Annotated in this window: 50 protein-coding genes and 1 riboswitch; of the genes, 32 read left to right on the top strand and 18 right to left on the bottom strand. The window is 46.0% G+C overall.

Annotation, left to right across the window (positions count from 1 at the left end):
* Positions 1-40: 40 nt before the first annotated feature.
* Positions 41-928 (bottom strand): fumarylacetoacetate hydrolase family protein, encoded by an 888-nt coding sequence (locus VC178_RS11165; RefSeq protein ID WP_323482579.1) that lies wholly within the window; start codon positions 926-928, stop codon positions 41-43.
* Between the two features lie 111 nt (positions 929-1,039).
* On the opposite strand from VC178_RS11165, the gene VC178_RS11160 reads away from it, so the two are divergent.
* From VC178_RS11160 to VC178_RS11145, 4 genes are all read left to right on the top strand, one after another.
* Entirely contained in the window at positions 1,040-2,026 is a 987-nt protein-coding gene (locus tag VC178_RS11160) for a Bug family tripartite tricarboxylate transporter substrate binding protein (protein ID WP_215295076.1), read from the top strand.
* A complete protein-coding gene (locus tag VC178_RS11155) occupies positions 2,023-2,823 on the top strand; it encodes a class II aldolase/adducin family protein (RefSeq protein ID WP_323482578.1) in 801 nt (266 codons plus the stop codon). Before VC178_RS11160 ends, VC178_RS11155 begins: the two co-directional genes overlap by 4 nt.
* A gap of 18 nt (positions 2,824-2,841) precedes the next feature.
* Positions 2,842-3,663, top strand: coding sequence for a hypothetical protein (locus VC178_RS11150; RefSeq protein WP_323482577.1), 822 nt, complete (start codon positions 2,842-2,844; stop codon positions 3,661-3,663).
* Positions 3,664-3,775: 112 nt separating this feature from the next.
* Positions 3,776-4,765: a tripartite tricarboxylate transporter substrate binding protein gene (locus VC178_RS11145; RefSeq protein ID WP_323482576.1), complete on the top strand. Its 990-nt coding sequence runs from the start codon at positions 3,776-3,778 to the stop codon at positions 4,763-4,765.
* 82 nt (positions 4,766-4,847) lie between these two features.
* On the opposite strand, the gene VC178_RS11140 is transcribed toward VC178_RS11145, so the two are convergent.
* Positions 4,848-5,846, bottom strand: a complete 999-nt coding sequence (locus VC178_RS11140; protein WP_215295069.1) for a Bug family tripartite tricarboxylate transporter substrate binding protein — start codon at positions 5,844-5,846, stop codon at positions 4,848-4,850.
* Between the two features lie 106 nt (positions 5,847-5,952).
* On the opposite strand from VC178_RS11140, the gene VC178_RS11135 reads away from it, so the two are divergent.
* From VC178_RS11135 to VC178_RS11100, 8 genes are all read left to right on the top strand, one after another.
* Positions 5,953-6,225, top strand: coding sequence for a SemiSWEET transporter (locus VC178_RS11135; protein WP_215295067.1), 273 nt, complete (start codon positions 5,953-5,955; stop codon positions 6,223-6,225).
* Between the two features lie 38 nt (positions 6,226-6,263).
* Complete coding sequence (locus VC178_RS11130; protein ID WP_323482575.1) at positions 6,264-6,956, top strand: fumarylacetoacetate hydrolase family protein; 693 nt, start codon at positions 6,264-6,266, stop codon at positions 6,954-6,956.
* A gap of 47 nt (positions 6,957-7,003) precedes the next feature.
* Positions 7,004-8,062 carry an alpha/beta hydrolase gene (locus VC178_RS11125; protein WP_323482574.1) on the top strand — a complete coding sequence of 353 codons (1,059 nt, stop codon included), beginning with the start codon at positions 7,004-7,006 and terminating at the stop codon, positions 8,060-8,062.
* A gap of 124 nt (positions 8,063-8,186) precedes the next feature.
* Positions 8,187-8,345: a DUF5993 family protein gene (locus tag VC178_RS11120; RefSeq protein WP_215295061.1), complete on the top strand. Its 159-nt coding sequence runs from the start codon at positions 8,187-8,189 to the stop codon at positions 8,343-8,345.
* A 5-nt stretch (positions 8,346-8,350) separates the two neighbouring features.
* Positions 8,351-8,914, top strand: coding sequence for a disulfide bond formation protein B (locus VC178_RS11115; protein WP_323482573.1), 564 nt, complete (start codon positions 8,351-8,353; stop codon positions 8,912-8,914).
* Positions 8,915-8,947: 33 nt separating this feature from the next.
* Positions 8,948-9,949 carry a Bug family tripartite tricarboxylate transporter substrate binding protein gene (locus VC178_RS11110; RefSeq protein WP_416350559.1) on the top strand — a complete coding sequence of 334 codons (1,002 nt, stop codon included), beginning with the start codon at positions 8,948-8,950 and terminating at the stop codon, positions 9,947-9,949.
* A 161-nt stretch (positions 9,950-10,110) separates the two neighbouring features.
* A complete protein-coding gene (locus VC178_RS11105) occupies positions 10,111-10,566 on the top strand; it encodes a hypothetical protein (protein WP_323482571.1) in 456 nt (151 codons plus the stop codon).
* Between the two features lie 44 nt (positions 10,567-10,610).
* Positions 10,611-11,072 (top strand): glycine zipper family protein, encoded by a 462-nt coding sequence (locus VC178_RS11100; protein ID WP_323482570.1) that lies wholly within the window; start codon positions 10,611-10,613, stop codon positions 11,070-11,072.
* A gap of 14 nt (positions 11,073-11,086) precedes the next feature.
* On the opposite strand, the gene VC178_RS11095 is transcribed toward VC178_RS11100, so the two are convergent.
* The 5 genes from VC178_RS11095 to trxA form a co-directional block, all read right to left on the bottom strand.
* Positions 11,087-12,478: an MATE family efflux transporter gene (locus VC178_RS11095; RefSeq protein WP_215295055.1), complete on the bottom strand. Its 1,392-nt coding sequence runs from the start codon at positions 12,476-12,478 to the stop codon at positions 11,087-11,089.
* A 3-nt stretch (positions 12,479-12,481) separates the two neighbouring features.
* A complete protein-coding gene (locus VC178_RS11090) occupies positions 12,482-14,200 on the bottom strand; it encodes an ArnT family glycosyltransferase (protein WP_215295053.1) in 1,719 nt (572 codons plus the stop codon).
* A gap of 102 nt (positions 14,201-14,302) precedes the next feature.
* Complete coding sequence (locus VC178_RS11085) at positions 14,303-14,650, bottom strand: type B 50S ribosomal protein L31 (RefSeq protein WP_215295051.1); 348 nt, start codon at positions 14,648-14,650, stop codon at positions 14,303-14,305.
* 176 nt (positions 14,651-14,826) lie between these two features.
* The gene (gene rho / locus VC178_RS11080; RefSeq protein WP_011903147.1) at positions 14,827-16,089 is read right to left on the bottom strand and encodes a transcription termination factor Rho; all 1,263 of its coding nucleotides are present in this window, start codon (positions 16,087-16,089) and stop codon (positions 14,827-14,829) included.
* A 262-nt stretch (positions 16,090-16,351) separates the two neighbouring features.
* The gene (gene trxA, locus VC178_RS11075) at positions 16,352-16,678 is read right to left on the bottom strand and encodes a thioredoxin TrxA (protein ID WP_068948270.1); all 327 of its coding nucleotides are present in this window, start codon (positions 16,676-16,678) and stop codon (positions 16,352-16,354) included.
* Between the two features lie 122 nt (positions 16,679-16,800).
* Between trxA and VC178_RS11070 the strand changes: the two genes are divergently transcribed.
* Both VC178_RS11070 and VC178_RS11065 read left to right on the top strand, forming a co-directional pair.
* Complete coding sequence (locus tag VC178_RS11070; protein ID WP_323482569.1) at positions 16,801-19,785, top strand: PD-(D/E)XK nuclease family protein; 2,985 nt, start codon at positions 16,801-16,803, stop codon at positions 19,783-19,785.
* Positions 19,786-19,817: 32 nt separating this feature from the next.
* Entirely contained in the window at positions 19,818-23,345 is a 3,528-nt protein-coding gene (locus tag VC178_RS11065) for a UvrD-helicase domain-containing protein (protein ID WP_416350558.1), read from the top strand.
* A 46-nt stretch (positions 23,346-23,391) separates the two neighbouring features.
* On the opposite strand, the gene VC178_RS11060 is transcribed toward VC178_RS11065, so the two are convergent.
* Genes VC178_RS11060 through VC178_RS11050 form a run of 3 tightly spaced genes read right to left on the bottom strand, consistent with a single transcriptional unit; the run spans position 23,392 to position 24,168 of the window.
* Complete coding sequence (locus VC178_RS11060) at positions 23,392-23,526, bottom strand: hypothetical protein (RefSeq protein WP_323482567.1); 135 nt, start codon at positions 23,524-23,526, stop codon at positions 23,392-23,394.
* A 13-nt stretch (positions 23,527-23,539) separates the two neighbouring features.
* Positions 23,540-23,848, bottom strand: a complete 309-nt coding sequence (locus VC178_RS11055; RefSeq protein WP_416350557.1) for a helix-turn-helix domain-containing protein — start codon at positions 23,846-23,848, stop codon at positions 23,540-23,542.
* Positions 23,845-24,168 carry a type II toxin-antitoxin system RelE/ParE family toxin gene (locus tag VC178_RS11050; protein WP_215295045.1) on the bottom strand — a complete coding sequence of 108 codons (324 nt, stop codon included), beginning with the start codon at positions 24,166-24,168 and terminating at the stop codon, positions 23,845-23,847. Before VC178_RS11050 ends, VC178_RS11055 begins: the two co-directional genes overlap by 4 nt.
* Before the next feature lie 168 nt (positions 24,169-24,336).
* Between VC178_RS11050 and VC178_RS11045 the strand changes: the two genes are divergently transcribed.
* Positions 24,337-25,158, top strand: a complete 822-nt coding sequence (locus tag VC178_RS11045; protein WP_323482566.1) for a tetratricopeptide repeat protein — start codon at positions 24,337-24,339, stop codon at positions 25,156-25,158.
* A 97-nt stretch (positions 25,159-25,255) separates the two neighbouring features.
* On the opposite strand, the gene VC178_RS11040 is transcribed toward VC178_RS11045, so the two are convergent.
* Both VC178_RS11040 and VC178_RS11035 read right to left on the bottom strand, forming a co-directional pair.
* Positions 25,256-26,206, bottom strand: coding sequence for a tripartite tricarboxylate transporter substrate binding protein (locus tag VC178_RS11040; protein ID WP_323482565.1), 951 nt, complete (start codon positions 26,204-26,206; stop codon positions 25,256-25,258).
* On the bottom strand, positions 26,203-27,270 hold the full coding sequence (locus VC178_RS11035; protein WP_323482564.1) for a tartrate dehydrogenase: 1,068 nt from the start codon (positions 27,268-27,270) through the stop codon (positions 26,203-26,205). Before VC178_RS11035 ends, VC178_RS11040 begins: the two co-directional genes overlap by 4 nt.
* A 203-nt stretch (positions 27,271-27,473) precedes the next feature.
* Between VC178_RS11035 and VC178_RS11030 the strand changes: the two genes are divergently transcribed.
* The 3 genes from VC178_RS11030 to VC178_RS11020 all read left to right on the top strand — a co-directional run bounded on the left by VC178_RS11030 (position 27,474) and on the right by VC178_RS11020 (position 29,548).
* Positions 27,474-27,977, top strand: a complete 504-nt coding sequence (locus tag VC178_RS11030; protein WP_251369948.1) for a LexA family protein — start codon at positions 27,474-27,476, stop codon at positions 27,975-27,977.
* The gene (locus tag VC178_RS11025) at positions 27,974-29,284 is read left to right on the top strand and encodes a Y-family DNA polymerase (RefSeq protein WP_323482563.1); all 1,311 of its coding nucleotides are present in this window, start codon (positions 27,974-27,976) and stop codon (positions 29,282-29,284) included. Before VC178_RS11030 ends, VC178_RS11025 begins: the two co-directional genes overlap by 4 nt.
* A gap of 120 nt (positions 29,285-29,404) precedes the next feature.
* Entirely contained in the window at positions 29,405-29,548 is a 144-nt protein-coding gene (locus tag VC178_RS11020; protein ID WP_216125488.1) for a hypothetical protein, read from the top strand.
* A 66-nt stretch (positions 29,549-29,614) separates the two neighbouring features.
* On the opposite strand, the gene VC178_RS11015 is transcribed toward VC178_RS11020, so the two are convergent.
* The 3 genes from VC178_RS11015 to VC178_RS11005 all read right to left on the bottom strand — a co-directional run bounded on the left by VC178_RS11015 (position 29,615) and on the right by VC178_RS11005 (position 30,555).
* Positions 29,615-29,902, bottom strand: a complete 288-nt coding sequence (locus tag VC178_RS11015) for an XRE family transcriptional regulator (protein ID WP_216125490.1) — start codon at positions 29,900-29,902, stop codon at positions 29,615-29,617.
* Positions 29,899-30,246: a type II toxin-antitoxin system RelE/ParE family toxin gene (locus VC178_RS11010; protein WP_215295032.1), complete on the bottom strand. Its 348-nt coding sequence runs from the start codon at positions 30,244-30,246 to the stop codon at positions 29,899-29,901. The genes VC178_RS11015 and VC178_RS11010 overlap by 4 nt, the downstream gene beginning before the upstream one ends.
* Positions 30,247-30,384: 138 nt before the next feature.
* On the bottom strand, positions 30,385-30,555 hold the full coding sequence (locus tag VC178_RS11005) for a hypothetical protein (protein ID WP_216176065.1): 171 nt from the start codon (positions 30,553-30,555) through the stop codon (positions 30,385-30,387).
* A 219-nt stretch (positions 30,556-30,774) separates the two neighbouring features.
* Between VC178_RS11005 and VC178_RS11000 the strand changes: the two genes are divergently transcribed.
* On the top strand, positions 30,775-31,137 hold the full coding sequence (locus VC178_RS11000) for a YkgJ family cysteine cluster protein (protein ID WP_323482562.1): 363 nt from the start codon (positions 30,775-30,777) through the stop codon (positions 31,135-31,137).
* Here the strand turns inward: VC178_RS11000 and VC178_RS10995 are convergent.
* Together VC178_RS10995 and VC178_RS10990 are read right to left on the bottom strand one after the other, a co-directional pair.
* Entirely contained in the window at positions 31,134-32,096 is a 963-nt protein-coding gene (locus tag VC178_RS10995) for a tripartite tricarboxylate transporter substrate binding protein (RefSeq protein ID WP_323482561.1), read from the bottom strand. The two genes, VC178_RS11000 and VC178_RS10995, sit on opposite strands and share 4 nt — an antisense overlap.
* A gap of 14 nt (positions 32,097-32,110) precedes the next feature.
* Positions 32,111-32,938, bottom strand: a complete 828-nt coding sequence (locus VC178_RS10990; protein WP_323482560.1) for an amidohydrolase family protein — start codon at positions 32,936-32,938, stop codon at positions 32,111-32,113.
* 45 nt (positions 32,939-32,983) lie between these two features.
* Between VC178_RS10990 and VC178_RS10985 the strand changes: the two genes are divergently transcribed.
* From VC178_RS10985 to VC178_RS10970, 4 genes are read left to right on the top strand one after another with little or no spacing between them, the layout of a single operon-like run.
* Entirely contained in the window at positions 32,984-33,865 is an 882-nt protein-coding gene (locus VC178_RS10985; protein ID WP_323482559.1) for an oxaloacetate decarboxylase, read from the top strand.
* Between the two features lie 27 nt (positions 33,866-33,892).
* A complete protein-coding gene (locus tag VC178_RS10980) occupies positions 33,893-34,867 on the top strand; it encodes a Bug family tripartite tricarboxylate transporter substrate binding protein (RefSeq protein WP_215295022.1) in 975 nt (324 codons plus the stop codon).
* Between the two features lie 6 nt (positions 34,868-34,873).
* Complete coding sequence (locus tag VC178_RS10975) at positions 34,874-35,602, top strand: hypothetical protein (RefSeq protein WP_323482558.1); 729 nt, start codon at positions 34,874-34,876, stop codon at positions 35,600-35,602.
* Between the two features lies 1 nt (position 35,603).
* Entirely contained in the window at positions 35,604-36,575 is a 972-nt protein-coding gene (locus VC178_RS10970) for a tripartite tricarboxylate transporter substrate binding protein (RefSeq protein ID WP_323482557.1), read from the top strand.
* A 21-nt stretch (positions 36,576-36,596) separates the two neighbouring features.
* On the opposite strand, the gene VC178_RS10965 is transcribed toward VC178_RS10970, so the two are convergent.
* Positions 36,597-37,634: a tripartite tricarboxylate transporter substrate binding protein gene (locus VC178_RS10965; RefSeq protein WP_323482556.1), complete on the bottom strand. Its 1,038-nt coding sequence runs from the start codon at positions 37,632-37,634 to the stop codon at positions 36,597-36,599.
* A gap of 140 nt (positions 37,635-37,774) precedes the next feature.
* Here VC178_RS10965 and araD point away from each other — a divergent pair, with 140 nt between their 5' ends.
* The 9 genes from araD to VC178_RS10920 all read left to right on the top strand — a co-directional run bounded on the left by araD (position 37,775) and on the right by VC178_RS10920 (position 47,524).
* Entirely contained in the window at positions 37,775-39,514 is a 1,740-nt protein-coding gene (gene araD, locus VC178_RS10960; RefSeq protein WP_323482555.1) for an L-arabinonate dehydratase, read from the top strand.
* A gap of 213 nt (positions 39,515-39,727) precedes the next feature.
* Positions 39,728-40,879, top strand: a complete 1,152-nt coding sequence (locus VC178_RS10955; protein ID WP_215295014.1) for a branched-chain amino acid ABC transporter substrate-binding protein — start codon at positions 39,728-39,730, stop codon at positions 40,877-40,879.
* Positions 40,880-40,921: 42 nt separating this feature from the next.
* On the top strand, positions 40,922-41,854 hold the full coding sequence (locus tag VC178_RS10950) for a branched-chain amino acid ABC transporter permease (protein ID WP_323482554.1): 933 nt from the start codon (positions 40,922-40,924) through the stop codon (positions 41,852-41,854).
* A 2-nt stretch (positions 41,855-41,856) separates the two neighbouring features.
* Positions 41,857-42,999 (top strand): branched-chain amino acid ABC transporter permease, encoded by a 1,143-nt coding sequence (locus tag VC178_RS10945; RefSeq protein ID WP_216176089.1) that lies wholly within the window; start codon positions 41,857-41,859, stop codon positions 42,997-42,999.
* Entirely contained in the window at positions 42,996-43,787 is a 792-nt protein-coding gene (locus VC178_RS10940) for an ABC transporter ATP-binding protein (protein WP_323482553.1), read from the top strand. Before VC178_RS10945 ends, VC178_RS10940 begins: the two co-directional genes overlap by 4 nt.
* Positions 43,788-43,789: 2 nt before the next feature.
* Positions 43,790-44,497 (top strand): ABC transporter ATP-binding protein, encoded by a 708-nt coding sequence (locus VC178_RS10935; RefSeq protein WP_215295008.1) that lies wholly within the window; start codon positions 43,790-43,792, stop codon positions 44,495-44,497.
* A 36-nt stretch (positions 44,498-44,533) separates the two neighbouring features.
* Positions 44,534-45,679, top strand: a complete 1,146-nt coding sequence (locus VC178_RS10930) for a M20 family metallopeptidase (protein ID WP_323482552.1) — start codon at positions 44,534-44,536, stop codon at positions 45,677-45,679.
* Between the two features lie 2 nt (positions 45,680-45,681).
* Positions 45,682-46,971, top strand: coding sequence for an amidase (locus VC178_RS10925; RefSeq protein ID WP_216125521.1), 1,290 nt, complete (start codon positions 45,682-45,684; stop codon positions 46,969-46,971).
* A 46-nt stretch (positions 46,972-47,017) separates the two neighbouring features.
* Positions 47,018-47,524, top strand: coding sequence for an HPP family protein (locus VC178_RS10920; protein WP_323482551.1), 507 nt, complete (start codon positions 47,018-47,020; stop codon positions 47,522-47,524).
* A 38-nt stretch (positions 47,525-47,562) separates the two neighbouring features.
* Positions 47,563-47,675: riboswitch (SAM-I-IV-variant riboswitch) on the top strand.
* Positions 47,676-47,684 lie beyond the last annotated feature (9 nt).

Genomic DNA, 47,684 nt, shown 5'->3' with positions numbered 1-47,684 from the left:
TAGGGTGGCTTTCTTTTTAAGTCAATATCAGTTGACTTACTTAGACGGCAACAAAGGTATTTTCAAGCTTGCCAATGCCGCCCATCTCAACCACTACGACATCGCCATTGGCTAAATACTTCGGCGGCTTAAATCCGATGCCAACACCCACGGGGGTCCCGGTGGCAATCAGATCGCCAGGGTAAAGCGTAATACCGGCTGAGACAGTGGCAATCATGTTCGGAATATCAAAGATCAGATCTTTGGTATTGGAGTTTTGGCGTAACTCACCATTGACCCAGCATTTCACAGAAATATCTTCGGCATTGACTTCATCTGCGGTCACAACCCAGGGGCCCATCGGACAGAAGGTATCAAAACTCTTGCCAAGGAACCATTGCTTATGACGTTGTTGCCAATCGCGGGCCGTCACATCATTAATAGCGGTGTAACCCCAGACATGTTTCATGGCATCCGCTTCGCTAATCCCTTTGCCGCCTTTGCCAATCACAATCGTTAACTCTGCTTCGTAGTCGATACAAGTAGAGATAGCGGTTGGAATGATGACATTAGTATTTGGGCCGGTGACAGACTCTGGCGGCTTGGTAAAGAAAATGGCATGGCTTGGAATATCCTCGCCTGGTTTAGCGCTGCCATCAAATCCGCTATTAGAAAATTCTTTAGCATGCTCATGATAATTTTTGCCAACACAGAAAATATTTCTACGAGGTCTTGGAACGGGGGCGAGTAAATGAATATCACTCATGGCATGCGTCGCAATGGGCTTGGGTAATTTGCCAGCCAGATCTGATTTAAGGATGGCCACAATGCCATCTTCAGTTACATCAACCCCTAAATCAAGCTCTTGTACAGTCTTGCCGTCAGCCGCTACGATTCCCACCCGAGTCTTGGAAGGCTCTTTGCTTAAAGAAAATGCTGCGTATCTCATGATTACTATCTCCAGTGGGGGTTATGTCTAGACTAACCCTAGTTTATTGTGATGATTCTTGTAGTAGGATAAAGAGCATAAATAATAACGAAATTACGGTTCAGAGACAAAATGAGACAAAAATACCAAGTTCGCCGTTTGTTGGGCTGTATCGCATTATCTTGTTGGGCAATTTCTGCGTTTGCCCAGACCCTAGAGCCTTGGCCCACCAAGTCGATCACCATGGTCGTGCCATTTCCTCCGGGTGGTGTAGCCGATGCCGTAGGTAGACCGGTGGCTGAAGCGCTGTCCCGCATCTTGGGCCAACCGGTGATTGTGGAAAATAAGGCGGGTGCAGGTGGTGGTATTGGTATGGCGTCAGTGGCTAAATCAAAACCAGATGGTTACACCATCTTGATGGCTTTATCTTCCATTTCAATTATTCCCGAGGCTGACAAAGTAGTCGGGCGCGAGCAATCTTTTCAGTTGAATCAACTTAAACCGATTGCCCGTTTTACTGCTGATCCGACCGTATTAGTGGTGCGCGCAGATAGCCCATGGAAAGATTACAAAGCTTTTGTAGCCGCAATGCGCGCTAATCCTGGTAAATACAACTTTGGTTCTTCAGGAAACTATGGAACTATGCACGTGCCGATGGAGATGCTCAAGTCTTCTGAAAAGTTCTACATGGTGCATATTCCTTATACGGGAGCTGGGCCAGCGATTGTGGGCTTATTGGGAGGACAGGTGGATGCGATTGCTACTGGGCCATCCTCGATTGTTCAGCAAATTAAAGCAGGCAAGGTACGTGCTTTAGCCCATTGGGGTGATGGCAGATTGGCTAGCATGCCAGAGGTACCCAGCTTTAAAGAAATGGGTGTGAAGATAGAGTTTTCACAGTGGGCTGGATTATTTGTGCCTAGTGCTACTCCTGACTACATCACCAATAAGCTACGTGAAGCTGCTAAGCAAGCCTCAACGGATGAGAGAGTACGCTCTGTGATTAATGGCGCAGGAAGCCCCATCCAATATCTGGATGCTCCCGAATTTAAAGTCTACTGGGATAAAGAATCTGCGCAGATGGGCGAGATCGTCAGAAAGATTGGTAAGGTGGAATGATGAAAAGAATTCTGATTTCATTGATATTACTCGGTATTGCGCAGGCTCATGCTGCCTCTGTGCAAGAGCAGATGGAGCAAGATCCCAAGGTCAAAGTAGCCATTGAAGAATTGGTGATTGCTAATCATATTTTGTATGACCAAAATGCAGTTGATGGCTATGGCCATATTAGCGTTCGTAATCCTGCCAATCCCAATACTTTCTTTCTAGCGAGAAGTGTTGCGCCGTCGACTGTTAAGGTCGAGGACATCATAGAGTTCGATATGAATGGTAAGGCGCTCAATGGCGACACTCGGGTTGCATATGGCGAACGATTTATTCATAGTGGCATTCTAAAAAATCGTCCCGATATCAATTCAGTGATTCATGGACATGCACCACCGATCTTGCCTTATGGTTTGACTGGAGCCCCCTTAAAACCGGTGTATCACATGAGTTCTTTTTTGGGCGAGGGCGCACCGATATTTGAAATTCGTAATTTTGCAAAACCTAATCCAGATACCGATATGTTTGTCAGTAATGTGGAGTTGGGTAATGCCTTATCCCAATCAATGGGTTTGCAATATTTTGTTCTGATGCGTGGCCACGGTTATGCTGCTGGAGCAGACTCCATCAAAAAGGCTGTCTTTAGGGCAGTCTATGCGATTCAGAATGCCAGCATTCAAGGGGAAGCAATGAAGATGGGGCAGGTTCAATATCTCACCCCAGGTGAAGCCTCGATTGCCCAAGAAACGATCGAGAAGACTATTGGTCGACCTTGGCAGCTTTGGACCGAAAGAGTCAAGAAACCGCAATAGTTGTTAAACTGATGCATCATGAAGATGCAGTCAATTTTGCTCATGCCACGCATCCAATGGCATCTGAAGCACTTCCTCACGCAAGTAGTTGCCCTAATCATTCTGGCAATCATTCCAATAGCTGCTATGGCTATTTTGCAAGATGAGATTCAGGTGTATGACGATGAGATTAATGCCAAAGGTGAATCAAGCTTAGAGCTTCACGTCAACAGCACGCCTCGTGGAATACAGACACCGAGTTATCCAGGTGAGGTAATGAATAATAACGGTCTGCGTATTACGCCAGAGTTGGCCTACGGTCTGGGCCATGACTTAGAGGCTGGACTCTATATCTCGTATGTCAATTACGATAATAAGTTTCAGTATGCTGCGACTAAAGTGCGCATGAAGTGGTTGCCTTATCGTGAAGAGAAGGGCGATGATTTTTTTGCTGGGGTTAATTTAGAGATTGCTAATGTGCAGCCACAGTTTGATGAATCAAGATACAACGCAGAAGCCCGTTTTATTCTTGGCAAACATGTTGATGAATGGTTATTTTCATTTAACCCCATCATTGATATGCCACTTTCACAGTCGTATGTCCATCAATCGCCATACTTTTCAACCGCTACCCGCTTATCCAGAGAAGTCATTCCTGATTTAGCCTTAGGGGCAGAGTATTACTCTAACCTCAATCAGTTGGGGCAGCCTATTAATTATCAAAAAACCCAACAACTGGGATTCTTGATGATGTACTACGATGGAAAGCCGATCTCATTTCAGGCGGGCGTAGGGAAGGGTTTCTCCAATAGCACTGACTCGTTGACGCTGAAGGCTATCTTCTCCATTCCCTTGCCTTAGAAAAAGGGGGCGGGGTAAGAATGCGCATACCTGCCATTATGTGTTTAATATGGAGTCATCGGGCTATAAGTCCTAGAGGTAACTACTACATTGATCTAAGCTGGAGATAACTATGTTTAGCCTTTATTTTATGAAGCGTGCATGCGTACTTGGTGCTACCGCGTTTGCCGTATCGCTTTCAATGAACCCTGTGACGAGTGCTCAGCCTTTCCCTAATAAACCCGTCAAAATTATTGTCACAGCAGCGCCAGGTGGTACAACTGATATTTCATCGCGTGCTCTGTCAGAGATTTTGGGTAAAGAGCTTGGACAAAGTGTGATCATTGAAAACAAAGCCGGTGGCGCAGGCATCATTGGTATTCAAGCTTTGCTTGCAGCCCCTGCTGATGGTTACACCATGGCCATGGGCAATATTGGCCCGAATGCAATTAACTACAGCCTTTATAAAAGTCTTCCTTATAAGATGGAAGACATGGAGCCCATCACTGTTGTGATTGCTAACCCAAACGTACTAGTAGTCAATCCCGAGGTGCCTGCAAAGACGGTTGCTGAGCTGGTTGCTTTGGCAAAAGCCAATCCGGGTAAATATTCCTTTGCATCTTCTGGCCGTGGTCAATCAATCCATATGTCTGGCGAGTTATTTAAAACACAAGCTGGTATCGACATTATTCACGTACCCTATAAAGGTGCTGGACCAGCATTGGCTGATCTATTGGCTGGCCAGACGAGCATGATGGTCGATAACTTGCCGAGCTCGATGCAATACATCAAGGCTGGAAAATTACGTGCTCTCGCAGTGACCAGCAAGAACAGAGTTGCAGAATTGCCTGATGTACCAACGATGATTCAAGCAGGTTATCCTAACTTTGAAGTCACTGCGTGGTTTGGTTTATTCGTTCCTGCTGGAACACCAAAACCTGTTATCGACAAACTCTATATTGCTGTAAAGAAAGCACTAGACTCCCCAGAAATTAAACAGCGCTGGAAAGATTTGGGCGGCTGGGCTGTAGGTGACACGCCTGCTAACACCAAGCTCTTTATTGCCGCAGAGAAGAAGAAGTGGGAGTTGGTTGCTCAGCAAGCCAAAATCGAGGCCGAGTAATCTTGGTATAACTACAGAGCATTGAATTACAAAAAGGGGATCTCATCGAGATCCCCTTGATTCTTTCTACGTGATGGGTAATTTAGTCTGCCTTGACGTTGGCATCCTTAATGACCTTGCTCCACATATTGAGTTCACGATGAATACGTTTACTTGAGTCTGCTGGAGAAAGATAATTTACATAAACGCCAGCAGCTAGCATACGTTCTTGAACATCGGGGCGCTGCAAAATGGTTTTGATATCTGCGCTCAATTTATTCACTATGGCTGGTGGTGTTCCTACTGGTGCTTCAATACCAAACATACTCACCACGTCAAAGTTTGGTAAGCCGGTTGCTTCGGTGACAGTCGGTACATCAGGCAACTGACTGATGCGTTTAGCAGTAGTCACTGCCAATGCCCTTAACTGACCCGCTTGGATAAATTGCAAAGCGGCTGGAACGGTTTCAGACATGCTAAGTACTTGCCCTCCAACCAAGTCAGTCATAGCAGGGCCGCTCCCTTTATATGGGATATGCAGCATATCTAGTCCGAGTTGGTAACGGAACATTTCCATCGCGAGACGCTGTGGAGCGCCAGCGCCAGAAGAGGCAAAAGTGAGCTTGCCTGGATTGGCTTTCGCATAGGCGATGAATTCTTTCATATTCTTTACAGGTACTGATGGGTTCACCACAAAGACGAGAGGTACGACACCCACAATGGCCACTGGAGTGAAATCTTTTTCCAGGTTGTATTTAATCTTGTCTTTGTCTAAGTTTGTATTGATGGCATGGGAGGTGAGGGCGCCCATCAATAAGGTGTAGCCATCGGCTGGCGATTTGGCGACTAAGTCAGCGCCAATATTGCCGCTATCTCCAGCGCGGTTGTCTGGCACTACTTGCTGATTCAATGTCTTAGACAGCTCTTGTGCCATGATGCGGCCAATCACATCAGTCGCCCCACCTGGAGGGAAAGGGATTACTAGTCGGATTGACTTATCCGGATAGTTTTTCAGTGCAGCATCGCCTTGAGCGAGCACTGGGGATGCGATGAAGCTAGCGCATAGGGCTGCGCTAATCCAATAGGTCAGTTTTTGTCTCATTTTGTATTATTAGTAATGGGTTGAACTGCAAGTTTCCATTATCTACAGAATTTGGTTTTCTGCACTAGATTCAGGATTGAAGCCATTCTCTAATTACAATGAATGCATGACCCTAGAGCCCCATCAAATTGAGATCATTGGATATTGCGCTGCATTCTTAACCACGGTTGCGTTTTTACCCCAAGCAATTCAGTCTTGGCGCACCAAAGATCTTTCTGGAATCTCCTTGGGAATGTATTCCTTATTTACTGCAGGAGTGGGTTTGTGGCTGGTCTACGGTCTGATTATTGAAAAGTGGCCCTTGATATTAGCCAATGCCCTCACTTTTACTCTCGCCCTCAGTATTTTGTTATTGAAATTGCGTCATACTTCTAAATAACTGAAACAATAAAAATCCCCCCTTTAGAAAGGTAAGTCATGAGTTCAGCTTTTGTTATCGATCCTCCAGTACAGATTTCTTTGCCAGTGACAGGTGACACCCGTCGCTTTGCAGTCAATCGTATTTATTGCGTCGGTCGTAACTATGCAGATCATGCGCGTGAGATGGGCCATGATCCAGATCGTGAGCCACCATTCTTTTTTATGAAGCCAGCAAACTCGATCGTGACGGATGGCAAAGATATGGCTTACCCCAATTTATCAAAAGACGTCCATCACGAAATTGAAATGGTCGTCGCTATTGGCAAAGGGGGCTCTAATATTGCTGCCGATAAAGCCTTGGATCATGTCTATGGGTATGGCGTTGGCTTGGATATGACAAGACGCGACTTACAAGGTGAGGCAAAAAAGATGGGCCGTCCTTGGGATACTGGTAAAGCTTTTGACCAATCTGCCCCTTGTGGCGAAATTACGCCAGTCAGTCAATGTGGTCATCCTAGCCAGGGCGCAGTCACATTATTAGTAAATGGTGAAGAGCGTCAGTCGGGTGATCTCAATCAACTGATCTGGAATGTACCTGACACCATTGCATACCTCTCAACCCTGTTTACATTGGAGCCAGGTGATCTCATTTTCTCCGGCACACCCGCAGGCGTAGGCCCTGTGAAAAAAGGGGATGTACTCGAGGGCAGTGTTGCGGGATTAAAGAATCTTAAAACCAAAATCGCTTAAGAACGTATTAAACGCCTCACTGAGCGCACAACTGCCAAATATAAAACATGAATACCTTGAGAACCCTTGTAGTAGTTTCTACCCTGTCTTTATTGTTAGCAGCTTGCGCTAGTAATGAAGCAAGTGCGCCTAGCGTAGCAAGCACTGCTGCACCCGCAAGCTTGTATACCAATGCGAGTCCTTTAGATTTACGTTTAAGTGCATGGCCATACCCTTATCCAACCAAAGAATTTAAAACGAGCTTGCAAGGCGTTCCCGCCAGCATGGTCTATATGGATGTGCCGGCGGTAGGCAAACAAAAGGGTGCAGTGTTGCTCTTTCATGGCAAGAACTTCTCGAGCGATTATTGGGCGCCTACGATTAAAGGGTTAACGCAATCAGGGTATCGCGTGATTGCCCCAGATCAGATTGGTTTTGGTAAATCTTCTAAGCCAAATGTCGCATATCACTTTGATGATTTAGCTGCCAATACCAAAGCTTTGCTCAAATCACTGGGTATCAAGCAAGTCTCGGTGATTACAAATTCGATGGGCGGCATGGTTGGTGTGCGCTTTGCGCGCCTCTATCCACAGACAGTACAAAAGTTAGTCCTGGAGAATCCTCTAGGTCTAGAGGATTACAGCAAAGATATCCCGCCTCAGCAAAACGACAATTTACTCAAGTTAGAGATGGCCCAAACGGAGACGAGTTATCGTCGCTTCTTGCAAACGTATTTTCCGACTTGGCAGCCTGCTTATGAAAAGTTTATTGAAGTCTATGTTCGCGTCCAAAAAGGCCCAGACTATCCTGCCTATGCAATGACATCGGTGCTCACGTATCAGATGATTGCTGAAAAACCCGTTGTCGGTGATTTGCCGCAGCTCAAGATGCCGGTATTGCTAGTGATTGGTCAAAAAGATCGTACCGTATTTGGTAGACGGTTTGCACCCCCTGAGGCAGTAAAGACATTAGGTAACTTTCCGGAGTTGGGTAAAAAAGCTCAGGCAGTGATTCCGAATGCAAAGTTGGTGCCGATTGAGAATGTTGGTCACGTCCCGCACGTAGAGGTTCCCGATCTCTTTGTTACAACAGTCGTGCAGTTCTTCAATCAATCTAGCAAGAATTAAAAACTAGTTACATCACTGTTTTGGGTTTTACGTATTTAGAAAATGGCTATTCCTAAAGACCATTTTCTAGACTCTGAATTGCTGGTTTACCGAGTTCTAGAGTCTCCTGCGCTAGAATTCTCCTATGTATATGTTCCTACCTTTTCTGACAGCGTTGATCGGACTCTTCTTAGTCTGGTTTGAGAAGCGCTTTGCAGGTTTATTAATGTTGGCGATCACCGTACTCATTTTGATGGTTTGGTTTCGCTTTCATGCAACGAATCATCTCAATATCAGTCTGTAAGCATTGTGAGCAGACAATCCTTTCCTTCTTTAGCGGCTTTAGGCAACCAACTGGCTTTGTTGGCAGTGATTGGCACCTTGTCTTATGCCTTTGTTGATCAATTGTATTTTGGTGAGTTGCCTTGCCCACTTTGCTTAATGCAAAGGATGGGCTTTGTGATTATTGGATTTGCTTTGGTGCTCAATATTCGCTGTGGTGCGCACTCAGCGCATTATGGCTGGGGCATGATGGGTGGCTTAGTGGGGATGATGGTTTCTCTGCGTCAAGTATTGCTCCACATCCTGCCGGGCGACAAAGGCTTTGGCGCAACCTTCTTAGAGCTCCATTTTTATACTTGGGCTTTCGTTGGTTATCTTGGCTTATTAGCGGGCTTTGCCATTTTGTTAATGCTGCCAAATCGTGAAGTACGTTCACGTTCTTGGTTTGCCAATACACTAGTCATTCTGTTTATTTTGATTGTTTTAGCTAATCTCGTTTCAACTCTACTCGAATGCGGCATTGGCGCTTGTGCTGATAATCCAGTCAAGTATGAGGGTTGGCTGTGGTTGCGCTCCCGATTTGGTTTTTAAGTGATGATGCCCACTAGGTTGGGCTTTAAGATGATGCGATTCTCTAAGGCAGCTAAGAGCCTGCTTCTATTCATATGCTTCAGTGCAGTGACGCTCTTAGTGCAAGCTCAAGCAGATCTTCAGAAAAGTACCCACTGGCCAAAACAATCTATTCGAATTGTGGTGACCTTTACTCCTGGTGGCGCGCCTGATATTTTGGCGCGCGTGTTAGCTGAGAGTTGGCAACAAAGTTTGGGTGTACCGGTCTTAGTTGAAAACCGTCCCGGCTATGGTGGCAATATCGGTGCTGATCTCGTAGCCAAGAGTGAGCCTGATGGCTACACACTCCTGATTGGCACGGTAGGTATCCATGCGATCAATGGTGCGCTTTATGACAAGATGTCCTTTGACCCCGTTAAAGACTTTACGCCCATTAGCTTCTTGGCTAGTACTCCTAATGTACTCATCGTTAATAAACAACTGGGCGTGAATAACTTGCAAGAGCTCATTGAACTTGCAAAAGCCAAACCCAATCAACTGACCTTTGGTTCTTCGGGTGTAGGTACTTCATTGCATATGTCCGGTGAATTATTTAAAGAGATGGCTGGCGTACAAATTCGGCATATTCCGTATAAGGGGCGCGCACAGTCCTTACCAGATTTAGTCAGTGGTCGTATCTCCATGCTCTTTGATAACTTGTCATCTTCACTGCCTTTAATTAAAGCTGGTGAAGTGCAGGCTTTAGGTGTCACTACCCTCAAGCGTTCTCAAGCTGCCACTGACATTCCCACATTGGCGGAACAGGGCTTGCCTGGATTTGAGGCAGTTTCTTGGTTTTCTTTAATGGCGCCAGCGAACTTACCGCCTGCCGTTCAAAAGCATCTCAATCAGTTAACTAGAAAAACGCTGAATAATCCTGAAGTTAGAACTCGTCTTTTGGCGGGGGGCTTAGATCCCGCCCCGGGAAGCCCCAATGAGCTTTCTAAATTGATTACCCAGGAGTCTGCTAAATGGAGTAGGGTAGTAAAGCAATCTGGAGCAAAATTAGATCAGTAGGGTGGCACAAATAACAGTGCTAATAAATAAGTTACTTTCTTGTCAGCTTGAGTGAATTTGAGGCGTTATTAATAGTAAGACATTGATAGTAAAACCAGTAAAAACTAGAATATCAGTATCAAGAAATAGAAGACCACGTAGGACCAAATGGGGGGTCAATCATGAAACAGATCAATCAATTCAGTATCTTAGGAATCGCCATAGCAGCTCTACTGGCATTTGCTCCCGTAGCTGCTCAAGCAGGCAATGTGGGTTGGAATGTCTCAGTTGGCGGTGGCCATGGCGGTTACGGTGGTGGTTGGCGTCCTGCCGCCTACGGTCCTGGTTGGGGCCATGGTTACGGCCCAGGTTGGCGTGGTAATTGGGCTTATGGTGGCGGGTATTACGGCCCATATGCTAACTACTACGCACCTCCCGTAGTTTATGCTCCGCCTGTAGTCTATATGCCGCCTCAGCAACCAATGGTATTGGCAGCTCAGCCTCAGCCGGCAGTTTGGTATTACTGTGAAGCTAGCGGCAAGTATTTCCCATACGCACAAGAGTGTCCAACAGGTTGGCAGATACAAGCAGCAACGCCACCTACGAGCAACACTCAACCAAGACGTCCACAGTATTGATGCTGTATTTATCCAGCTTATTTCAGAATATTTAAAGGTTTGTTATGAAACGATTTGCTCGTATCGCAGTATTGACTGTTTCTGTATTCACTTCACTAGCTGGATGCGTATCTGCGCCAACTGGACCTACGATTGCGATCATGCCGCGCGAAGGTAAACCGTTTGAGGTGTTTCAACAGGAAGATAAGCAGTGCCGTGAGTTTGCTGACAATGCTGTCAAAGATACCAGTAATGCTGCCTTAAAAGAAGGTGCTACCAGTGCCGCTATTGGTGCCGCCTTAGGCGCCGCTGCTGGTGCAGTGATTCAGGGTGGTAGTAGTCCGAACATTGGTACTGGCGCAGGTGTTGGTTTATTGGGTGGCGCTGCGATGGGTGCTATGAACTCAGCTGGCAAACAAAACCAAGCGCAAACTCAATACAACATTGCCTACCAACAGTGCATGTACTCTAAAGGCAATCAGGTTCCTAGTTATGCGGCACCTGTCTCAGGACCGAGCTACCGCTAAGTTCCACAGTAGTTTTACAGCTCGACTGGCGGATGTGTTTTCTCATAGCGCTCCGCCGTTCTTCTAAATAAGTAGAGTAGTAAGCAGCCAGCTAACCCCAGGCTAATGCTGTTGCCAGCCCAAAAGCCATTGGCACCTTGCAAGAATATGGGCGTATTACCTAATACATTAAAGCCCATCAAGTAACCGCCACCAAGACCTACACCCCAGAGTGAGCCTGCATAAATGAGCATAGGCCAAAAGGCGATCCGATATGCTCGCAAAATAAATGCGGCAGTCACTTGCAAGGCATCAAAGATTTGATAAAAAGCAATAAACAAAAAGAGGGGTATGGAAAATGCTTTCACTTCCTCTGGTGGATCATATAAATCTAATAGCTGAATGCGGAACACCCAGACAGCAATACCAATCATGATGCACAAAGTGGTTGTAAAGAAAACCGAGGACCAACCAATTTCTTCAGCGCGTTCTGGCTTATTAGCACCAATCGATTGAGATACTAAAGTCATCGTGGCAATCGAGAGTGAGAGTGGCACCATATAAATTACGGTTCCCATATTGGCCACAATTTGATGCCCCGCTAGAGCAGTAGTGCCTAAACGCGCAATAAACAAGGACATGAAGGTAAAGGAGGTGACTTCAATCAGATAGCTAAAGCCAATCGGCGTACCTAGCTTTAATAAAGTCCAAATGCGAGGCCAATCAGGTAGGCTAAAGCGCTCGAATATTTTGAAGGGTAGATAAAAGCGATCAAACAGTACAAAGCCTAGAGTCATTAACAGCCAAGACCAGTTGATGATGACGGTAGCAACCGCACAGCCTGGGCCACCCATCCCTTCAATGCCTAAGCCGCCATAAATAAACAGAAGATTTAAGGGAATCTTGAGGCCTAATCCAATTAATTGCACCACGGTAATGACTGTAGGGCGGGAGACGGCGTTATGTAATCCCATGAGGATGCGCATACCCATACTTGCTGGTAAGCCAAGCGCCAAGATGCTGAGATATAGCCTCGCCTTGTCTTCAATATCAGAACTAATTTGCGAGATCGCCAATAAATGATCCGCATTGAGTAAGATAAAACAACCGAGAATAGATAAACCTAAAGCAAGCCAAGTTGCTTGACGAACTTCTTCGCCAATCTCGCTATAGCGTTTTGCGCCAAAAAGTTGCCCAGCGATTGGAGCGAGAGCAGACACGACGCCAGTGAGACCAACATAGATACTAATGAAGATGGCTGAAGCCATGGCTAATGCTGCTAGATCATCGGCAGAGTAACGTGCCGTCATTGCGGTATCTAAAACCCCAAAGGTAATGACAGCGAGTTGACCAATGAGCAGAGGACCGGCGAGTTTTAGTAGAGCGGGAACGTCCTCACGTAGGCGTGATAGCTTAAAGTGCAGCACGCCTTATTCCGGAATCACTTCATATAGACGCAAACGCTCATCGCGGTCAGCGGCGCGACGATCTTCCCAGAGAAGGCGAAGTTTTTTGTTATTAAGTTGCGCGTAGGCTTTTGCTTCAGATTGGTTATGCGTCAGCATCCAAGGACAATCTGGATCATCACGTAAAGTCAGTTTAGTAAAGTAGTCAAATGAGGCTAACTGGGCCGAACCAATATTGCTGGTGTTAATGCATCCGCCGCCTGTAGGAACGACTTGTGCCAGACGAGCAGATACCGGACGATAGGTTTTAGCAAAGTTAATAGTAGGTAGCCATAGAGTCATGAGTAATACCCACATCAAGGTAGTACCTGATGCCGAGATAATCAAGCAGCGCCAGATTTCCTTAGGGGCGCGCGATGTTCTCCAGCGCACCACCGAGAGCCAGACGCCAGTAATCGCAAGTGCGACGATAAATGCAAGCCAATTCAATTGACCTTCAAAACCGGGAAGTAAGCGTGCAATATTGGCAGCGGTAGATTCTGGATAGCCGGTGACTTTTGCGAGCCAGATAATCCAAATGGCTAAGGCAATTAGCGTAAAGCTGAACATCGCAAACCAATCAATAAAGCTGATGATGCTACGTTTAAGAATCGGTAAGCTAAAAGCAGCGATGATCGACAGGCTAGGAATCATGATCATCAGATCATGTTCATTTGCCTCGAGGCGGAATAGGACGTAAATCAAGGTACCAATAAATAAGCTCAGCGGAATACAAAGGTGGGGAGCGCGCCAAGACCCTGCTTCTTTAACGCGACCCCAGTGCCCTAAAGAGATCAATGCTAATGGCCATACCGGCCAGGCATAAGCCCAGAAGTTCACACTCAAAAAACTTAAGGATTCAAGCGATGGAGTAGAACGCATCTCCGGCATATTGCGCCAGCCTTCTTGAGCAATGTGGCGCCAGCCAGCTGGTAGGTCAGCTAGGTACCAAAGCGCTGGCCAAATCGCAAAACCAATGAGACCTAAAACAGTACTGGTCAAAGTCCAACGAAAGCGTAACTTAGCATTACTAGCGATCACCGCAATGATGGTCGAGGTGACAACGATCAGACTTAAAGTGAGATTGCTAGATAGCGCTACGATCGCAATACCAAGGCCTGTCCATAATCCCCCTTGCCATGGTTTGTCTAATCCACGTACAGTGCCATAGAGCACGATACTAATACCCATTAGTTGCGCCATCATCGGCGTTGTTTCATGGGCACGCTGAGCAAGACCGACGCAAGCTAAGAAGATCAACAATGCGCCATCGGCAAGCGTCATGCCATAACTTTTCAGGTCAGGCTGGCCACCCACTGCAAAAGCCATCGGCTGCACTTCACGGCGACGACCTAATAAATACGTGGCATACCAAATTGCCAGTGCAGCAGCAAAAAAGCAAATCGCGGAATATAAGCGCGCTGCATTAGCAGCGCCAATGAAGCCGCCAAATAATTTAATGAGAGTGGCGCCCATCCAGTAAGGCAATGGTGTACCTAATGAAACATCACGACCTGCTAAGTGAGGCACGAGCCAATCGATCGAGTTGCCGCGAAACAAAGTCCACATGCCGCCAAAACCAATCGCATCTTCATTCTTCCAAGGATCACGGAAGAAGAGACCTGCAAAACCATAAATCAAAGTCAACGCAAAAATAATGATGCGCGGAATCGATTTAGTAGCAGCGGCAGTGAGTTTGACCATGAACTTTATTTAAACAAAAACAAGCAATAAAAAAGGCAGCAAACGCTGCCTTGATTATCTCGCAGAGAAGGGCATTGCCATACCCTGCGAATATGAAGTGTATTAAGCCTTCTTCTTAGCTGACTTTTCAGCAGCTTTAGCTTCTGCAGCCGCCGCTTTTTTCTCAGCCGTTTTAGCAGCGCCATCACCAGCAGCCTTAGCAACCGCTTTGGTACCGAATTTCTGACGGAATTTCTCAACACGACCAGCGGTATCCATGATTTTTTGGGTACCAGTGTAGAAAGGGTGTGATTCAGATGAAGTCTCGATCTTGGCCAAAGGATATTCCTTGCCATCTTCCCACTTGATTGTCTCTTTAGTAGACATAGTGGAGCGAGTCTTGAAGCTGAAGTTATTGGAAACGTCTACAAAGACGATTTCACGATATTCGGGGTGAATGCCAGGTTTCATTTTGAGTCCTATGAGCGGGTAGCCGTTTATGTCGCCGTTTGATGATGGCAACTTAAATACTTTCCCAAGTTAAAAGCAGTGATTGGTGCAACAAAGGCGAAATTATGCCATGAAATCAATAACAAAGCGCGCTTTTGGAGTCCAAAAGGGGCTAAATCAACCCCTAGACCCCTAAATTAGCCTCCGCGACGCATCAGGTCAAAGAATTCGCCGTTGTTTTTAGTCGATTTGAGCTTATCGACGATGAAGTTCATCGCCTCAATGTCATCCATATCAGCCAGCAATTTACGCAATACCCAGATCTTCTGGAGGTTCTCAGCTTTCACCAAGAGCTCCTCACGACGGGTGCCAGACTTATTAAGGTTAATCGATGGGTAAACACGACGCTCAGCCAGACGACGCTCAAGATGAACTTCCATATTGCCGGTACCTTTGAACTCTTCATAGATGAGGTCATCCATGCGGCTACCGGTTTCAATCAGGGCAGTAGCGATGATGGTTAATGAACCGCCTTCTTCAATATTACGCGCTGCACCGAAGAAGCGTTTTGGACGTTGTAATGCGTTGGCATCCACACCACCAGAAAGTACTTTGCCTGATGAAGGCACTACGGTGTTGTAGGCGCGTGCTAAGCGAGTAATCGAGTCAAGCAAGATGATCACATCTTTACCCATCTCTACTAAACGTTTTGCTTTTTCAATCACCATCTCGGCAACTTGAACGTGACGGACAGCTGGCTCATCGAAAGTAGAGGCAACCACTTCACCGCGCACCGAGCGTTGCATCTCAGTCACCTCTTCAGGGCGCTCGTCAACGAGCAAGACGATGAGAATCGCTTCAGGATTATTTGCGGCAATAGCGTGTGCAATGTGTTGCATCATCACGGTCTTGCCAGACTTTGGTGATGCTACGATCAGACCACGTTGGCCGTAACCAATTGGGGAGATCATGTCGATAATGCGGCCAGTCAAGTTTTCTTCTGCCTTGATATCGCGCTCAAGACTGATTACCCGGTTTGGGTGCAAAGGGGTTAAGTTCTCGAACATGATGCGGTTCTTGAGGGCTTCTGGAGCCAAACCGTTGATCTTGTCGACCTTTACCAAAGCAAAGTAACGCTCACCATCTTTAGGGGTGCGTACTTCACCTTCTACGCTGTCACCAGTGTGTAAGTTAAAGCGGCGAATCTGCGCTGGAGAGATATAAATATCGTCTGGAGAAGCCATGTAAGAGGCTTCTGGAGAGCGCAAGAAGCCAAAGCCATCCGGCAAGACTTCCAAAGTGCCATCACCGAAAACGGTTTCACCAGCTTTAGCGCGTTTCTTCAGAATCGCAAACATCAATTCTTGTTTGCGCATCCGTTGCGTGTTTTCAATCTCCAAGCTAGCTGCCATTTCGAGCAGGGCAGATACGTGGAGGACTTTGAGTTCAGTTAATTGCATGTGGTTCTCGGGTGTTGATAAAAATGAATAAGGGAAATTTGTTTTGGGGTATCGCCGCGTTGATGGAGATCACGCAGATATGGGAAGACAGAATTTTGGAGTTTGCTAAAAGAAGGGGGAGGTAAATTGCTGGAAAGGGGCGCTCTCAAGAAGGCGCTGAACTACTGTTAAATGCAATACTACACTAAAAAACGGGTCTGGCAAGAGCTAGCAATAGGTAAATACCACAGGCTCAACGGGTGAACCTGTGGTCTGAGATGATTTACAGATGACTATCAATAAATGCAGTCAACTGAGATTTGGCCAAAGCGCCTACTTTTTGAGCAGCTACAGTGCCATTTTTGAATAAGATCAAGGTCGGAATGCCACGAATATTGAACTGGGCAGGGACACCTTGGTTCTCATCCACGTTCATTTTTGCGATTTGCAGCTTGTCGCCATACTCACCGGAGAGTTCTTCCAGGATGGGACCAATCATTTTGCAAGGACCACACCATTCAGCCCAGAAGTCGAGCAGTACAGGTTTATCGGACTTGAGGACGTCTTGTTCGAAAGAGGCGTCAGTTACATATTTAATGCCGGCACTCATGAAAATTCCTTATTTAGGCTTATTTAGCTACGCATTTAGCGAGTTGGTTAATTGTGGCGTTACAGAGCTTATATTAGCAATAAGCGAAACATTCTGCTCAAAATAGATAAATTACTCCATTCATGCTTCACCCATTCCCGACAATTTCCGATCAAAAGCAAGTGCAGCCATGGGCCATCACGCCTGATGCTACTGCGTTGGAACAGTTAGCAAGGGGTATTTGGGATGGTGCGGCGCAAACCCAGCAGCGCCCCTTAGTGGTACTCAGCACTGCAGGCCCCCTCATCGGGGTGAGGGCAGCACTTGAAAAATATCGACCTCAACATCTCGATCCCAAGATTGCATTCTTGCCACAAGTGATTAGTTTTACCGATTGGTTGGAAGCAGCGCCAGGCGCATGGAAATTTCCAAAAAAACAAACGGATTTAGAGAGATGGCTGGGTGTCTACACCACTTTGCGTAAACATCCAGAATTGCAAGCGTGGTTTAAAGCAGAGAGTGAAACTGGCGCATGGGGGTTAGCGCAAGCGATTGTGGAAGCATGCGACACCTTATCCAAAGCAGTGTGTCCGCAATTACAAAAACAAATCCATGCATTGATGCAAGAGGATCAAGCCAAGCAGAGCAATATTGGTGAAGTCTGGGGTGATCAAGCGCAAGCATTATTGGATATGACCGTCGCCAAAGTCTATTCCGGGATGGCGCGAAAAGTGGTTGATCAAGAAACTAAAGTCTTGCTCACTTTCTGGCGCTATACCACGAGCATGAGCGATCCAGTATTTCGGAATCAGTTTGCAATGGTGGCACACCTTGAAACTATCGCAGCCGCTCAAGAAGTAAATCAAGCAAGACCTCTCATTTGGGTAGAGACTGCCGATCCCACGCCAATTGACCAAGAGATTATTAGCAACTTACTGAGTGAGTATGCCCAATATGCGCCCGTTGTAGAGGTCAAGATGGATTGGCGCGATGTGGGCTTGTGGTCAGAAGCGATTTGCATTGAAGATGACCTGCAGGCAAAGGCCCAGGCATTAAGCAATGCCAAACGGACACAAAGCAAAGCGTGGCGTCTGATCTCAGCGAAACGCTTTGAAGAACTGGCTTGGGCCGCTGCTAAAACTATTGAGCAACATCTTATCGATGGTAAGACCAAGCTAGCACTCGTTGCGCAAGATCGTTTAGTGGCGAGAAGGGCGCGAGCACTGCTGGCAAGATTGGGTCCCGCACTGAATATTCGTGATGAGACTGGTTGGAAGTTATCGACAACGCGTGCAGCGGCAGCCTTAAATAGTTGGTTGGAGCTCATCAAAGCGCCTAAGGATGGACCAAGTGCAAAAGCATTACTCGAGTTTTTACAGAATCCCTTTTTTGATCTTGGAAAAGTTCTCAACCGAGATCCAGATACCTGCACTGGACTCATTACAGAATTAGAAGATATCTTGGTGGCAAGCAAGGCCGAGTCTGGTTGGAAAACTTTCCACCTAGCTATTGAAGGCGCGCAAGATAATGCGGCCAAAACTTCAAGCAACATGCCAAGCGCTGCTCTATTGGAGTTATTGCAGTTTGTCAGAGAGCGACATCATGAATGGCTGACGCTCAAGGTTGATTGCAATCAGGCTTATAGGCTGTTGCAAACCAATCTTCAAGATACAGGTATGGCACAAAGCCTTCATCAAGACTCTGCTGGTAAGCAACTATTAGAGGTGCTCAAGACATTTGATTTAAGTAAGACGCAGTATCAAGCAGTGCTCATTCGTTTAAGCGAGTGGCTGAGTTTGCTCAAAACCGTGATTGAAGGCGCAAGCTATCAAGAAGTTGGCAAGGAAGCTCAGGCAACTCTCAGCATCTTGCCACTGAGCTCAACGCGTCTGCGTGACTTTGAAGCAGTCGTAGTGGCAGGTTGCGATGAACAGCAGCTGCCAGCGTACTCAGAGCCGCCCTTATTTTTTTCAGATGCGCTCAATCAACTCTTAAAGACTTCTACCGTTGCAATGCAGTTTGTGCAGCAGGCGAGAGATCTTTCTCAACTGTTAGTGTCATGCCCCAATGTCGATTTGCTTTGGCAAAGTAAGAGTAATAACGGAGAGCCATTGAGACCAGCGGCATGGCTACAGCGCTTACAAAATCAGCTTGGATGGCTGGCTATTCCCACACAGCTCAAAAAGCGAGCCTTTCAATCTAGTCCGATGGATATGGCAGTTGCGCATTTTGAAGAAGCATTGCCCATGCCCTTATCGATCAGTCCGAGTGCCTATAAGGCTCTTCGCGATTGTCCATATCGCTATTACGTGCGTAGCTTATTGGGCTTAAGAAAGAATAAAGGTTTTGATGAGGGCTTTGATGCTTCCTTAGCAGGGCAGACCTTGCACAAATTACTCAAGCGTTTTTATCAAGCACTGAAAACTCAAGAACACACCAATCCGGCCATCAAGACAGATCAAGATCAAAGACGCGTCTGGATGGAAAAGAGTCTTACCATTCATTCGGAACAAGAGTTTGCTGCTTTGATTGAAGGCGATGCCAGAGTGATGGGTACATTGCGAGATTGGCAAAAACAAATCCCAAGTTTTATTGATTGGCAATTGCAACGCGAGCAAGCGGGCTGGCAATATTTTGACGGCGAAGTCAAAGTTGGCTTTGATCTACCGTTTAAAGATGCCGAAGGCGCTCCTAAAACGATTCGCATTGAGGGCTTTGCAGATCGCTATGACGTACAGGTCGGCGATAACGCGCTGGCCTCAGTGATTGATTACAAAAATCAACGCTTTGAGAGAGTCAAAGTACGCGCGGAGCATCTTTTAGATGACCCGCAATTATTGATATATGCCCGTGCTGCTAACGAAGAGCAAGAAAATCATAAGCTCACGGGTCATGTAGTTCAGCAGGCAGAGTGGGTGGCGCTAAAAGCTGATCTTTCCAAGGGTGACCACAAAGCATTACGAGGTCAAGAGGTAGTCGATATGCCAGCCATGATGCAGCAGTTTTCTGAGCAAATCACAGAAGATATAGAGCAGCTGTGGGCTAAAAAGCCCATGCAAGCATTTGCGCCTGAAGGGGTGTGTCAATACTGTGAAGCGCGGGGCATTTGCAGAAAGGGGATCTGGTGAGTGATCCGCTAAATACGCAGCTCAATGCGCAGATGAACATACTTCCTGAGAAGCAAGCTTATTCAGAAAAGCTCGCCTGTGACCCCCAGCGTTCAGTCATTGTTTCTGCTTGCGCCGGCAGTGGTAAGACATGGTTACTCGTAGCAAGAATGGTGCGACTCTTGCTTGATGGTGTGAAACCTCAAGAGATTCTTGCATTAACATTTACACGCAAAGCGGCACAAGAGATGCGTGATCGCTTATATGGATTGCTAGAGCAGTTCTCAAAAAGTGATGACACCTCTTTAACAAAGGAGCTCATCGCTAGAGGTATGGAGCTAGAGCAAGCGGAGCAATCTTTAGCGAAGGCTAAAGCGCTCTATGAGCAAGTGCTAGCAAACCCACAGCCAATTGTGATTGATACCTTTCATGGTTGGTTTGGCAGATTACTCGGTGCAGCGCCGGTCTCCTTGGGGATTCAGCCAGGATTTAAGTTGCGTGAAGACGCTAAGCGCCTGCAAGAAGAGTGTCTTGATGATTGGTGGGGCGATCTCACACCAGAACTCAAGGCGCATTATGACGTCTTGCTGAACCATCTTGGCTCACACGAGACACAAAAGCTTTTAATGGGAAGAAGCAGTCTCTTTAAACAAAGGGGAGCATGGACTTTTTTTGCGAAGGATTGCAAACAAACCGGTAATAGTCCAATAGAGCGTTTAAAGCAAACGCTACCCAAACTCAATTTACCTAACCCATTAATTGCGCAGTGGGATGCGCCAAGCGCATTAGCTGATCTGGAGTTTTTAGCGCATTGCCTGAGGAATAGCAGTACAAATGATCAAAAGCTATTACCCAATCTATTGCCAGCCATTGCATGTAAGCAGCGTGGCGGCAATGTGATGGATATTGCTGCTACCTTGCAAAGTGTCTTCTTAACAAAAGAGCCAGTGAAGTACCGAGCTGGCAACGATAGCGCTTTGAGCGCATTACAAACCTTTTTAAATAACGAAGGGATGTCCGACCGAGTTAGTGAACACATCAGATTTAAGCAGTCTTGGGGTCACACTTTTGAGGAATATCTCCTCTGGCAGGCAGAGCAGGATGTCTTTGCCATGAACGAGGCCTGGTTTGCGCTCAATCAATCGATGATGGCGCACGCTAATGCCGCAAAAGAAAATATGCGCGTGCGTGACTTCGATGACTTAGAGATTGGCGTGAGCATGCTAATGGTTGACTCCGCTAACGCTGCTTATCTACAGTCGCGCTTAGACGCTAAATATAAACAAATCCTGGTGGATGAGTTTCAGGATACCAACCCATTGCAATGGCAAATTTTGCGAGCATGGTTAGCAGGCTATAGCGAAGGTGATGAGAAGCCTAAAGTGTTTATTGTGGGCGACCCTAAGCAATCGATTTATCGTTTTCGTCGTGCGGACCCAAGATTATTTGTGAGTGCAAGAGCGTTTTTACATCAGAACCTAGGCGCAGCTTACATAGAGCAAGATAAAACACGTCGCAATGCAGATCAAATTAATACAGCGGTCAATACGATCTTCCAGAGTGAGCAGATTCCGCCAGAATATCCATATACCAAACAAGAAACTCTGTGGTCTAGTCCAGCAGACCATCAGCCCACAGAGACTTATGCCAAAGAGGGTGAGATTTATTTGCTTCCTTTAATACCCTATGCGGAGAAAACTGAAGCAGTGCGAGAGGGCAGTGCTTTTGATAAAGCGATTGCAGACTCTAGCGAGACGGTTACAGTAGTTCAGCGCCAACAAGAAGGTGCATTAGTTGCTCGTCTCATTAAAGAAATTATCGCCACCCGTAAAGTGGTAGACAAAGAGGGGGGTAAAGAGTTTTGGAGAGAGGCAAGAGCAAGTGATTTCCTCTTATTGGTCAAGCGCCGTAAGTTTTTACCTCAATATGAGCGAGCGCTGCGTGAAGCAGACCTTGCGTATGAGAGCTCGCGCTTAGGTGGTTTGTTAAATACACTTGAGATCGATGACCTGATTGCTTTATTAACTGTGCTAGTGACCCCGCGTCATGATTTGCCATTAGCCCAAGTATTGCGCTGCCCCATCTTTGGCTTTACTGAAAAGCAAATGCAGCAGTTGGCCGTTGCCATGACATCAGGTCAATATCGTTCTTGGTGGGATGCTCTGCAAGATAGTCAGGATGTAAAATTACAGTTTGCAGCGCGTTATCTTCAGCACTGGCATTTACTCGGTGAGCGTCTACCAGTGCATGACTTATTAGATCGTATTTACCAAGAGGGTGATGTGCGCCTCAAATACGCCGCCGTCTGTCAGGATCTTGATCGTCCACAGGTATTGGCAAACTTAGATGCCTTTTTGGAGGTGGCGCTGAATCAAGATGGTGGCCAATACCCAAGCCTAAGTCGTTTTATTCAAGAAATTAATGCCAAGCGTCGTGGCGATGATGATGAAACACCTGATGAGGGTGATGTTGATGCGGCAAGTGATGACAATTTAGTCGACATTGATGAAGAAAGTGAGATGTCAGAAGAAGATCGCCATAAGCGTGTGCGCTTGATGACGATTCATGGAGCAAAAGGATTGGAATCTCCTTTTGTGATCATGTTAGATACCAATAACACAGATACTAATGTGGACTACAGCGGGGTATTGATTGATTGGGCGCCAGAAGAAGAGAGTCCTTCCCATCTATCCCTCTTTACTTCCAAAACATTAACTAGCCCTCGCGCTGAGATCAACGAAGAAGAAAAGCGTATTGGTGAAAATGAAAACTGGAACTTACTTTATGTGGCGATGACCCGTGCTCGCCAAGGCTTATGGATTAGTGGCGATGCCCAGAAACCCACTAAGAATAATCCCGATGGTCTAGATAAAACGTCTTGGTATGGCAAGGCCAATAGTGCTGAGTTAACGATTTATCAAGTTAACCAGGATCAGGTTGATAAGCCTAAAGATGTAGCAGTTAAACCAAAGAGCGCTCCAGAAAGTGCCGTTGAAGATTTTGTCTTGGAGTGGAATCCGGCCCAAGAAAGTCATACTCAATTACTACGTGATATTCAGGATGGCATCACGGTAGAAGTATTTGCTGGTGCAGGTGAGCAAACATCAGAACCTGATCTAGAGATCTTAGAGGAAGGTACACATTTTCATAAACTGTTGGAGTTTGTTACTGCCGACTCGACTAAAGCACAAGCAACACAGATGCCAAGCGAGCAAGAGGTGATGAATTGGCTTGGTGTAGATGAAGCCCATGCCCTGAAAGTGATCGAGCGCGCCCAGACAGTATTGGAAGCGCCAGAGCTCAGCAAGTATCTAACCTCAGGTCAATGGATTGCCGCATGGAATGAGTTAGATATTGCAAGTAAAGAAGGTAAGAGCTATCGCATGGATCGCTTGGTTGAGTTAGATGACTACATCGCCATCATCGATTACAAGCTCACCATTCCAGCAGTAGGAACTGAGAAGTATGAAAAATATCGCGAGCAACTCCAAAACTACCGGGCTGAGTTAAGTCGTATCCGCAAGGACAAGCCTAATAAGGCTTATTTAATATCTTCCTTGGGTGAGATCAAGGAGCTTTAAAGCTTTTCGCACTCTTTTTTTCAGAGCTACGCCCCAGAGGTATTCCTCAACCATGAATTGTTCTGTGTTTGATTTCATTCCACTCTTCTTCTGCGAGGGGAAGAGGGTCTGGATCAGACATAGCCGCCTTTGTAATTACCTCATCCTCTTCTGCGCTGTGCCTAATAATTTTCTTCTTCATATTGCCTTGAAGATTACACCAAATGAAGTTCAATTCTTTTACCTAGAGCAGCCGCATACTTCCTGAGGGTATTTAGACTTGGGGAGTGTTTGCCACTAGCCAATGAGCTTTCTAATCTTGCAATTGCAGGGGCTTGAGTTCCCATGCGTTTAGCAATTTCTGCTTGGGAGAGCCCCGCTTTTTTTCTGGCGGCGAGTATCTCATCTAGAATCGCAAATTCTTCGCGATTCAGTTTAGCAACCTCTGCTTTGATAGCAGGATCCTTTAGCATCTTGCTAACCATTTGTTTATGGCTTAAGAGTTTAGTTTTTTTGATTGTCATTTATTCAACTCCTTCATGCGCTGCTTAGCAATTTTTATTTCAGTCTCCGGCGTCTTTTGAGTCTTTTTAATGAAGCTATGCAGCATCACAATCTCTCGTTTAATGAGCGTGCAGAAAAAAACCCTTGCAATGCCTTCGGCTCCTTTTAGTCGCAATTCAAATAAGCCGCCACCAAATGCATTGGTGTGCGGTAAACCCAAATTAGGCCCATATTCGATCATTCGTTCAGTTAAGCAAATGTAGCGTGCTTTTAGTGTGCAGGGTAGATCCATGATGTCTTCTTGAACCTCCTGACTGATATAAATAATGGAATATGTCATCGCACTGATGATAACAAATTTGTTAACATTGTAACAGGAAAGCACTTGAAAATGAAAGGGTTATGCATCTTGAATTACACCCAAAAGCCCCCATATAGGAGGGGAATAGCAAAAATCCCGAAACTAGGGATAATGAAATTCGCAAGAAACATCCTATAAGGAGTCATCATGAAAATGCGTAATCTAATTAATGTACTTGCTGGTTTATTTGCCGCTGCGGTATTGCTTGCTAGCAATCCCGTATTCGCTGAGGCATCTTTGCCAGAGATATATCAAGCCGTGCAATCTGGGCAGTTGGCTAAAGCTGATGCCATGATGAAAGAGGTTTTGCAGAACCATCCTAATAGTGCCAAAGCGCACTATGTAGCTGCTGAGCTTTATCTTAAAGAAGGTAAGCTCGATGCCGCACGCAATCACTTTGTCAAAGCAGAAAATCTTGCGCCAGGATTGCCATTTGCTCAACCGGAGTCTGTACAAAAACTCCAAGTGCAGCTCGCTAGTGGTGCAGTAGGCCCTGCCGCTGCTCAAGGCTCAATTTTTAGCAATCCAATCTTTTGGGGTTTGATTGCGATCTTGGTAGTAGGCATCATTATTGTGATGAGACGTCGTAAGGCTGAAGCTGTGCAGGTCTACAACGCACCTAGCGCTGGTTACCCTGGTACTCCAGGTGGTCCTCCTGCTGGTTATCCAGGTGGTCCTGGCTACCCTGGAGCTCCAGCTGCAGGTGGCATGGGAAGTGGCTTGATGGGTAGCTTGGCTACTGGCGCTGCTTTAGGTGCTGGCATGGTTGCTGGTCAAGCCTTAGCAAATAATCTCATGGGCGGTCACGATGGCGGCCATTCCAGTGCAAACCCAAATCCGAATCTCACTCAAGTTGGCGGCCCCGCATCTTTAGATCCTAACTTTGGTGTGAATGACGCCAGCTCTTGGGATGATGGAGGTTCTAGTTCGTGGGATGACGGTGGTGGCGACTTTATGAGTGATGTCTGATTACATGGGAGCATGGCAATAGTACGCGCCTAATAAAAAACCACCGAGATTCGGTGGTTTTTTATTTGAAGCAACAGTCATTAATATCTAACAAGCCTTACTTAATCATGCCCGCGTTCTTAGCATCTTCCATAGCTTGAGCTGTTTTCTCTTTTATGAAAGGAGGCATCTTGGCTAACGGTACATCTACCAATACAAATCCAGACTCTTCCAGTTTCTTTTTGGTCTCAGGGTCGGCATTGAGCTGTGCAAAGTAGTCAGACATCTTTTGCTGTAAGACGAGTGGCGTGGCTTTTGGCAAGGCAACGCCGCGATAAGCACCGTCAACCCAGTTCAAACCCAGCTCTTTAAAGGTGGGCACATCTGGTAGCGCAGGGTTGCGTTTTTCAGTGGCGATCGCAAGAGTACGTACTTTGCCTTTTTGCTGAATCGCTAATGGCAGGTAACCCATCGCGCCATCGACGTGCATCCCAATTAAAGCGGTAATCAAATCACCGGTACCTTTAAAAGGAACGTAATTGATTTTGACACCCGCCAGTTTGTTCAAACGCTCCACTGCCATGTGGTTCGCTGAGAACTGGGCTGAGCCTGCTAAAGACATCTTGCCCGGCTCTTTTTTAGCTGCCGCAATAAATTCTTGATAAGTTTTGTAGGGGCTATCTGCAGAAACCATTAAGGCATCGGGCGTGAAGTGATAGTAGTAGATGGCATTAATGTCTTCAGTCTTGTACTGAATACCTTCTTGTAGAGGTTGCAAGATCGTATGGGGAATATTGACACCCACTACCGTAGTGCCGTCAGCAGGATAAGTATTCAGAGCACTCCATACTAGAGCGCCACCAGCACCAGCACGGTTAATCACCACCATGGGTTGTTTAAATTTCTTGGCAGAGATCTCAGCTTGGTAGCGTGCTACTAAGTCAGACTCCCCAGCGGGTGGGAAGGGGATGATGTACTGAATCGTTTTGTCTGGGAAGGGTTGGGCGCCTGCTCCCGACAGCAATCCAAACGAAATAAAACAAGCACTTATGAATTTAATTAACTTCATTTAGAGATCTCCTCGATAACAGCATTCGTCACATCACTCATCATGGCAGTGCCACCTAAATCGCGGGTATGTAACTTTGGATTGGCGGTCACCTTTTCAATGGCGGCCATTAACTTGGCACCTAAAGTTTTTTCACCCAAGAAGTCGAGCATCATCACGGCAGACCAGAAGGTGCCAATGGGATTAGCGAGACCTTTACCCATGATGTCAAAGGCAGAACCATGAATCGGTTCAAACATTGAAGGGTAGCGATGCTCTGGATCAATGTTGCCGGTGGGTGCAATGCCTAAGCTACCTGCAAGTGCAGCAGCTAAGTCACTGAGTACATCAGCATGCAGGTTAGTCGCCACAATGGTGTCTAAAGACTCAGGGCGATTGACCATGCGTGCGGTAGCAGCGTCGACTAATTCTTTATCCCAAGTGACGTCTGGAAAATCTTTAGCCACGATATTAGCGATCTCATCCCACATCACCATACCGTGGCGCTGCGCATTCGATTTAGTAATCACCGTGAGATGCTTGCGAGGACGTGACTGGGCTAACTTAAAGGCGTAACGTTGCACACGCTCAACTCCAACACGGGTGAGGATGCTCATATCGGAAGCCACTTCAATCGGATGGCCTTGGTGTGCTCTGCCACCTAAGCCAGAGTATTCGCCTTCGGAGTTCTCACGCACGATCACCCAATCGAGTTGATCCGGTTTGCAATTGCGTAGCGGAGTTTCAATACCAGGCAGAATGCGAGTAGGGCGCACGTTCGCATATTGATCAAAGCCTTGGCAAATCTTTAAACGCAATCCCCACAGCGTAATGTGATCCGGAATCTTTGGGTCGCCAGCTGAGCCAAACAAGATGGCATCTTTGGAGCGCAAAGGATCAAGACCATCCTCGGGCATCATGATGCCGTGCTTACGGTAGTAGTCACCACCCCAATCGAAGTGCTCAAACTCAAAAGCGACTTCAGGATGTTTTTTGCTTAAAGCGTTTAAAACCTTTTCGCATTCAGGAATAACTTCTTTGCCAATTCCATCGCCTGGAATGGATGCAATTTTGTACGTCTTCATGTGTCTCCTACTGTTTTTTATATAAGCTACTTCAGCAGTAACTTCTAGAGCCATTATGCAATCGCTTGTCCCCAAGTTTCCTTAGGGTGAACTCGGGTATGCCCATAAAAAGAGCGGTGAAATGGCGCCCATAGCCCCAAAACAACAAAAACCACCTCATTTTTACGGTTTTTACATATACTGTATAAACATACAGTATATTAATGACTATGACGCAACAAATGACCTCCCCAAAAGTAACCCTTAGCCAGGCCCCACAAGCCTTAGCTGGTCATTTTGCCGCCTATGAGTTCAAGCTCCTGAGTCATCGGATTTCTGCTGGGTTCCCCAGTCCAGCAGCAGATTACGCTGAGGATGGTTTAGATCTCAATCATTACCTAGTACAAAACAAACCAGCCACCTTCATGTTCACTGTGAAGGGGGATTCGATGCTGGGTGCGGGGATTTGCGATGGCGATAAGGTAGTTGTGGATAAAGCCCTCAAACCAAAACACAAAGACATCGTGGTAGCAGTGGTAGATGGTGAATACACCATCAAGCGCCTCTATCAATTACGTGGCCGCATTGAACTTCAACCTGAAAACCCCAACTATCAACCTATCACCTTTAGTGAAGGTAGTGAGTTGCAAATCTGGGGTGTTGTCGTTGGCGTTGTGCGTAAGTACAGCAATGCCAGCACAAGATATAGCAAAGGGAGCAAGCAATGAGTACCTATTCACCATCAAACTCCTTATTCGCCTTAGTCGATGTGAATAACTTCTATGTTTCTTGCGAACGGGTGTTTCAGCCTAAGTTAGAAGAAGTGCCGATGGTGGTGCTCTCAAACAATGATGGTTGCGCGGTAGCGCGCAGTGCCGAAGTCAAGGCCTTAGGTGTAAAGATGGGAACACCTTGGTTTCAGATGCAAGATCTGGCAAAAAAGCATGGCATTCAAGCTTACTCATCGAATTACACCTTATACGGTGATATGAGTAACCGCGTAGTGCAAGTATTGCGCAGCTTTACACCTCATCTTGAGGTTTACAGTATCGATGAGAGTTTCTTACAAATTGAGACTGTCTTAAAACCATATCAAGACACGATTGAGTTAGGTCAAAAGATTAAACAGCAGGTCAAAGACACCACTGGCTTGCCAGTATGTGTTGGCATTGGCGCGAGTAAGACCTTAGCTAAGCTGGCTAATCACTTGGCTAAAAAACACAAACAGTTTTCCGGTGTGTGTGATGTCAATGCTATGAATAAAGAAGAGCTCTATCAGTGGATGAGTGAGACTGAGGTAGGTGAGGTGTGGGGTATCGGCAGGCAAATTGCCAAGAAACTCAAGGCACAACATATTCATAGCGTGTTCGATCTCTTGCAAGCTTCACCACAGGCAATGCGTCAGCAGTTTGGTGTGGTGATGGAGCGCCTTTGTTATGAACTGCGAGGTGTCTCTTGTCTCAGGCTAGAAGAAGTGGCGCCAACCAAACAGCAAATCATTGCCTCCCGTAGCTTTGGTAAGTTGGTCACGAGTCAGGCAGAGCTGGCCCAATCCGTCGCCACCCATGCAGCGCGGGCAGCAGAGAAGTTAAGAAGCCAAGACAGCGTGACGGGTGCGCTCACAGTATTTATTCAGACAAATCCGTTTAAGCAACATGAGCCACAGCATCATCAAAGTGTCACGATTCCACTATCAGATGCAACAGATAACACGCTGACGTTAACCAATGCAGCACTAGCAGGCCTTCAACAAATTTATCAGCCGAACTTTCGTTACAAGAAGGCGGGCGTCATTCTTAATCTGATTAGCGATAAGCCAACGATTCAGCAATCCCTCTTTGAAGATATAGAAAGTAAAGGTAAGTCTGCACACCTCATGAAAGCTATGGACCAGATCAATACTCGTTTTGGTAATGCGGTAGTCAGATCTGCAGCTGCCGGTACAAACGGCAGCAAGCAAGTATGGCAAATGCGTTCAGGAAACAAGTCGCCAAACTACACCACCCAGTGGGATGAATTACCAGTAGCTGGTTAAGAGAAAGAGATGAAAAACAACAGTAAAACTAAGTATTGATCACTAGCTCATTTCATGAGCTTTTGAACCACTAATTTGAATACATAGCAGCAAATTAAATAGCAAACAAGGAGAAAACAAATGGAAACATTAAGCAATCTAATGAACAACTTTAATGGCATCTCATTGGCCGTGATCATGATTCTGTCTTACTGCGCTGTGTTGAAAAACACCAAGCGTCATGAGGGTGAAACAAAGCAAGTATTTAATCGCAGATATCAGTAAAAGATAGTAAATGCAGTAGGTAGAAGGGGAATAAGGAAATCACGGATTCCTTATTCCCTTGCTCTTTTAAGCGGCCTTCAGTTCAAATTTAATAATCTTTCCCAGGGCAGTCGCCGCACTAGCAAGCGTAATGAGTGTCAGGCTGGTATCGCTCTCATCAAGTAGGCGATTTAGGGCTGCACGGCTAGTATGCATTTTCTTAGCCATGGATGTTTTAGTGAGATTTTGTTTTTCCATTTCTCGCTCTATTTGCCAGGCTATAACGCGTTTCACTGCAATAGCAGTCGATTCCTCAAGAAGGGACTCCTCCCTTAGGAAATCGTCAAACTTACTGCCAATATTTTTTTTCTTCATAAACGTTTCCTTAACTGCTTAACTCTGGACTTTGCTAGGTCTAAATCTGGTTTTGGAGTCTTCCGCTGCTTTTTTATAAATGCATGGATCAAAACCATGGCGTTACCATCCAAAACAAATAGCACTCTGGCAATACCACTACTCAACTTGCTTCGAACCTCCCAAATGTCGTTATCAACATATCGCACTAGAGGCATGCCAAGAGGCCAACCAAATTGAACAGTTTTAAGATCTTCGCCCATTAATTTCTTATCTTTAGTAGATAGTGCTTTTAACCACTCCCTAACTGGTTCATTACTTGTATCGGAAGCAAAAAAGTACACATCTAGAATTGGAGTTTTCATCCCGATAGCGTACCAATAATGATACATATATTACATCAGAAATTACTGATTTGCTTGTAGGAATAAATGATTGATGAGTTAATGCAAAAAAGAACTCCTTATTCCCTAATTCTTTTTAGACTTTGCATAATGACTGCATTAGTAATCAAAGTCACAATCATCATCGTAAAAACGATAATCTAATAGGATGTCTTTACGCGTCTTATGTTGCCAATGCAGCCGGTCTTTTAAAGCGTCATATTTAATGGTGTCGGCGTACTCATTAAAATAGTCATCATCTTCAGAGTGATAGTGGTGAATCCGCATCATTACCTCCTAGCGTTGTTAGGTTTTTGACCCAAAGACTGAGGAGCAATCTAAAAACAGGCGGTAAACCAATCAGTATTTCGCTCCGCAGATCTAATGCTTGTGCGAAGTCTGAGTAAACTGTGATGACATGTCTATCAAAAAGTAGAAAATTTTGTATAAAACTCAAAATCATTGCCAAAAAACGACAGCGATCAAAGTGAAAGTAGTTGGTAAGCGACTATGACTCTTGAGAATCAGCTGTCTAAGGATGCCAATCCCTGCTTTGAATGTGGCCAATGCTGTCAGCATTTTCGGGTGAGTTTTTACCATGGAGAAATTGCCGGTAATGGTGCGGGTGTCGTTCCAGGAGAGCTGACAACAAAGCTTACAGACCACTTAGCCTGTATGAAGGGCACGGAAAAAGGTGGAGCGCCTTGTGTCGCGCTACGACATACCCAAGCAGAAGGCTGGCGTTGCTCTATCTATGAGCAGCGTCCCAGTCCTTGCCGAGAATTTAATATCCTCAACGAGGATGGAACACCTAACCCTGATTGCTTAAGACTACAAGAGGTCGCGAAACAGCGACGCCAAGAATTACCTTAACGCATATTCAAGGTCTTCGCGATCTGGCTAAATGCGGCGTACTCTTGATTGAGTTTATCTTGTAGTTCTTTGCCAGTTAAGATTGCAGAGGACTCACCAACTTCATCTAAGTAGCGCAATGTGTCAGGCTCTTTCATTGCCTTGCTATAAGCCTGAACAATTTGATTGATGCGTTCAGGTTTAGTGCCTTTAGGGGCTAAGATAATGCGCCAAAGCAAAGTCTCTTCTTTTGCAAGACCAATATCTTTTAATGAGCTTGCGTTAGGAAACTGTGCATTTCTATTCACAGAGGAAACTAAGAGACATTTCGCCTTACCAATATTGGCATGTTGTATTACCGGTGGAATAGAACCCACATAAATATCAATCTGATTGGATAAGAAACCAATAATAGTTTCACCAGCGCCTTTGTAGGGAACATCAACCGCTTCAATATTCTGTGGTCTAAAGATGCGCTCAGCAGCTAGCTGTGCTGGGCCGCCAAGACCATCAGTGCCGTAGGTATATTTTTTAGGATTCTTACGCAGCTCTTCCATCAAGGATTTGCCATCATTTGCCGGAAAGTCAGGGCGCACACAAAAGATATAAGGCGCAGTAGAAAGCTGAATCACCGGAATATAGTCACTTGGGGTGTAGGGTACTTTGCTGGTCTGTGGAACTACTGTCACCGGTGAAGGCCACACGCCAGCAAGCGTATAGCCATCAGGCGCAGAGTTCACTACTTGGGCAAGACCAATCGTGCCGCCTGCACCAGGAACGTTCTGAATACTGATTGGTCCACCAATAAAACGCTGCGCATCTTTCGACACTACTCTAAAAAGTGCATCAGTGCCGCCACCCGGTGCGGTAGGCACAATCAATTTAGTCACTGTTTGTGCAGATAATGGGCTTTGCAATAAACAGGTAGCGCTCAGACCAAATAGACCTTTAGCAATTTGTTGAAGGAGAGAGTGGCGCATAGGAGTGTCCTAGTCTAAAAATGAAAAAGCGTTTTAGGGTTATTGATGAAAATATCTTCCCAAATTGCTGGATCGTCAACTGCTGACTGAATCCAGTCGATGCAATCAGTATAAGTAAATAAATTTTCATGGCTAAGCCAGGGCCAATCGCTAGCCCAGACCAATTGTTTTGGATTTGCTGCGATCAAAGCATCGATGTAGGGCTTAATGCTAACGCCATTTAAATGGCCTAAGCGATATGGCGCAGAAAGCTTGACCCATACCTTGCCAGCATCAAGACCTCGCAAAGTATTCTGAAAGGAAGGACTATGAATACCGAGTTTTGGATCGGGATTGCCAAAGTGATCCAGAACCACAGTAGCGCCGCTTGCCAAAATTTGAGGAACGATATATTCCTGCAGGTGATCCTCTAAAAATAACTCGATATGCAGACCAAGGTCTTTTGCTAAACCAAGTAAGGTTCGATATTCAGGGCTATCGATATCGGGAATAGATTTCTTTTTAATCCAATTAAGACGAATACCTACAACACCAAGCTCTCGCATCAATAGCAATTGGCGCTCTAAATCAGATTTAGACAAACTTGGATCGGCGATGATCGTGCCACGGAGTGTATTGGGGTATCGACGGAGTGCTTCTAATAAGAGGGTGTTGTTAGGACCATAAAAACTAGGCGCTGTTAGCACCCCATGAGAAATGCCATGCGCACCCAAAACAGAAAGATATTCTTCAGCGCTGACATCGCGCATCGGGCGAGAATGGATTTCAGGGGCCAAAGGAAGGTCCACCGCCATGATGTGAGCGTGGCAATCAATTCCAGTGACGACCTGTTTTTCTTGCATCTGTCTCTCGGTTCATCCTTATAATTCTGTAAAAAGGAGACTACCATGCCGCAGCAAGATGGCCCAATGCACTTAGGTACAAGGTTGCGCAAGCTAATTAATGAGAGAAGAGGCTTGCTAGTGCCAGGAGCGGGCAATGCCCTAGCTGCTAGAGTGATTGAAGATGCTGGCTTTGAGGCAGTCTATCTCAGTGGGGCAGGTCTCACTAATCAGTTCTATGGTATTCCGGATCTGGGCTTTATTGGCTTGAATGATGTTGCGGCACACACGGCTGCCATTCGAGATGTGATTCGACTTCCTCTCATTGTGGACATTGATGTAGGCTTTGGGAATGCAGTCAATGTTCATCACACTATTAAAGTGCTCGAGCGTGCAGGTGCGAATGCGGTACAAATCGAAGATCAAGCCATGCCTAAGCGTTGCGGCCACTTTGCAGGTAAAACGATCATTAGCAAAGAAGAGATGTGCGGCAAGATTGAAGCTGCAGTCGATGCGCGCACCCATGATGATTTTTTAATCATCGCCAGAACCGATGCTAGATCTGTTTATGGGCTTGAAGATGCACTCGAACGAGCGCAAAGCTATGCGCAAGCTGGTGCAGATATGACATTCATTGAGGCACCAGAGAGCGTAGAGGAAATGAAACTCATCGCAGCACAAACATATTGCCCACAGCTGATCAATATCGTCATTGGTGGCAAAACACCATCATTGCCAGCCAAAGACCTCGCTGCAATGGGTTTTGGAATCGTGCTCTATGCTAATGCTACTTTACAGGGCGCAGTCCGCGGTATGAGCAATGCCTTAGAGCATCTCAAGAAAACTGGTGAGCTCAAAGAAGACTCTGCATTAGTAGCCACTTTTGCAGAGCGCCAAAGCGTTGTGAAAAAAGAAGACTTCGATGCATTAGAAAAGAAGTTCTCGTAAAGCAAAAAACATTAATCTAAATTAAATATGACACTAAGCAAAATCCTAGCATCTCTCATTTCGCTAACACTCGCACTAATAGGCACATCAGTATTGGCTGCTGACCCTTGGCCAAATCGCCCAATTAAGTTTGTGGTGGGCTTTGGTCCAGGTGGCGCAAATGATTTGGTAGCACGGGCAGTAGCAGAAGGGGTAAGCAAGCAATTAGGTCAGCCTGTGATTGTGGAGAACAAGCCAGGTGCTGGATCTGTTGTGGGCGGTGACTATGTGGCTAAGAGTGCACCAGATGGTTATACCTTTTATGCTGGCGCTGCCGGTGGAGTAGTCACCATTCCGATGCTCCGTAGCAATATGCCCTATAAGCAAGAAGATTTAGTGCCCGTAGGCATGATGGCAGTAAGCCCATCCATTATTGTGGTTAATAGCGAATCACCGATTCAGAATTTTAAAGAGTTATTGGCTAAAGCAAGTAATAAACCTGGTTTGACTTTTGCGACTGCAGGTACAGGCAGTACACCGCACTTTGTTGCAGAGATGCTCAAGCTATTTGCTGGGGGCGGTACTTATGAAATCGTGCCTTATAAGAGCGGATCAGAGGCAGTCTTTTCGATAGTGTCTAAACAAGTTGATGCTACATCAGAGGCTAGCGTTGTGGTATTGCCACAAATTGAGGGTGGTAAACTCAAACCGCTGGCGTCCACTTGGAATAAGCGCATTACCCGTTTACCCAATGTACCGACTACCAAAGAGCTGGGTTATCCCAATATCTTTATTGGTCACTGGTCCGGCATCTTTGCACCGAAAGGCACGCCAGCTGAAGTCATCACTAAAATGAACCAAGCGATTCAGGCCGCATTAGATACCAATGCGCTGAAAGCTAGACTCATTCCACAAGGTATTGAGCCAGCCCCGGGCTCACAAGCAGATTTCATTAAATTCTTAATGGAAGAGCGCAAGCGTCTGCAGCCGATAGTGAAGAACGCCAATATGAAAGACGAGTAAGTCGTCATGAATAAAGTATTGCCTCGTTTAGGTTTTTTGATTCCACCTGGCAACCCTAATACTGAAGGTGAAGTCATCAAGATGGCTGGTTCTGAGTATTCCATTCACTTTACGCGCATGGTGGCTCATGGTGAAACAGGCAGTCTTGAGGGGCAAGATGAACGCAATCAAGCACAAATCGATCATTTGCCTGAAAACATTGAGCTTCTCAAACTCGTAAAACCTGCGGTAGTAGCGATGGCGCATACCGCTAGTAGTTACACCCTTGGTAAAACAGGCGAAGCTGAATTAATTCAAAAGCTAGAGGATCAATACCAAGTACCTTTCATTACCGCCTTTGGTAGTGTTGTGAAAGCACTGCATCAGATCAAAGCAAAAAGAATTGCCTTTGGAACGCCTTATAGCGAGCAGAATACCTTGCGTTGCAAAAATCTATTAGAGGCTTATGGCTTTGAAGTAGTGAATTTCGGCAACTTGCCTGGTGTTAAAAATATTTATGATGAAACTACTGAGCGTGCGCTCCAACTAGTGCATCAAGTCAATAGCCCTGACGCGGACGCTATTTTTGTTAGCGGTGTCGGAATGCCGACGATAGATATTCTGGCGCAAGGCGAGGCTGAGACAGGTAAGCCGATAATTTCGAGTATTGCGGCTACGATGTGGAATGCACTCCAAGTTGCAAAGGCAAAAAGCAGTATTAAAAACTTTGGCGGTTTACTTGCTGGAAGGTACTAAAGTGAAAATATTCAAATATTCATTAGCTGCATTAGTAATCACGGTCGCTTCTATATCTTATGGCGCGCCATTTCCAGATAAACCAGTTCGCTTGATTGTTCCTTTTACTGCAGGAGGTAATGTTGATAACTCTGCTCGCACTATTGGGCAGGGATTGACTGAACAATTGGGTCAAGGTGTAATCGTAGAAAATAAGCCTGGTGCCAATACTCTTATTGGCGCTGAGTTTCTGGCACGCGCTAATCCAGATGGCTATACCTTGTTATTGGGTACACCTGAGAGTCTGGCAATTAATCCCCATGTTTATAAAAAGATTAACTATGATCCACTTAAAGACTTTACTCCTGTGGGCTTGGTAGGCAATTTTCCATTTGCATTAGTAGTCAATCCAAAGTTACCTGCCAAAAATATCAAAGAGTTTGTTGCTCTGGCAAAAAGTGCACCTGGAAAAATGAATTATTCATCATGGGGTGTAGGTAGTACGTCGCAAATTACCTTTGAAAAGTTCAATCAGGTGGCTGGTATTGATCTCGTCCATATTCCATTTCAGGGTGCAGCCCCAGCGATTACTGCTATTGCAGCCGATGAAGTACAAGCAATGATGGTCCCGCTTTCAGTTGCCTTACCGCAGGCAGCAGGTGGCAAAGTCAAAATCTTGGGTATTACTACTAGTCAACGGTTTGCTAGTGCCCCTGATATTCAGACCTTTCAAGAACAGGGTTATTCGGTAGTGATGAGTGGCTGGCACTTAATTGTGGCGCCCAAGAAAACGAGCCCAGCAGTATTGCAAAAGCTAAATCAAAGTCTTAACAAAGCGCTCGAAACTCAAACCACTAAAGACGCATTAATCAAGATTGGTATTGAACCTAGCCCGGGATCTATGGCGCAAGCTACTAAGCTCATGCACACTGAATATGAGCGCTGGGGTAAGACTGCTAAAGATGCCGGAATTACGATTGAGAAAGCAGAATAGATCAGTAGAGTAAATAAGTTACTACTCTGGCTTAATCCCTGACTTCTTAATCAATGTAGTCCAAAGCTCAATTTCAGACTTTAAGAAATTGTTATAAGCATTCACACCCAAGGGTGGAATCACAAAGCCCACTGACTCAATGCGTTGTTTGACTTCAGGGGTTTGCAAAGCCTGGATCATGGCGGCCTCTAACTTATCTAAGACAGGTTTAGGTGTTCCTTTGGGAGCACTAATCCCAGCCCATGAGAGCGCCTGAAATCCTGGGTAACCACTTTCTGCCACGGTAGGCACAGTAGGGTAGAGCGCATTGCGTTGCAAACTGCTCACCGCAATCGGGCGCAATTTACCAGAGGCAACATAAGGCAAAGCCGCATCTTGATTAATAAAGATCATCGGGATTTCATTGGCGAGGATGGCGTTCATAAGTGGGCCACCACCACGATACGGAATGCCAACGATCGGTAGCGGATTGCAGTTCGTTTTGTTCTTTACGTCAGCGCAGGTGTTGGTTGCTTGACGCAGTAGCTCCATCGCCATATGACCTGACGAAGCGTAGGTGTAGCCATAGTCCAGCTTGCCAGGATTCTTGCGTGCAAAATCAACAATATCTTTGAGTGTCTTAAATGGACGATCTGGGTTGACGACCAACACATTAGGGCCTAAATCAATTAAAGAAATATGGGCAAAGTCTTTTATAGAGTCATATTTGAGGTTGGGATCCAAGCCATGGGCAACCGCGTTTTGACCTACGCCAGTCATGACTAAGGTATAGCCATCAGCTGGTGCACCAGCAGCTCTCTCAGCGCCAATGACGCCACCACCACCACCGATGTTCTCAATTACAAAGGCTTGCTTGAATATTTTGGTTAGTTGTTCTGCAGAAATTCGCGCCATCAGATCAGTGGTACCACCAGGCGGAAAGGGCACAATAATTTTGACGGGCTTGCTTGGATATTCGGACTGAGCGAATGCAGGAAGATAACTGGCGCATAAGAGGGCGCCAATCAGAAATGCCTTATTTAACTTAGTGAAAATAGTAAAGAAGGAATGCCCAGTCATTGATAGATCCTTGTGAATAAATATCTCTATTAGTAATGAAAGCTAGGGTAATTAATTGGCTGCCAGAAAACAAGTGCAGGTATACCCTTTCCTTCATATCAGGCATTAATATAGGGCTATTCAAACGAGTGCCTAAAACAATGTCCAAAAAGACCAAAGAATCCCTGCGCAGTGCCCGTTGGTTTGAGCCCGATGATTTGCGTTCATTTGGACACCGCTCGCGCGCCATGCAAATGGGCTACGGTCCTGAGGATTGGTCTGGCAAGCCCGTGATTGCCATTGTGAATACTTGGTCAGACATCAATCCTTGCCACACGCATTTCAAGCAACGCGTGGAAGATGTCAAGCGTGGTATTTTGCAAGCCGGTGGGCTTCCAATTGAACTGCCAGCAATTTCGCTTTCAGAGACATACGTCAAACCAACCACCATGCTCTATCGTAATATGCTCGCGATGGAAACCGAAGAGCTGATTCGCTCTCATCCAATCGATGGTGCAGTGCTGATGGGTGGCTGTGACAAAACTACTCCCGGTTTAGTGATGGGCGCGTTATCTGCTGGACTACCATTTGTTTACTTGCCTGCTGGTCCGATGCTGCGCGGTAATTGGAAAGGCAAAGTATTAGGTTCGGGTTCTGATGCCTGGAAGTATTGGGATGAGCGCCGCGCTGGCAATATCTCTGAAGCGCAGTGGCTCGAAGTTGAAGGCGGCATTGCTCGCAGTCATGGAACTTGTATGACGATGGGCACTGCTGCAACGATGATGGGTATTGCTGAAGCATTAGGTCTCACATTACCTGGTGCATCCAGTATTCCGGCAGCAGATGCCAGTCACCCACGTATGGCTGCAGCTTGTGGCAGAAGAATTGTTGAGATGGTGTGGGAAGACCTCACTCCTGCAAAAATCTTAAACAAGACAAACTTCCTCAATGCCATTAATGCAGCGATGGCGATGGGTTGCAGTACAAACGCCATCATTCATTTAATTGCGATGTCGCGGCGTGCCGGTACAGAATGCACCGTGAGCTTAGAAGATTTTGATTTGGCCAGCAGAAAAGTTCCAGTGATAGCCAATATCCGTCCTAGTGGCGATCAATATCTGATGGAGGATTTTTATTACGCTGGTGGCATGCCTGCATTACTCAAACAAATGGGCTCTCATCTCAACCTCAGTGCGATGACGGTCACCGGTAAGACGATTGGTGAGAATATTCAAAACGCAGAGGTGCATAACGAAGACGTTATTAGACCGCTGGGTAATGCAATCTATCAAGAGGGCGCGCTCGCTGTACTCAAAGGCAATATCGCTCCAGGTGGCGCAGTGATTAAACCCAGCGCTTGTGCCGAGAAGTTCTTAAAACACACTGGCCCAGCCTTAGTATTTGATAGCTATCCCGAAATGAAAAAAGCTGTTGAAGATGAAAATCTTGACGTCACTGAAAACCACATTCTCGTTCTCAGAAACGCCGGGCCTAAAGGTGGACCAGGTATGCCAGAGTGGGGCATGTTACCTATCCCGGTGAAGTTGGTAAAACAAGGCGTGCGCGACATGTTGCGTTTATCGGATGCACGCATGAGTGGTACTAGTTATGGCGCCTGCATATTGCATGCCTCACCAGAGTCTTATATCGGCGGTCCATTAGCCCTCATTAAAACGGGTGACCTTATCACTGTCGATGTGCCTAATCGCAAAATTCATCTTGAGATTAGTGATGAGGAGCTGGCTCACAGAAAAGCCAAATGGACACCACCAGTACCTCAATATGAACGTGGTTATGGTTGGATGTTTAGCCAACATATCTTGCAGGCAGAAGACGGGTGTGATTTTGACTTCCTGGAAACTGGCTTTGGGAAGCCGGTTCCTGAGCCAGATATATTCTAGTAAGGCAAAAGATGCCTTCATTGAGGCGTCCTATTCAATAGAGTGCTTATTAGGGTGCATGCACCTATCTAAGCATTTCATGCACTAATACAGTCAATTTCCTGAAAATCCAAGCAATCACCTTTATAGAATCGAAGATGCCCAGCAATGCATGCCATTTGCAAAGCTTTGCTACACTGGAAAAAAGTACTACCAAAACTAAGGAGATTAAGCATGAAATCACGCATTTCTACATTGCTGGCAGCATTAGTCATTGGCCTTTCTGCCAATGTGTCTGCAAAAGATACTGTCAAGATTGCCTATATTGGGCCTTTAACCGGGGGCGTTTCAGCCAATGGTATTGGTGGACGAAACTCTGCTGACTTAGCGGTACGACTCAAAAACCAAGACCCCAATGCGAAATACAAATATGAATTGGTGTCAGCTGATGATGAATGTAAGCCGAACGTAGGCGTACAAGTGGCTACCAAGATTGCTTCTGATAACTCCATTATCGCGGGCGTGACTCACTATTGCTCCGCAGTAGCGATGAGCACCGTAGACGTTTATCACAAGTTTGGTTTGCCAGTGATGGTGTGGGGCGCGGTGCTTCCAGAAATCACCTATGGCAATGACTACAAAGAAATTCATCGCGTGAACGGTACGATGATTAATCAAAACGAAGTTGCTGCCAAGTTTTTAACTGGTCTCGGTTATAAAAAGTGGGTGATTATTCATGACACTACTGATTACGGCAAAGGACATAACAAGTATTTCAGTCAGTACCTCAATAAAAATGGTGGACAAATCCTCGGTACATTCGGAGTAACAGCTGATCAGCAGGACTTCACTGCAGAGCTCACCAAGATCAAAGAGTTAAAACCAGAAGTGGTTTACTTTGGCGGCCTGACACCCATTGGTATTCGTATTCGTACACAAATGGATCGCTTAGGAATTAAGGCGGTCTTTGAAGGTACCTCTGGTATTAAATCTGACGCCTATATTGAAGGCTTGGGCAAGCTCTCTGAAGGTTCCCTCTCTTTTATCGAAGGCGCTCCTTGGGAAAAATTACCAGGCGGTCTTGAGTTCATTGCTAAGTACAACCAACAAAAATACCCAGATGCACCAGAGGCCTATGGTCCATTTGCCTACACTGCTGCAAACCTCATCATGGCTGCAATTGAAAAAGCAGGTCCTGATCGTAAAAAAGTGATGGCAGTATTAAATAAAACTCAAAACGTTGAGACTGTGATCGGTAAGGTTAGCTTTGATGATCACCGTCAAAACATCGTTCCTCTGATTTCTAAATATGTTGCCCAGGATGGTAAGTGGGTCGTGTGGGAAGACAGTCAGTACGCTAAGGGGCAACGTAAATTAGGTCAATAAGCTCTTTTGATTTTTTACAGAAGTCAAAGAGGGTAAGCTTGCATGTCATTTGATATTTTTTTGCAGTACCTACTCAATGGTTTGATGTTAGGTGTGATTTATGCAATTGTGGCGGTGGGTTTTACCCTCTACTTTGGTGTACTCGATGTCATTAAGTTTTCGCATGGCGATATTTTGATGGTGGGGGCCTTTGCTGGCCTCACCACCTATATCGGTATCGCGGGAACTTTTGAGTCTCCCTGGTTACAACTGCTGATACTAGTTTTAGTCAGCCTCTCAGTAGCAGCATTTTTGGGCGCTGTTATTGCCCGCTATCTCATCTTGCCTTTGCAAAAGGCGCCCCCGATTAATACTTTGCTCGTGACCTTAATGTTAGGTTTGGCATTGCGTGAAATGGTTCGCCTGTTCTATCCCAATGGCTCCAATCCAAAACCTTTCCCTCGATTGCTGCCAACCGATGGTATCGCTTTAGGGGAGTTCACTTTGCGCTCTGATAGTTTGATTCTTTTGGCAACAGGGATCATTACTATCATTGCCGTTCAAAGACTCATCACCAAAAGCAAAATTGGTTTAGCGATCCGGGCGGTTGCACAAGATAGTGAGACAGCACGCATTATGGGAATTAATTTTCACCAGATTGTGCTGATTACTTTTATGCTCGGTTCAGCGCTAGCTGCTTTGGCGGGCTTGATGAACGGTCTGTATTACAACGAAGTAAATTTCGGTATGGGTTTATTGCTCGGGGTGATTGGCTTTTCAGCTGCAGTTGTTGGCGGTTTAGGTAATTTTTATGGAGCTATTGTGGGCGGCTTCTTATTTGCTGCCCTTCAAACGGTTGGGGCGGTTATATTGCCCGCAATTTTGCCTAGTGTACCTAGTGCCTATAAAGATGTATTTGCATTTACGGTGATCATCATCATCATGGGATTAAAGCCAACCGGCTTGATTTCTGAAAAATCAAGTGAGCGGGTGTAAGTATGAAGTTATTAATCTCTAGTTTTATTGTTTTCCTCATTTATAGCCTCTTATTGTTGGGCGCTGAAAACCAGTTAGAAGTAGGTATTTTGGTGGCCGTCGCTTTTATCGCAAGCGTAGTGGGCAAGAAGATGGGCTTGATGGATCGCCTTGCTAATGCAGTGAGTCAACATCCTCATTTTCCGGCAGTAGCCTCTGTGGCTGGTGTCTTGATTGCGATGGTGGTGTTTTATAACTCTCACTTTGCGCTGTTGATGTTGGCAACGGTCTTGATTTATTCCATTGTGTGTTTGGGCTTAAACATCCAGTTTGGCTATGTGGGGATTGTTAATTTTGCGGGTGCTGCCTTTTTTGGCATTGGCAGCTATACCGCCGCAGTCTTAGCCACGCATACAGCAGTGCCTCATTTATTAGTCTTGTTTATTGCGGCAGCTGTCTCTGCCTTAATTGGCTCAATCTTGATTTACCCTGTGCTCAGAACGCGAGGTCATTACGCCGCTTTAGTGACGATTGCTTTTGGTATCTTGTTCCGGAATTTTTTAGAGGTTAACGATACTTTGGGCGGACCACAAGGCTTAAAAATTCCGCCACTGACAATCTTTGGTTGGAATCTTTCTGAAGGTATTCAGATTGGAGGAATTGAACTCTCCTTCTATATTCCGTACTTGCTCATCGCCTTGATTTTGCTCATTGTCGCTTTTCGTATCACCAGAAATTTAGAGCGCTCCTGGATAGGCTTGAGTATGGATATGGTGCGTACCGATGAGATTGCAGCCTCAACTTTTGGGGTCAATATTGCGCATTGGAAAATCGTCGCCTTTACTCTTGGCAATTTACTGGCCGGCCTTGCAGGCGCCCTATACGGAATGATGACAGCTTATGTCGCGCCCAATAACTTTACTTTTGCAGACTCGCTCATTTTGGTCTCGATTGTAATTTTGGGCGGCATTGGAAATCCTTGGGGCATTATTCCAGCGGCAGCCATTGTGGTCATCCTCCCAGAGAAGCTGCAGTTTATTCAGGAATACCGTTTCTTGTTATATGCCATTGTGGTGATTTTGATTTTGCTCTTTCGCCCAGATGGCCTGCTTCCTAGAAGAATTCGGAACTACTTCCCAGGCAAGAAGGTGGGGGAGTCAGAATGAGCGCTACGATGAATGCTTCCAAAATTTTAGAAGCCAACAACCTGACTATGCGATTTGGTGGGGTTACTGCGCTAGATGATCTAACCATGCATGTCAATGAAGGTGAAGTCCTAGGTCTATTAGGCCCAAACGGTTCAGGCAAGACCACTTTTTTTAACGTCATCACGGGCCTATATCGCGCGAGCTCTGGGAACGTGAGTTTTCGGGGCGAGAATATCACCGATGCGACTGCGCAAGAAGTCTATCTGCACGCGATTACCAGAACGTTTCAGCGCTCCCGTTTGTCATTGCCTTTGACGGTATTTGACAACATCGCGATTGGCGATAATCGCAGGCTAAATACCGGACTGATCTTTAACTTGTTTGCCCGCGATCGATTTGAAAAAGAGTATGACCGCGTTGTCGAGCAAGTCAGCGCTTTGCTATTAACGTTTAACCCCAAACTAGCAGCCAAAATATTTGAGCCTGTAGCTAGTCTGCCAATGATTGATCGGCGTCGGATTGAAATTTGCCGAGCCTTAATCAGTGAGCCTGATCTCTTGTTATTAGATGAGCCATCAGCGGGTATGACCCATGATGAGACTGCAGAGGTCATGAATGATATTTTGCAGGTCCGCAGCAAAATTAAACCATTTACGATTATTTTGATTGAGCACGAAATGAGCTTGATTCAGCGTATGACTGAGCGCTGCATTGTGCTCAACTACGGCAAGAAAATTGCCGAAGGCACTTATGAAGAAATTGTGAGTAACCGTGAAGTTCAGGTTGCCTATCTGGGACAGGAATAATCATGGCCTTATTAGACATCGATCACATCTATACAGCCTACGATCGCATTGACGTCTTAGAGGACGTATCGATCAAGGTTGAGCGCGGACAGATCACGTGTATCTTGGGTGCTAATGGCGCTGGTAAATCCACCCTGATTCGTTCAATTTTGGGTTTAACGCCAGCCAATCGTGGCAAGATTATTTTTAACGACGCCGATATCACCCATCTGCCTACCCATCGCATTATTGAACAAGGTATCGCTTGTGTACCTGAGGGTCGCCGAGTATTTCCACGAATGACCGTTGATGAAAACCTCTCGGCAGGTGCGTATCTCGTGAGTGATCAAAAAGTCATACAAGAGCGCCGCGAGCGGGTGAAGACTTTATTTCCACGCCTGGCAGAACGCGCCAATCAATTAGCGGGAACCATGTCTGGTGGTGAGCAGGCGATGATAGCGATTGGGCGCAGCTTAATGAGTTCTCCCGAACTACTCATTTTTGATGAACCCTCTTTAGGGCTCTCACCTTTGTTTGTGAAAGAGAATTTCAAGATCATCAAAGAGATTAATCAAATGGGTACCACCGTGTTACTCGTTGAGCAAAACGTGCGCCAAACCCTAGCGATTGCCCATCGGGGTTATGTGATTGCTAAAGGGCAGGTGGTTGCTCAAGGAAGCGCTACTGAGCTGGCTGAAAATGCAGAAGTCCAAGCGGCTTATTTTGGCTAAACACCCTTAACCACTTCAGTTTGAGTAAAACAGATAATGACTATTCCTGATCCGATTGCATTAACCCAAGAGTTAATTCGTTTTAATACAGTCAATCCCCCGGGTAATGAAGACCAAGTCTGTAATTACCTCGCATCGATCTTAGAGTCTGCCGGTTTTGAATGTCGCAAAATTGAGTTTGCTCCGCGGCGTATGAGTCTAGTTGCCAAAATTGGATCTTGCAGCGCTGGCAATCCCAGCATCTGCTTTACTGGCCACGTGGATGTTGTTCCCTTAGGCGCCCGCTCATGGAAGCATGAGCCATTTGCCGGCCTGATTGAAGATGGCAAATTATTTGGTCGCGGCTCTAGTGATATGAAAAGTGGTGTTGCTGCATTTGTGGTGGCAGCGATGAAGACTGCCCAGGCTGCTAAAGCAGGTAGCGGTGTGAGTTTGATTATTACCGCAGGCGAAGAGACAGGTTGTGAAGGCGCCTTTCATTTAGCGGCCAGTCAAGAGATCCTCGAGTTTTTAGGACCAGCAGGCTCTTTTGTAGTAGCTGAGCCTACCGCCAACGAGCCACTCATAGGTCATAAAGGGGCTTATTGGCTCAAGGCCTCAACCGAAGGCGTTACCGCGCACGGATCGATGCCAGAGCGTGGTGAGAATGCTTTTTATAAGTTAGCTAAAGCAGCATTAACTTTAGAGAAATTTACCTTTGATACACCAGCGCATCCCTTGATGGGTCAGGGCACCTTAAACGTAGGTACTGCGAAAGCGGGTTTAAATATTAACTCTGTGCCTGATGCCGCTGAAATGACTTTAGATATCCGGACAGTGGCAGGGCAAAGTCATGCCCATATCTACGGTTGTCTTTGCAAAGCATTGGGGCCGATTGTGCGTCTCGATACTATGATTGATATCGAAGGGGTCTATACCCCTGCGAGTGATCCTTGGATGGCAAGCGTGTTTGATCGCTGCGAAAAGATCAATGGCGTGCGACCTGTTGAAAAAACGGTTTCGTACTTTACTGATGCTTCAGCCTTAAAGCCGGTCATCGGTAACCCCCCGACAGTAATTCTAGGCCCTGGCCAACCCGAGATGGCGCACCAGACCGATGAGTTTTGCTATGTCGATAACATTACTGACGCCACCCAGCTCTTTGAAGATCTGATCATGGATTGGCAAAACATTAGGAAATGAATATGAGTGAGCAACAGGGCAAACCCCTTGGTTTAATTGCAGCGGTCAAGCAGATCAGCGAAGGCAAACTTGACCCACAAGCTTTGTTAACGCAATCATTTGAGCTAGCCAATCAATTAGAGCCTAACTTAAAAGCCTTTGTTTCCAGAAACACTTTAGAGGATTTAAAAAAGGCGATTGCGCCTGGACCTTTGTCAGGCATTCCGATTGGAATTAAAGACATTATTAATACCCAAGACTTGATCACCACCAATGGTTCACCAATTTACGCCAATCATCGTCCCCAGGAAGATGCGCCGATTGTGCAAAGAATTCGGGCATTGGGCGGGCTGATTTTTGGTAAGACCGTGACGACCCAATTTGCATGGAGAACCCCAGGGCCAACAGTGAACCCTTGGAATTCGGAACATACTCCAGGAGGCTCTTCTAGTGGATCTGCCGCTTCAGTAGCTGCCGGTATTCTGCCGCTTGCCGTCGGTTCTCAGACAGTAGGCTCGATTGTGCGTCCGGCAGCGTTTTGTGGCGTGGTGGGCTTTAAGCCTAGCTTTGGATCAATCATCAAAGAAGGTGTCCACCCGTTTGCTTACTCTTTAGATCACATTGGATTTTTTACTCGCTCAGTTGAGGACGCCGCTTTTGCGTTTCAATTGCTCAAAGATGGCAGTGCCAAAACAGCCCAAATTGTCATACCGGATTTGAAGTTAGCGCATGCGCCCAAAATAGCATTACTTAAAACACCGTTTGATCACTTAATGAGCGCCGAGCAACAGCAAACGCTGCAGTTCGCAGTTGAAAAGTTAGAGCAGGCTGGCGTGAGCGTAAAAACAATGGAGATCCCTGCGCAATACTGGGAGGGCATTGATCAAATGCCAACGATCATGGGCTTTGATGTTGCGCACATTCATCAAAAACACATGGAAAACAATCAAGAACTTCTTTGTGAAAATATTAAAGAGACCGCCACCAAGGGAGCAGAATATTCCCAGGCGCAATATGAAGCGGCCTTAGCAGTGCAAAGTAAATTACGTCACTCTGTTGGTGAGTTATTCAAAGACGTTGATGCTCTTTTGTTGGCACCAGCAACTGGTGAGGCGCCCAAAGGCTTGAGCTGGACCGGTGATCCTTCATTCTGCGCCCTAGGTAGTCTTTTAGGCATTCCAGCAATCAATATTCCTGTAGGTAAGTCTGCCAATGGATTGCCCTTAGGTATTCAGCTGATGGGTAATTACAAAGCAGACGAGGCTTTCTTGAAGGTGGCTAAGTTTACTGAAGAGGCTATTGGCTCTCGTTGAGCAAAAGCGCTTTAGGCTATCTTTGATAAGCGCTTATGATGAGGCAATGAAAACACGTTTGCTGCGCTTGCTTTGGGTATTGCTCGGATCTTCTGTCGCGATTTCTCTTGCCTTGTGGGTGACAAAAACCAACTCCCCACTATTGTTAGCCTCATTGGGCGGCACCACACTTTTTTTATTTGCTCTGACTACCGCTCCTGCTGCGCAGCCCAGGGCAGTCTTTGGCGCGCACCTCATCAGTAGCCTAGTAGGCATCTTGGCTTATCAATTATTTGGCGATGCCTTTTGGGTCTACATTATTGCTTTAGTAGTAACGATCGGCATCTTATTGGTGGTGAGATGTGTGCATCCGCCCGCAGGTGCAAACCCGCTCATTATGATTCAGGCCCATGCGAGTTTTATTCATCTTGGTGTCACAGTATTACTGGGTGTCACTATTATTTTTCTAGTTGCTTATATCTGGAGCCGACTAGGCGTGGGAGTCAGAAAGTATCCAATCTCTTGGACCCAGCCATCGCCACCTTCCTTAAATTGGAGCATCTGGGACCAATAAAATTGATTGACAAAAATGTTCCAAAGTCTGCATAATTAAATCTACATCAAGAGATGGCTTTGTCGCCACAGCAACCTGCTAACGCTAGTAAGGTGCTAAAAAGATGAGACTCAATACCAACAATGGTGATGGGTAATCCAAAGCGACAAACCCACCATTT

Origin of the sequence: Polynucleobacter sp. AP-Sanab-80-C2 (genome assembly GCF_035012965.1) — a bacterium.
Lineage (GTDB): Bacteria > Pseudomonadota > Gammaproteobacteria > Burkholderiales > Burkholderiaceae > Polynucleobacter.
The sequence above is the reverse complement of the archived record's forward strand: the minus strand, read 5'-3'. Positions and strand labels throughout refer to the sequence as shown.

Excerpts from the sequence above, each read along its gene's own strand:
- VC178_RS11165 (WP_323482579.1), bottom strand. The coding sequence starts at position 928 with ATGAGATACGCAGCATTTTCTTTAAGCAAAGAGCCTTCCAAGACTCGG.
- VC178_RS11160 (WP_215295076.1), top strand. The coding sequence starts at position 1,040 with ATGAGACAAAAATACCAAGTTCGCCGTTTGTTGGGCTGTATCGCATTA.
- VC178_RS11155 (WP_323482578.1), top strand. The coding sequence starts at position 2,023 with ATGATGAAAAGAATTCTGATTTCATTGATATTACTCGGTATTGCGCAG.
- VC178_RS11150 (WP_323482577.1), top strand. The coding sequence starts at position 2,842 with ATGAAGATGCAGTCAATTTTGCTCATGCCACGCATCCAATGGCATCTG.
- VC178_RS11145 (WP_323482576.1), top strand. The coding sequence starts at position 3,776 with ATGTTTAGCCTTTATTTTATGAAGCGTGCATGCGTACTTGGTGCTACC.
- VC178_RS11140 (WP_215295069.1), bottom strand. The coding sequence starts at position 5,846 with ATGAGACAAAAACTGACCTATTGGATTAGCGCAGCCCTATGCGCTAGC.
- VC178_RS11135 (WP_215295067.1), top strand. The coding sequence starts at position 5,953 with ATGACCCTAGAGCCCCATCAAATTGAGATCATTGGATATTGCGCTGCA.
- VC178_RS11130 (WP_323482575.1), top strand. The coding sequence starts at position 6,264 with ATGAGTTCAGCTTTTGTTATCGATCCTCCAGTACAGATTTCTTTGCCA.
- VC178_RS11125 (WP_323482574.1), top strand. The coding sequence starts at position 7,004 with ATGAATACCTTGAGAACCCTTGTAGTAGTTTCTACCCTGTCTTTATTG.
- VC178_RS11120 (WP_215295061.1), top strand. The coding sequence starts at position 8,187 with ATGTATATGTTCCTACCTTTTCTGACAGCGTTGATCGGACTCTTCTTA.
- VC178_RS11110 (WP_416350559.1), top strand. The coding sequence starts at position 8,948 with ATGCGATTCTCTAAGGCAGCTAAGAGCCTGCTTCTATTCATATGCTTC.
- VC178_RS11105 (WP_323482571.1), top strand. The coding sequence starts at position 10,111 with ATGAAACAGATCAATCAATTCAGTATCTTAGGAATCGCCATAGCAGCT.
- VC178_RS11100 (WP_323482570.1), top strand. The coding sequence starts at position 10,611 with ATGAAACGATTTGCTCGTATCGCAGTATTGACTGTTTCTGTATTCACT.
- VC178_RS11090 (WP_215295053.1), bottom strand. The coding sequence starts at position 14,200 with ATGGTCAAACTCACTGCCGCTGCTACTAAATCGATTCCGCGCATCATT.
- VC178_RS11085 (WP_215295051.1), bottom strand. The coding sequence starts at position 14,650 with ATGAAACCTGGCATTCACCCCGAATATCGTGAAATCGTCTTTGTAGAC.
- rho (WP_011903147.1), bottom strand. The coding sequence starts at position 16,089 with ATGCAATTAACTGAACTCAAAGTCCTCCACGTATCTGCCCTGCTCGAA.
- trxA (WP_068948270.1), bottom strand. The coding sequence starts at position 16,678 with ATGAGTGCCGGCATTAAATATGTAACTGACGCCTCTTTCGAACAAGAC.
- VC178_RS11070 (WP_323482569.1), top strand. The coding sequence starts at position 16,801 with ATGCTTCACCCATTCCCGACAATTTCCGATCAAAAGCAAGTGCAGCCA.
- VC178_RS11065 (WP_416350558.1), top strand. The coding sequence starts at position 19,818 with ATGAACATACTTCCTGAGAAGCAAGCTTATTCAGAAAAGCTCGCCTGT.
- VC178_RS11060 (WP_323482567.1), bottom strand. The coding sequence starts at position 23,526 with ATGAAGAAGAAAATTATTAGGCACAGCGCAGAAGAGGATGAGGTAATT.
- VC178_RS11055 (WP_416350557.1), bottom strand. The coding sequence starts at position 23,848 with ATGACAATCAAAAAAACTAAACTCTTAAGCCATAAACAAATGGTTAGC.
- VC178_RS11050 (WP_215295045.1), bottom strand. The coding sequence starts at position 24,168 with ATGACATATTCCATTATTTATATCAGTCAGGAGGTTCAAGAAGACATC.
- VC178_RS11045 (WP_323482566.1), top strand. The coding sequence starts at position 24,337 with ATGAAAATGCGTAATCTAATTAATGTACTTGCTGGTTTATTTGCCGCT.
- VC178_RS11040 (WP_323482565.1), bottom strand. The coding sequence starts at position 26,206 with ATGAAGTTAATTAAATTCATAAGTGCTTGTTTTATTTCGTTTGGATTG.
- VC178_RS11035 (WP_323482564.1), bottom strand. The coding sequence starts at position 27,270 with ATGAAGACGTACAAAATTGCATCCATTCCAGGCGATGGAATTGGCAAA.
- VC178_RS11030 (WP_251369948.1), top strand. The coding sequence starts at position 27,474 with ATGACTATGACGCAACAAATGACCTCCCCAAAAGTAACCCTTAGCCAG.
- VC178_RS11025 (WP_323482563.1), top strand. The coding sequence starts at position 27,974 with ATGAGTACCTATTCACCATCAAACTCCTTATTCGCCTTAGTCGATGTG.
- VC178_RS11020 (WP_216125488.1), top strand. The coding sequence starts at position 29,405 with ATGGAAACATTAAGCAATCTAATGAACAACTTTAATGGCATCTCATTG.
- VC178_RS11015 (WP_216125490.1), bottom strand. The coding sequence starts at position 29,902 with ATGAAGAAAAAAAATATTGGCAGTAAGTTTGACGATTTCCTAAGGGAG.
- VC178_RS11010 (WP_215295032.1), bottom strand. The coding sequence starts at position 30,246 with ATGAAAACTCCAATTCTAGATGTGTACTTTTTTGCTTCCGATACAAGT.
- VC178_RS11005 (WP_216176065.1), bottom strand. The coding sequence starts at position 30,555 with ATGATGCGGATTCACCACTATCACTCTGAAGATGATGACTATTTTAAT.
- VC178_RS11000 (WP_323482562.1), top strand. The coding sequence starts at position 30,775 with ATGACTCTTGAGAATCAGCTGTCTAAGGATGCCAATCCCTGCTTTGAA.
- VC178_RS10995 (WP_323482561.1), bottom strand. The coding sequence starts at position 32,096 with ATGCGCCACTCTCTCCTTCAACAAATTGCTAAAGGTCTATTTGGTCTG.
- VC178_RS10990 (WP_323482560.1), bottom strand. The coding sequence starts at position 32,938 with ATGCAAGAAAAACAGGTCGTCACTGGAATTGATTGCCACGCTCACATC.
- VC178_RS10985 (WP_323482559.1), top strand. The coding sequence starts at position 32,984 with ATGCCGCAGCAAGATGGCCCAATGCACTTAGGTACAAGGTTGCGCAAG.
- VC178_RS10980 (WP_215295022.1), top strand. The coding sequence starts at position 33,893 with ATGACACTAAGCAAAATCCTAGCATCTCTCATTTCGCTAACACTCGCA.
- VC178_RS10975 (WP_323482558.1), top strand. The coding sequence starts at position 34,874 with ATGAATAAAGTATTGCCTCGTTTAGGTTTTTTGATTCCACCTGGCAAC.
- VC178_RS10965 (WP_323482556.1), bottom strand. The coding sequence starts at position 37,634 with ATGACTGGGCATTCCTTCTTTACTATTTTCACTAAGTTAAATAAGGCA.
- araD (WP_323482555.1), top strand. The coding sequence starts at position 37,775 with ATGTCCAAAAAGACCAAAGAATCCCTGCGCAGTGCCCGTTGGTTTGAG.
- VC178_RS10955 (WP_215295014.1), top strand. The coding sequence starts at position 39,728 with ATGAAATCACGCATTTCTACATTGCTGGCAGCATTAGTCATTGGCCTT.
- VC178_RS10950 (WP_323482554.1), top strand. The coding sequence starts at position 40,922 with ATGTCATTTGATATTTTTTTGCAGTACCTACTCAATGGTTTGATGTTA.
- VC178_RS10945 (WP_216176089.1), top strand. The coding sequence starts at position 41,857 with ATGAAGTTATTAATCTCTAGTTTTATTGTTTTCCTCATTTATAGCCTC.
- VC178_RS10940 (WP_323482553.1), top strand. The coding sequence starts at position 42,996 with ATGAGCGCTACGATGAATGCTTCCAAAATTTTAGAAGCCAACAACCTG.
- VC178_RS10935 (WP_215295008.1), top strand. The coding sequence starts at position 43,790 with ATGGCCTTATTAGACATCGATCACATCTATACAGCCTACGATCGCATT.
- VC178_RS10930 (WP_323482552.1), top strand. The coding sequence starts at position 44,534 with ATGACTATTCCTGATCCGATTGCATTAACCCAAGAGTTAATTCGTTTT.
- VC178_RS10925 (WP_216125521.1), top strand. The coding sequence starts at position 45,682 with ATGAGTGAGCAACAGGGCAAACCCCTTGGTTTAATTGCAGCGGTCAAG.
- VC178_RS10920 (WP_323482551.1), top strand. The coding sequence starts at position 47,018 with ATGAAAACACGTTTGCTGCGCTTGCTTTGGGTATTGCTCGGATCTTCT.